The sequence below is a fragment of the Burkholderia sp. Cy-637 genome (assembly GCF_011753175.1).
In the GTDB taxonomy this organism is placed as follows: domain Bacteria; phylum Pseudomonadota; class Gammaproteobacteria; order Burkholderiales; family Burkholderiaceae; genus Burkholderia; species Burkholderia gladioli.
Genome location: NZ_VWWC01000020.1, coordinates 1 through 56,013, shown reverse-complemented (window position 1 = coordinate 56,013; position 56,013 = coordinate 1). Strand labels below are relative to the sequence as shown.

At 67.0% G+C, this 56,013-nt stretch carries 52 protein-coding genes, 1 tRNA gene and 5 pseudogenes; 41 read left to right on the top strand and 17 right to left on the bottom strand.

Going from position 1 to position 56,013, the window contains the following annotated elements; translation table 11 throughout:
* Nucleotides 1-544 precede the first annotated feature (544 nt).
* From F3J10_RS08720 to F3J10_RS08710, 3 genes and pseudogenes are all read left to right on the top strand, one after another.
* Nucleotides 545-1,021: an Hsp20/alpha crystallin family protein gene (locus F3J10_RS08720; protein ID WP_025098599.1), complete on the top strand. Its 477-nt coding sequence runs from the start codon at nt 545-547 to the stop codon at nt 1,019-1,021.
* A gap of 21 nt (nt 1,022-1,042) precedes the next feature.
* A complete protein-coding gene (locus F3J10_RS08715) occupies nt 1,043-1,471 on the top strand; it encodes an Hsp20/alpha crystallin family protein (protein ID WP_025098600.1) in 429 nt (142 codons plus the stop codon).
* A gap of 256 nt (nt 1,472-1,727) precedes the next feature.
* Nucleotides 1,728-2,429, top strand: a pseudogene (locus F3J10_RS08710) (DUF2242 domain-containing protein); the annotation flags it as partial.
* On the opposite strand, the pseudogene F3J10_RS36620 reads toward F3J10_RS08710, so the two are convergent.
* A pseudogene (locus F3J10_RS36620) lies at nt 2,404-2,737 on the bottom strand (DnaA N-terminal domain-containing protein); the annotation flags it as partial. The pseudogenes F3J10_RS08710 and F3J10_RS36620 sit on opposite strands and share 26 nt — an antisense overlap.
* A 430-nt stretch (nt 2,738-3,167) precedes the next feature.
* On the opposite strand from F3J10_RS36620, the gene rpmH reads away from it, so the two are divergent.
* The 4 genes from rpmH to yidC all read left to right on the top strand — a co-directional run bounded on the left by rpmH (nt 3,168) and on the right by yidC (nt 5,801).
* Nucleotides 3,168-3,302, top strand: a complete 135-nt coding sequence (gene rpmH / locus F3J10_RS08700; RefSeq protein ID WP_004198824.1) for a 50S ribosomal protein L34 — start codon at nt 3,168-3,170, stop codon at nt 3,300-3,302.
* A gap of 73 nt (nt 3,303-3,375) precedes the next feature.
* Nucleotides 3,376-3,786: a ribonuclease P protein component gene (rnpA, locus tag F3J10_RS08695; protein WP_152554301.1), complete on the top strand. Its 411-nt coding sequence runs from the start codon at nt 3,376-3,378 to the stop codon at nt 3,784-3,786.
* A gap of 78 nt (nt 3,787-3,864) precedes the next feature.
* A complete protein-coding gene (yidD, locus tag F3J10_RS08690; RefSeq protein WP_081060853.1) occupies nt 3,865-4,131 on the top strand; it encodes a membrane protein insertion efficiency factor YidD in 267 nt (88 codons plus the stop codon).
* Nucleotides 4,132-4,139: 8 nt separating this feature from the next.
* Nucleotides 4,140-5,801: a membrane protein insertase YidC gene (gene yidC, locus F3J10_RS08685; RefSeq protein WP_167241891.1), complete on the top strand. Its 1,662-nt coding sequence runs from the start codon at nt 4,140-4,142 to the stop codon at nt 5,799-5,801.
* Between the two features lie 99 nt (nt 5,802-5,900).
* Here yidC and F3J10_RS08680 read toward each other — a convergent pair whose 3' ends face one another.
* Both F3J10_RS08680 and F3J10_RS08675 read right to left on the bottom strand, forming a co-directional pair.
* On the bottom strand, nt 5,901-6,323 hold the full coding sequence (locus tag F3J10_RS08680) for a transcriptional regulator (protein WP_013699792.1): 423 nt from the start codon (nt 6,321-6,323) through the stop codon (nt 5,901-5,903).
* A gap of 332 nt (nt 6,324-6,655) precedes the next feature.
* A complete protein-coding gene (locus F3J10_RS08675; protein WP_036039204.1) occupies nt 6,656-7,075 on the bottom strand; it encodes a transcriptional regulator in 420 nt (139 codons plus the stop codon).
* Between the two features lie 339 nt (nt 7,076-7,414).
* Here F3J10_RS08675 and mnmE point away from each other — a divergent pair, with 339 nt between their 5' ends.
* From mnmE to F3J10_RS08615, 12 genes are all read left to right on the top strand, one after another.
* Nucleotides 7,415-8,821 carry a tRNA uridine-5-carboxymethylaminomethyl(34) synthesis GTPase MnmE gene (gene mnmE / locus F3J10_RS08670; RefSeq protein ID WP_167241890.1) on the top strand — a complete coding sequence of 469 codons (1,407 nt, stop codon included), beginning with the start codon at nt 7,415-7,417 and terminating at the stop codon, nt 8,819-8,821.
* A 217-nt stretch (nt 8,822-9,038) separates the two neighbouring features.
* Nucleotides 9,039-10,715 (top strand): RNA-binding domain-containing protein, encoded by a 1,677-nt coding sequence (locus F3J10_RS08665; protein WP_167241889.1) that lies wholly within the window; start codon nt 9,039-9,041, stop codon nt 10,713-10,715.
* 164 nt (nt 10,716-10,879) lie between these two features.
* Nucleotides 10,880-11,149, top strand: a complete 270-nt coding sequence (locus F3J10_RS08660) for a DUF3761 domain-containing protein (protein ID WP_166912289.1) — start codon at nt 10,880-10,882, stop codon at nt 11,147-11,149.
* 216 nt (nt 11,150-11,365) lie between these two features.
* Nucleotides 11,366-11,980 carry a sigma-70 family RNA polymerase sigma factor gene (locus F3J10_RS08655; protein WP_167230520.1) on the top strand — a complete coding sequence of 205 codons (615 nt, stop codon included), beginning with the start codon at nt 11,366-11,368 and terminating at the stop codon, nt 11,978-11,980.
* Nucleotides 11,977-12,711, top strand: a complete 735-nt coding sequence (locus F3J10_RS08650; protein WP_166912285.1) for an anti-sigma factor — start codon at nt 11,977-11,979, stop codon at nt 12,709-12,711. Before F3J10_RS08655 ends, F3J10_RS08650 begins: the two co-directional genes overlap by 4 nt.
* Nucleotides 12,712-12,894: 183 nt before the next feature.
* On the top strand, nt 12,895-13,713 hold the full coding sequence (locus tag F3J10_RS08645) for a DUF1295 domain-containing protein (RefSeq protein WP_167241888.1): 819 nt from the start codon (nt 12,895-12,897) through the stop codon (nt 13,711-13,713).
* The gene (locus F3J10_RS08640) at nt 13,710-14,810 is read left to right on the top strand and encodes a class I SAM-dependent methyltransferase (RefSeq protein ID WP_167241887.1); all 1,101 of its coding nucleotides are present in this window, start codon (nt 13,710-13,712) and stop codon (nt 14,808-14,810) included. The genes F3J10_RS08645 and F3J10_RS08640 overlap by 4 nt, the downstream gene beginning before the upstream one ends.
* Entirely contained in the window at nt 14,807-15,421 is a 615-nt protein-coding gene (locus F3J10_RS08635; protein WP_167241886.1) for a lipocalin family protein, read from the top strand. The genes F3J10_RS08640 and F3J10_RS08635 overlap by 4 nt, the downstream gene beginning before the upstream one ends.
* A 97-nt stretch (nt 15,422-15,518) precedes the next feature.
* Nucleotides 15,519-16,817, top strand: a complete 1,299-nt coding sequence (locus tag F3J10_RS08630; protein WP_167241885.1) for an FAD-dependent oxidoreductase — start codon at nt 15,519-15,521, stop codon at nt 16,815-16,817.
* Nucleotides 16,814-17,662: a DUF1365 domain-containing protein gene (locus F3J10_RS08625; protein WP_240155493.1), complete on the top strand. Its 849-nt coding sequence runs from the start codon at nt 16,814-16,816 to the stop codon at nt 17,660-17,662. Before F3J10_RS08630 ends, F3J10_RS08625 begins: the two co-directional genes overlap by 4 nt.
* Nucleotides 17,659-18,873, top strand: a complete 1,215-nt coding sequence (locus F3J10_RS08620; protein ID WP_167241884.1) for a cyclopropane-fatty-acyl-phospholipid synthase family protein — start codon at nt 17,659-17,661, stop codon at nt 18,871-18,873. Before F3J10_RS08625 ends, F3J10_RS08620 begins: the two co-directional genes overlap by 4 nt.
* Nucleotides 18,866-19,405 carry a chalcone isomerase family protein gene (locus tag F3J10_RS08615; protein ID WP_205195346.1) on the top strand — a complete coding sequence of 180 codons (540 nt, stop codon included), beginning with the start codon at nt 18,866-18,868 and terminating at the stop codon, nt 19,403-19,405. Before F3J10_RS08620 ends, F3J10_RS08615 begins: the two co-directional genes overlap by 8 nt.
* Nucleotides 19,406-19,457: 52 nt before the next feature.
* Here the strand turns inward: F3J10_RS08615 and F3J10_RS08610 are convergent, their stop codons facing one another.
* The 3 genes from F3J10_RS08610 to F3J10_RS08600 all read right to left on the bottom strand — a co-directional run bounded on the left by F3J10_RS08610 (nt 19,458) and on the right by F3J10_RS08600 (nt 22,419).
* Entirely contained in the window at nt 19,458-20,276 is an 819-nt protein-coding gene (locus F3J10_RS08610; protein WP_084152403.1) for an FkbM family methyltransferase, read from the bottom strand.
* Between the two features lie 112 nt (nt 20,277-20,388).
* Nucleotides 20,389-21,696, bottom strand: a complete 1,308-nt coding sequence (locus F3J10_RS08605) for an ATP-binding protein (protein WP_167241883.1) — start codon at nt 21,694-21,696, stop codon at nt 20,389-20,391.
* A complete protein-coding gene (locus F3J10_RS08600) occupies nt 21,697-22,419 on the bottom strand; it encodes a response regulator (RefSeq protein WP_105853038.1) in 723 nt (240 codons plus the stop codon).
* 293 nt (nt 22,420-22,712) lie between these two features.
* On the opposite strand from F3J10_RS08600, the gene F3J10_RS08595 reads away from it, so the two are divergent.
* The 4 genes from F3J10_RS08595 (at nt 22,713) to F3J10_RS08580 (ending at nt 25,103) form a co-directional block, all read left to right on the top strand.
* A complete protein-coding gene (locus F3J10_RS08595) occupies nt 22,713-23,459 on the top strand; it encodes a MipA/OmpV family protein (protein ID WP_167241900.1) in 747 nt (248 codons plus the stop codon).
* A gap of 160 nt (nt 23,460-23,619) precedes the next feature.
* A complete protein-coding gene (locus F3J10_RS08590; protein WP_166912273.1) occupies nt 23,620-24,306 on the top strand; it encodes a DUF433 domain-containing protein in 687 nt (228 codons plus the stop codon).
* The gene (locus tag F3J10_RS08585) at nt 24,303-24,707 is read left to right on the top strand and encodes a DUF5615 family PIN-like protein (protein ID WP_025097248.1); all 405 of its coding nucleotides are present in this window, start codon (nt 24,303-24,305) and stop codon (nt 24,705-24,707) included. The genes F3J10_RS08590 and F3J10_RS08585 overlap by 4 nt, the downstream gene beginning before the upstream one ends.
* Before the next feature lie 108 nt (nt 24,708-24,815).
* Complete coding sequence (locus tag F3J10_RS08580) at nt 24,816-25,103, top strand: hypothetical protein (RefSeq protein WP_240155491.1); 288 nt, start codon at nt 24,816-24,818, stop codon at nt 25,101-25,103.
* Between the two features lie 13 nt (nt 25,104-25,116).
* Here the strand turns inward: F3J10_RS08580 and F3J10_RS08575 are convergent, their stop codons facing one another.
* Nucleotides 25,117-26,052, bottom strand: coding sequence for a LysR family transcriptional regulator (locus F3J10_RS08575; RefSeq protein WP_166912269.1), 936 nt, complete (start codon nt 26,050-26,052; stop codon nt 25,117-25,119).
* Nucleotides 26,053-26,263: 211 nt separating this feature from the next.
* Between F3J10_RS08575 and F3J10_RS08570 the strand changes: the two genes are divergently transcribed.
* Nucleotides 26,264-27,211, top strand: coding sequence for a cupin (locus tag F3J10_RS08570; protein ID WP_123036161.1), 948 nt, complete (start codon nt 26,264-26,266; stop codon nt 27,209-27,211).
* A gap of 111 nt (nt 27,212-27,322) precedes the next feature.
* Here F3J10_RS08570 and F3J10_RS08565 read toward each other — a convergent pair whose 3' ends face one another.
* On the bottom strand, nt 27,323-27,502 hold the full coding sequence (locus F3J10_RS08565) for a hypothetical protein (RefSeq protein WP_013699774.1): 180 nt from the start codon (nt 27,500-27,502) through the stop codon (nt 27,323-27,325).
* Between the two features lie 225 nt (nt 27,503-27,727).
* Here F3J10_RS08565 and F3J10_RS08560 point away from each other — a divergent pair, with 225 nt between their 5' ends.
* Nucleotides 27,728-28,282 (top strand): YaeQ family protein, encoded by a 555-nt coding sequence (locus F3J10_RS08560; RefSeq protein WP_025097245.1) that lies wholly within the window; start codon nt 27,728-27,730, stop codon nt 28,280-28,282.
* Between the two features lie 72 nt (nt 28,283-28,354).
* Here the strand turns inward: F3J10_RS08560 and F3J10_RS08555 are convergent, their stop codons facing one another.
* A complete protein-coding gene (locus tag F3J10_RS08555; protein ID WP_013699772.1) occupies nt 28,355-28,771 on the bottom strand; it encodes a VOC family protein in 417 nt (138 codons plus the stop codon).
* Between the two features lie 495 nt (nt 28,772-29,266).
* Between F3J10_RS08555 and ada the strand changes: the two genes are divergently transcribed.
* The 3 genes from ada to gshA all read left to right on the top strand — a co-directional run bounded on the left by ada (nt 29,267) and on the right by gshA (nt 33,115).
* Complete coding sequence (gene ada, locus F3J10_RS08550) at nt 29,267-30,355, top strand: bifunctional DNA-binding transcriptional regulator/O6-methylguanine-DNA methyltransferase Ada (RefSeq protein ID WP_167241899.1); 1,089 nt, start codon at nt 29,267-29,269, stop codon at nt 30,353-30,355.
* Nucleotides 30,352-31,317 (top strand): AlkA N-terminal domain-containing protein, encoded by a 966-nt coding sequence (locus tag F3J10_RS08545; protein ID WP_167241882.1) that lies wholly within the window; start codon nt 30,352-30,354, stop codon nt 31,315-31,317. The genes ada and F3J10_RS08545 overlap by 4 nt, the downstream gene beginning before the upstream one ends.
* 184 nt (nt 31,318-31,501) lie before the next feature.
* Entirely contained in the window at nt 31,502-33,115 is a 1,614-nt protein-coding gene (gene gshA, locus F3J10_RS08540) for a glutamate--cysteine ligase (RefSeq protein WP_167241881.1), read from the top strand.
* 51 nt (nt 33,116-33,166) lie between these two features.
* Here gshA and F3J10_RS08535 read toward each other — a convergent pair whose 3' ends face one another.
* Nucleotides 33,167-33,748: a PIN domain-containing protein gene (locus F3J10_RS08535; RefSeq protein WP_167241880.1), complete on the bottom strand. Its 582-nt coding sequence runs from the start codon at nt 33,746-33,748 to the stop codon at nt 33,167-33,169.
* 1 nt (nt 33,749) lies between these two features.
* On the bottom strand, nt 33,750-34,220 hold the full coding sequence (locus F3J10_RS08530) for an excisionase family DNA-binding protein (RefSeq protein WP_167241879.1): 471 nt from the start codon (nt 34,218-34,220) through the stop codon (nt 33,750-33,752).
* Nucleotides 34,221-35,164: 944 nt separating this feature from the next.
* Between F3J10_RS08530 and F3J10_RS08525 the strand changes: the two genes are divergently transcribed.
* On the top strand, nt 35,165-36,064 hold the full coding sequence (locus F3J10_RS08525) for a hypothetical protein (RefSeq protein ID WP_167241878.1): 900 nt from the start codon (nt 35,165-35,167) through the stop codon (nt 36,062-36,064).
* Between the two features lie 92 nt (nt 36,065-36,156).
* On the opposite strand, the pseudogene F3J10_RS08520 reads toward F3J10_RS08525, so the two are convergent.
* Nucleotides 36,157-37,379 (bottom strand): annotated as a pseudogene (locus tag F3J10_RS08520) (IS3 family transposase).
* A gap of 105 nt (nt 37,380-37,484) precedes the next feature.
* Nucleotides 37,485-37,560, bottom strand: a tRNA-Lys gene (locus F3J10_RS08515).
* Between the two features lie 190 nt (nt 37,561-37,750).
* Here F3J10_RS08515 and F3J10_RS08510 point away from each other — a divergent pair.
* Nucleotides 37,751-38,155, top strand: coding sequence for a PaaI family thioesterase (locus tag F3J10_RS08510; protein ID WP_013699758.1), 405 nt, complete (start codon nt 37,751-37,753; stop codon nt 38,153-38,155).
* A gap of 53 nt (nt 38,156-38,208) precedes the next feature.
* Nucleotides 38,209-39,087 carry a patatin-like phospholipase family protein gene (locus F3J10_RS08505; RefSeq protein ID WP_167233298.1) on the top strand — a complete coding sequence of 293 codons (879 nt, stop codon included), beginning with the start codon at nt 38,209-38,211 and terminating at the stop codon, nt 39,085-39,087.
* Between the two features lie 72 nt (nt 39,088-39,159).
* Here F3J10_RS08505 and F3J10_RS08500 read toward each other — a convergent pair whose 3' ends face one another.
* Nucleotides 39,160-40,179, bottom strand: coding sequence for a D-2-hydroxyacid dehydrogenase family protein (locus F3J10_RS08500; protein WP_025097239.1), 1,020 nt, complete (start codon nt 40,177-40,179; stop codon nt 39,160-39,162).
* A 398-nt stretch (nt 40,180-40,577) separates the two neighbouring features.
* On the opposite strand from F3J10_RS08500, the pseudogene F3J10_RS08495 reads away from it, so the two are divergent.
* A pseudogene (locus tag F3J10_RS08495) lies at nt 40,578-41,495 on the top strand (LysR family transcriptional regulator); the annotation flags it as partial.
* A gap of 259 nt (nt 41,496-41,754) precedes the next feature.
* Here the strand turns inward: F3J10_RS08495 and F3J10_RS08490 are convergent.
* The 3 genes from F3J10_RS08490 to dprA form a co-directional block, all read right to left on the bottom strand.
* Nucleotides 41,755-44,403, bottom strand: coding sequence for a DNA topoisomerase III (locus F3J10_RS08490; protein WP_025097237.1), 2,649 nt, complete (start codon nt 44,401-44,403; stop codon nt 41,755-41,757).
* Between the two features lie 210 nt (nt 44,404-44,613).
* Entirely contained in the window at nt 44,614-44,994 is a 381-nt protein-coding gene (locus F3J10_RS08485) for a thioredoxin family protein (RefSeq protein WP_025097236.1), read from the bottom strand.
* Nucleotides 44,994-46,388 carry a DNA-processing protein DprA gene (dprA, locus tag F3J10_RS08480; RefSeq protein ID WP_167241898.1) on the bottom strand — a complete coding sequence of 465 codons (1,395 nt, stop codon included), beginning with the start codon at nt 46,386-46,388 and terminating at the stop codon, nt 44,994-44,996. Before dprA ends, F3J10_RS08485 begins: the two co-directional genes overlap by 1 nt.
* Before the next feature lie 218 nt (nt 46,389-46,606).
* Here dprA and def point away from each other — a divergent pair, with 218 nt between their 5' ends.
* The 9 genes and pseudogenes from def to esaR all read left to right on the top strand — a co-directional run.
* A complete protein-coding gene (gene def / locus F3J10_RS08475; protein ID WP_167241877.1) occupies nt 46,607-47,110 on the top strand; it encodes a peptide deformylase in 504 nt (167 codons plus the stop codon).
* A 23-nt stretch (nt 47,111-47,133) separates the two neighbouring features.
* The gene (gene fmt / locus F3J10_RS08470) at nt 47,134-48,117 is read left to right on the top strand and encodes a methionyl-tRNA formyltransferase (RefSeq protein WP_025097234.1); all 984 of its coding nucleotides are present in this window, start codon (nt 47,134-47,136) and stop codon (nt 48,115-48,117) included.
* A gap of 195 nt (nt 48,118-48,312) precedes the next feature.
* Nucleotides 48,313-48,960: a LysE family translocator gene (locus F3J10_RS08465; RefSeq protein ID WP_025097233.1), complete on the top strand. Its 648-nt coding sequence runs from the start codon at nt 48,313-48,315 to the stop codon at nt 48,958-48,960.
* A gap of 153 nt (nt 48,961-49,113) precedes the next feature.
* Nucleotides 49,114-49,971 carry a zinc metalloprotease HtpX gene (gene htpX / locus F3J10_RS08460; protein ID WP_013699748.1) on the top strand — a complete coding sequence of 286 codons (858 nt, stop codon included), beginning with the start codon at nt 49,114-49,116 and terminating at the stop codon, nt 49,969-49,971.
* A gap of 333 nt (nt 49,972-50,304) precedes the next feature.
* Nucleotides 50,305-51,048, top strand: coding sequence for a MipA/OmpV family protein (locus F3J10_RS08455; protein ID WP_167241897.1), 744 nt, complete (start codon nt 50,305-50,307; stop codon nt 51,046-51,048).
* Between the two features lie 166 nt (nt 51,049-51,214).
* Complete coding sequence (gene rsmB, locus F3J10_RS08450) at nt 51,215-52,645, top strand: 16S rRNA (cytosine(967)-C(5))-methyltransferase RsmB (RefSeq protein WP_167241876.1); 1,431 nt, start codon at nt 51,215-51,217, stop codon at nt 52,643-52,645.
* Complete coding sequence (locus F3J10_RS08445; RefSeq protein ID WP_013699743.1) at nt 52,642-53,232, top strand: DUF4390 domain-containing protein; 591 nt, start codon at nt 52,642-52,644, stop codon at nt 53,230-53,232. The genes rsmB and F3J10_RS08445 overlap by 4 nt, the downstream gene beginning before the upstream one ends.
* A complete protein-coding gene (esaS, locus tag F3J10_RS08440) occupies nt 53,222-55,630 on the top strand; it encodes a sensor histidine kinase EsaS (protein ID WP_166915948.1) in 2,409 nt (802 codons plus the stop codon). The genes F3J10_RS08445 and esaS overlap by 11 nt, the downstream gene beginning before the upstream one ends.
* Nucleotides 55,631-56,013: pseudogene (esaR, locus tag F3J10_RS08435) on the top strand (response regulator transcription factor EsaR); the annotation flags it as partial.

Here is a 56,013-nt window from a genome sequence, read left to right as displayed (position 1 = left end):
ACGAACCGCAGCCGTTGCGCGAGCGCGCGGCACGGGCGTTGCGGGCGGGTTCCGGCGCAATGCGGCGGCGCGGCGGCGGAGATGGCCGCGGCCGGCACCAGAACCTTCTGGCGTATCGAGAGGCGAATCGATCTTGGTCATCGGCATCGCTGGCTTGCCGATGCCGACCTCGTTATAAGAAAGAAGGCCAGCATACCATCGCGCTCCCGCAGTTTGGGACGGCTGGAGGTCGCGATTCGGGATGATCCCGATAGGGATCGCCCTGAAGCGGGGCGCGACCCCGGCGGTTCTCTCGGCGCCGCCCTCCACCCGGGACCTTTTCCTCTCGGACACGACGGCGCGCGCGAAACGAGGCGAGGGGCTCGCGCCCCGGCCATCGATGCGCGTGCAGGCTCGATTGACGATGGCCTCTTGAATTCGCGCGCGGCGTTCCTACCTGTGGAGCCATGAGGCGAGCGCGACCCGCGCCGCCGGTTGACAACGCATCGCACGCCGCGTGTTTCAAACAGGGCCGCGCGTGCCGATCCTCGAGAGGACTCGAACCATGACCACTTATCGTTTCGGTGCCGGCCTGTTCGGCGAATTCGACCGGCTGCAGCGGCAGATGTCGGGCCTGCTGGCCGCGCCCTCGTTCGCGGCGGCCGCGCGCAGCGGGCGCTTCGACAGCTTCCCGCCGATCAACATCGGCGCCTCCGACGAGGCGATCGAGATCGTGGTGGCGGCACCGGGCATGCAGGCCGGCGACTTCGACCTCAGCATCGACAAAGGACTCCTGACGATCACGGGCGAGCGCCGCGAGGCGCAGGCCGGCCCCGCTGCACCGCAGGCCGAAGGCGAGGCGCCGCGTGCGGCCGCTCGCGTGCTGGCCCGCGAGCGCTTCGGCGGACGCTTCCGTCGCGCCGTCGAACTGCCCTCGAATGCCGATGCCAACGACATCCAGGCGCGCTACGAGGATGGTTGCCTGCGCATCCGTATCGCGAAGCGCGCGGCATCGCAGCCGCGTTCGATCCAAGTCCAGTAAACAGCCTCGAGGAATATCGCCATGAACACCACGTCCGAACTGATCGATCGCCCCGCCGTCGCCGACACTGCCGCGCCGGAAACCACGCAAGCCAGCGAGGCACCGCGCCGCGGCCCGGCCGTCACGCCGGCCGTCGACATCGTCGAGGACAGCGAGGGCATCACGCTGTGGGCCGACCTGCCCGGCGTCTCGAAGGCCGGGCTCGACCTGCGCGTGCACGACAACCGCCTGACCATCGACGCCCAGGTGTCGCTGCCGCAGACCGAAGGCCTGCGCGTGCAGCACGCCGAATGGCGCGCGCCGCGCTATCTGCGCAGCTTCGTGGTCAGCCCGCACTTCGATACCGCTCGCATCGAGGCGAACCTGCGCGACGGCCTGCTGACGCTGCGGATCCCGCGCCGCGCCGAAGCGCTGCCGCGCAAGATCGAGGTGGCCACGGGCACGGCCTGAGCCTGGTCCGCCATCGCCGCGCCGTCGCCATCAAGGCGCGGCGCCCGATGCCGGGGCCGCGCCCGCGCCGGGCCGGCCGCTCTCGATCCGCCTCCCGCCTCCCGCCGCCACCGGCGGGATTTTTTTTCATGGCGCCCGGCGGCCCCAACTGCAGGCCGACATCAGGGGAAACTATAATAGCGGCCGGTCACGCAACCGGCAGGGGCCTCGCAGCGCGACGGCCGCGCGGCGGCGGGCCCGCCCCTTACTCGACGCCATGCACAATCGACCCAGCCTGATTTCCCTGACTTGCGCGCTTGCCGCCGGCACCCTGCTGGCGGCTTGCTCGTCCGCGCCCAAGCCGCTGTACACGCAGGAGCAGTTCGACGCATCGAGCAGCCCGTACACGCATACCTTCCACGAGAGTTCGACGGCCACCTGCGAGGCGGCGCGCCGCGCGCTGCTGAGCCAGGGCTACATCACCAACCTGGCGCGGCCCGATACGGTGGACGGCAGCAAGAACTTCCAGCCGAACAACGATACCCACGTGGTGATCGAGTTCCACGTGGTCTGCGTCGACGCCGATGCGGACTCGAGCTCGAGCATCGCCTACGTGAACGCGGTGCAGGACCGCTACACGCTGAAGAAGACCAATACCTCGGCCAGCGTCGGTCTTTCGGTGCTGGGCTCGGTGTCGCTGCCGATCGGCTCGAGCGACGATTCGATGGTGAAGATCGCCAGCGAGACGATTCCCGCCGGCGTGTTCTACGACCGCTTCTTCAAGCTGGTCGATCACTTCCTGAAGGTCGACCCGGCGCGGCACGGCAAGGCCGCCGCCAAGGCCGCCGAGAAGGAGCCGGTGGCGCCGCTGCCGGAGCCGGCCCCGAGCACCGGCACGCCCGGCGACGACGGCTCGGTGAAGCTGAAGACGCCGGCCGTGCCGACCCCGCCCTCGGCACCGATCTCGGGCCTCGCGCCGGTGCCGGTGGCGGCCACCGACGGACGCGGCGCGACCGCGGGCGCGGCGCTGCGCGCGCCGGCCTTCGGGTCGAGCACGAACTGCACGTCGATCGGCGCGTTCCAGAAATCTCGGGCCAGATCGGAGATCCGGCCCGAGAACTGGCTCTTCACCCAGTCGAGCTTGAAGCGGTTGGGGGCGGCAATGGACAAGGTGTGCGCGGCGGCGTCGAAGGCCACCGGCGCCAGCGGTTTTATCCACGTCACGTACTGCTGGGGCGTCAATTCACGCTCCAGCAGGGCGGAACAGTGTTGCCAGAATTCGTTCATTGAGTTGCTGTCGTTCTTGGGTTGCACAGCGGCACGAGGCCGCCCTTGTCGCGGATTGGCAACAAGGCCCGGTGCGGCCGAGCGAGCATGCTCCGGAGGCTGGTGCCACAAGGGTTTGGGGCACAGGACGGGCCGGAGCGGCGTGCGGGATTCCTGGAGATAAGGCGAGATTCTACCGCCAAAAACGCGCGTCGCGGGAGTTATCCACAGGGGTGGGGCGATCGGGCGGGTGGGCACAGGATCGCGGGGGCGGAGGCGGAAATGGGGCCGAGGCAGGGCCTAAAGTATTGACCGTCCACAGAAAAACGGTTTAAATAGCGGGTTCCGCGAAAACCAATCCTAGATTTTCGGCGATTGCGTTCGCCCGGTGGCCTGAAGGATCGGGCACGCGGTCCCTGATTACCGATATTCTCGTCAAAGTGAGAGCAACATGAAACGTACCTACCAACCTTCCGTCACGCGTCGCAAGCGTACCCATGGTTTCCGCGTCCGCATGAAGACGGCGGGTGGCCGCAAGGTCATCAACGCACGTCGTGCGAAGGGTCGCAAGCGCCTGGCCATCTAAGGGCGGGCGATACGCCGTGTGTGCCGTGCGCGGCGATGCGGGCAACGCAGTCGCAGGCCCCGGCATCGATCCGTTGCTGGTGGGCGCGACCTTCCCGAAAGCCGCGCGGCTTCTGAAAACGGATGAGTTCTCATCCGTTTTTCGTTTGCGGCCCTGGCGGCGCAGCGCGCACTTCGTGATCTACGGCAAGCCGACGGGCGGCGACGCGCGTCTGGGCCTGGTGATCGGCAAGAAGTTCGCGCCGCGCGCGGTCACGCGCAACCTGGTGAAGCGCCTCGCCCGCGACGCGTTTCGCCGGCGGCGCGCCGAGTTCGCCGGCTGGGACCTGCTGCTGCGGCTGCATACGCGCTTCGACGCGAAGGCGATGCCGAGCGCGGCTTCCGCGCCGCTCGCCGCGTTGTGCGAGGGCGAGATCCGCGAGCTGCTGGACAAGGCGGCGCGCGAGGTCGTGCGGCGCGGGCCCGCGAAGCCCGCGGCGGACTGAGCTTTCCCCACGAGGTACGGGCCGGATGCATCCCGAGGATATGTCCGGCCACATGGCGGCGCGCAGGCGCCGACTGCTATGCAAACGGTTTTGATCGCGTTGCTGCGTTTCTACAAGGCTGCCGTGAGTCCTTTCCTCGGCAGCCGTTGCCGTTTTTACCCTTCCTGTTCGGATTACGCGCGCGAGGCAATCCAGTATCATGGCGCCGCGCGCGGCACCTACCTGGCCGCCAGGCGCCTGTGCCGCTGCCATCCTTTTTCCGCCGGCGGCATCGATCTGGTACCACCGGCCCGTTCCGGTCCTTGCGCCAGCCACGACGCTGAAGCGCCGTCCCATCGACTCTGAGACAACGCATGGATATCAAACGCACCGTCCTATGGGTGATCTTCTTCATGTCAGCGGTCATGCTGTACGACAACTGGCAGCGTGCCCATGGACGCCAGTCGATGTTCTTCCCGAACGTCACGCAGACCACCGGCGCCTCCTCGACCGATGCGAGCAGCGGCGCCTCGGCGGCCGGCGGCGCGCCGGCGGCCCTGCCGGCCGCCTCGAACACGGCACCCGATTCCACCGCGCCGATCGCCCAGGCGCAGCTGGTGAAGTTCTCGACCGACGTCTATGACGGCGAGATCGACACGCGCGGCGGCACGCTGGCGAAGCTGACGCTGAAGAAGGAAGGCGACGGCAAGCAGCCCGACCTGTTCGTCACGCTGTTCGACCACACCAAGGATCACACCTACCTGGCGCGCACCGGCGTGACGGGCGGCAACTTCCCGAACCACAACGACCTGTACACGCCGGCGGCGGGCAACCCCAGCGCGCTGGCGGCCGGCCAGGACAGCATGAAGCTGTCCTTCGAGTCGCAGGAGAAGGGCGGCGTGAAGGTGGTGAAGACCTATACCTTCACGCGCGGCAGCTACGTGATCGGCGTCGACACCAAGATCGACAACGTCGGCACGGCCCCGGTCACGCCGACCGTCTACATGGAAATCGTGCGCGACAGCACGCCGGTGGAAACGCCGCTGTTCTCGCACACCTTCCTCGGGCCGGCCGTCTACACCGACCAGAAGCACTTCCAGAAGATCACCTTCAGCGACATCGACAAGAACAAGGCGGAATACATCAACTCGGCCGACAACGGCTGGGTGGCGATGGTCCAGCATTACTTCGCGTCGGCCTGGATTCCGCAGCAGGGCGTCAAGCGCGACATCTATGTCGAGAAGATCGACCCGTCGCTGTATCGCGTGGGCGTGAAGGAGCCGGTCAAGACCATCGAGCCGGGCCAGTCGGCCGACGTGTCGGCGCGCCTGTTCGCCGGCCCGGAAGAGGAGCGCGTGCTGGAAGGCATCGCCCCGGGCCTCGACCTGGTGAAGGATTACGGCTGGGTGACGATCATCGCCAAGCCGCTGTTCTGGCTGCTGCAGAAGATCCACGGCTACGTGGGCAACTGGGGCTGGTCGATCGTGCTGCTCACGCTGCTGATCAAGGCCGTGTTCTTCCCGCTGTCGGCGGCGAGCTACAAGTCGATGGCGCGCATGAAGGAAATCACGCCGCGCATGCAGGCGCTGCGCGAACGCTTCAAGAGCGATCCGCAGAAGATGAACGCGGCGCTGATGGAGCTCTACAAGACGGAGAAGGTCAACCCGTTCGGCGGCTGCCTGCCGGTGGTGATCCAGATCCCGGTGTTCATCTCGCTGTACTGGGTGCTGCTGGCCTCGGTGGAAATGCGCGGCGCGCCCTGGATTCTCTGGATCCACGATCTGTCGCAGCGCGATCCGTTCTTCATCCTGCCGGTGCTGATGGCCGGTTCGATGTTCCTGCAGACGCGCCTGAACCCGACGCCGCCGGACCCGGTCCAGGCCAAGATGATGATGTTCATGCCGATCGCGTTCTCGGTGATGTTCTTCTTCTTCCCGGCCGGCCTGGTGTTGTACTACGTGGTCAACAACGTGCTGTCGATCGCGCAGCAGTACTACATCACGCGCACCATCGGCAAGAAGAAGGCGGCCAGCTGATCGAGCTGGAAACGGCCTGAGCTGGATGCATGAAGAAAAACCGCCCGGTCTAGCCGGGCGGTTTTTTTATGCGTGGCGGAAAACGGAAAGTTGCGCGGATCAGTGCTCGGAGGCGTCGCCGTAGAACTGTTCGATCAGCTCCTGCACCAGGTAGCGGTGGTGCGGCGAAAGCGCCTCGATCTTGGTGGCCAGCTCGATCGTCTCCGGCGTGGGCGGGTATGTCTCGTCGCGCGGCAGCGGCTTCGGCGTGTTGCGCGCGGCCACCGAGGGCGGCGGCCCGTAATGCAGCCAGTGCGCGTCGACGCGCAGCCAGCCGGCCAGCGTCTCGAGCTTGTCGGTGGTCGGGATGGTGCGGCCGGTCAGCCATTTGTGCGCCGTCTGCGGCGAGACCGGGTGCTCGCCGTGGTGCCGCAGGTTGAAGTGCAGGGCGAGTTCGGTCGCGCCCGAGACTTTTTCCGGGCTGCGCATCAAGGCGAATTTCAGGCGTTCCGAAAACGCCGTTTTCTCATCTCGGGTCGGCATGCGCCAGATTGTGCAAGCGAGCCTTGGCTATAGCGACAACCGGTCGCGCCATATTTATCTCAAATGAGTGGCGATTTAGCTGATTTCGGATGGGTAATGCGCGCGGCGTTATCTCTAAAATGCCTTGCTGGTTGGGGATGATCGGCATGTGAAGTGCTGCGGCGCTATGAGGTTGGCCCGCGACGATTTAGCGTGTTTAGGAGAATGTGCCGGATCGTGGATAGCCGTCTGAGGGGTTTTGTCTCAAATGCAACTAACGGCCAAGTCCGCGCCGCCCGGGCGAAGTGGGTGAATCCTGTTGATCGCGACATTGCGCCGCGTCGATGCGAAGCTCAGCGCCCCGTCGCGCCGCCGTAGAACTGCTCGATCAGTTCCTGTACCAGGTAACGGTGATGGGATGAGAGCGCTTCGATCTTGCTGGCCAGTTCGATCGTCTCGGCGGTGGGCGGGTAACGTTCGTCGCGCGGCAGGGGATTGGGCGTGCCCGCCGAGTTGCTCGGCGGCGGGCCGTAGTGGAGCCAGTGCAGGTCGACCCGCAGCCATTCGGTGAGCGTGACGAGTTTGTCGACGGTGGGAATGGTGCGGCCCGTCAGCCATTTGTGGGTGGTTTGTGCCGATACCGGCTGCGCGCCGCGATAGCGCAGATTGAAATGCAGCGCCAGTTCCGTGGCTCCCGAGGGCTTCTCCGGACTGCGCTGTAGCGCGAATTTGAGGCGTTCCGAAAACGCCAGTTTTTCGTCGAGGCTGGGCATGCGCCGATTGTGCAATCGGGGTTCGCGTCCGATAACAACCGGCTACGAAAGATTTATCTCATTGAGCGCTGAGAGGTACTGGCCGAAAGGCCAGTCGATGCCCGGTATTATCTCGTAAATAGGCGGTAAGAGCGGATTTCGTGGCTTCGATGCGTGAGACGGCGAATCTCGGTATTAGCGCAATCGAGCTAAAAGAGGATGCCTGCCTGCCACTCACATCCAACGGCTTCATGTCCCGGCCGCGAGCCCGTGGCGCCTGGGCGGCCACGCTACAATGCGGCGTTCCGGCGGCGACCTCATGACGCTGGTCCGAACCTCCTTTCCTGATCCCATATCCCGATGCCAGCTACCGATTCCGATCCGATCGTCGCCATTGCCACTGCTTCCGGCCGCGGCGGGATCGGCGTGGTGCGCGTGTCGTTCGGTCGCGCCGGCGCCGCGGCGGCCGAAGCGCTGATGCGTGCCGTGTGCGGCCAGGTGCTGGCGCCGCGCCACGCGAGCTACGTGCCCTTTCTCGACGCAGCCGGCGCGGCGCTCGATCGCGGCATCGCGCTGTACTTCACCGCGCCGAATTCCTACACGGGCGAGCACGTGGTCGAACTGCAGGGCCACGGCGGCCCGATCGTGCTGCAGCTGGTGCTGCAACGCTGCCTCGACGCCGGGCGCGAGCACGCCTTGCGGCTTGCCGAGCCCGGCGAGTTCACGCGCCGCGCCTTCCTCAACGACAAGCTCGACCTGGCGCAGGCCGAGGCCGTGGCCGACCTGATCGAGGCCAGCACAGAGGCGGCGGTGCGTTCGGCCGGTCGCTCGCTCGACGGGGTGTTCTCGCGCGATATCCACGCGCTGGTCGAGGACGTGATCGGCCTGCGGATGCTGGTGGAGGCGACGCTCGACTTTCCCGAGGAGGAGATCGACTTCCTGGAGGCGGCCGACGCGCGCGGCAAGCTCGCGCGGATCCGCGAGCGGCTCGCGCAGGTGCTCGGCGACGCGCGGCAGGGCGCCTTGCTGCGCGAGGGCATGTCGGTGGTGCTGGCCGGGCAGCCGAACGTTGGCAAGTCCTCGCTGCTCAATGCGCTGGCCGGCGCCGAGCTGGCGATCGTCACGCCGATCGCCGGCACCACGCGCGACAAGGTCGCGCAGACCATCCAGGTCGAGGGCATTCCGCTGCACATCATCGATACCGCCGGCCTGCGCGAGACCGAGGACGAGGTCGAGAAGATCGGCATCGCGCGTACCTGGGGCGAGATCGAGCGCGCCGACGTGGTGCTGCACCTGCTCGACGCGCAGACGGGCCTCGGCGCCGAGGATCGCGCGATCGCCGAGCGTTTCCCGGTCGGTGTGCCAGTGGTGCGTGTGTTCAACAAGACGGACCTGAGCGGCGAGGCGGCCTCGGTGGCGCACCCGGGCAGCGGCGCGGCGGGCGAGGTCGATCTCACCGAGCTGCGCCTGTCGGCCAAGCAGGGCGACGGGATCGACCTGCTGCGCGCCGAGCTGCTGCGCATCGCCGGCTGGCAGGCGGGCGCCGAAAGCGTGTATCTCGCTCGCGAGCGCCACCTGGTGGCGCTGCGCGCGGCGCGGGAGCATCTGGCACAGGCGGCGGATCATGCGGATCAGAATGCGCAGGCGCTCGATCTGTTTGCCGAGGAATTGAGGTTGGCGCAGGAGCAGTTGAATTCGATCACAGGGGAATTCACTTCGGATGATCTGCTGGGGGTGATTTTTAGTCGGTTCTGCATCGGGAAGTAAGCCGGCGCGGTGGGCCGGCCAGAGTTGCGTGGATGCTCGCGAGCTGTTCAGGTGCGCTTTCAGGACGCCTGTCCACCACGACTGATAAATTGACCGCCTGAATTCGAATGAGTAGGTTCACAAAAGAGTAAGGACACAGCAATTGAACCGGTGCTGAAGCAAGGGGAGTCACGGTCGAAGGCTTGATCGAAGTGATGGAGGCAGCAGAGGAGAGAGGATGACGCAACCAGACTTGAGCCAGCGGCTGAGCAGCCTGATCGCCACTTGGGAGAACGAAGTGGCTGAATTCAAGCAGGCTGACAACAACTACAGTACTGACGAGATAGGCAAGTACTTCTCTGCCCTGGCAAACGAAGCCAACCTTCGCCACACCGATGGCGGCTGGCTGGTGTTCGGTGTGAGCAACAAGACTCGCCGCGTGGTGGGCACGGACTATCGCCCTCAATCCGAGCGTCTGCAATCGCTGAAGATGCAGATTGCCGAAAATGCGGAACCTCGCATTACCTTCCGCGAAATCCATGAATTGGCGCACGCCGATGGCCGTGTGCTGATGTTGGAGATCCCTGCAGCACCGCAGGGCATTCCGATTGCCTGGAAAGGCCACTACTACGCTCGTGCCGGCGAAAGCCTGACTTCGCTGGGGCTGGACAAGCTGGATGACATCCGCCGCCAAACCCAAGGGCAAGACTGGACGGCACAGGTAGTGGCTGGCGCTACGCTGGATGATCTGGATGAGACGGCTGTACACAAAGCGCGTGAGTCTTTCGCGCAGAAGTATGCCAACCGTTTCCAATCTGGTGAGGTCGAAGGCTGGTCGGTGCCAACCTTTCTTGATCGCGCTCGCGTCACGCGAAACGGCCAAATCACCCGTACCGCGCTGCTATTGCTCGGCAAGATTGAATCGACCTTCCGCCTCTCTCCCTATCCAGCGCAACTGACCTGGAAGCTGGAAGGCCAGGAGCGGGCCTATGAGCACTTCGGACCACCATTCCTGCTAAGCACGACACGACTCTATCAGCGTATTCGCAACATTCAGCTTCGGTTGCTGCCGCAAGACGAGTTGTTGCCGATTGAAGTCTCCAAGTACGATCAGAAGATCGTGTTGGAAGCCCTACACAATTGCCTTGCCCACCAGGATTACACCCGCAATGGGCGAGTGGTGGTGACGGAATTGCCTGACAGATTGGTGTTCGAGAATGAAGGCAGTTTCTTCGAGGGACAGCCAGACGAGTACATCCAGGGCGACAAGACACCACGCCGGTACCGTAACCCGGCTTTGGCCCAGGCAATGGTCGAATTGAACATGATCGACACCATGGGTTATGGCATCCACTCTATCTATGCGGGGCAGGCGCGGCGCTACTTCCCGTTACCGGACTATGATCTGAGTGACATCGGCGCAGTCAAACTGACGATTTACGGTGGCGTTACCGACCCAGCCTACAGTCGTTTGCTGATCCAGAATACTGATCTACCGCTGGCGGATATCCTTGCGCTGGATCGCGTTCAGAAAAAGTTGCCCATCCCGGACGAAGCCGCTGCTCGTTTGCGACGTAGCAAACTGATTGAAGGGCGTAAGCCCAACTTTCACGTCTCGGCAGCCGTGGCGGAGGCAACAGCAAACAAAGCCGACTACATCCGCACCCGTGCGCAGGACGACGCTTTCTACGCCAAGTTACTGACCGACTACCTAGAGAAGTTTGGCCAGGCCAACCGTGCTGAAATCAACAAACTACTGATGGACAAACTGAGCGATGCCCTGGATGACAAGCAAAAATACAACAAGGTCAGTGGCCTGTTGACCCGGTTGCGCCGCCATGGAGTGATCACCAACACTGGCTCAGACACGGCGCCTTGTTGGCGGCTGACAGAGAGAATTGCAAAGAAAAATTAGAGAGTTGCAGAGAGAAGTTCATTTGAATCATATATAAATCAACGGGTTATCTCTGTTCTCGGATCCGCGGGTTGAGGTTTTTGCAGAGAGAAATGAGAGGTGTGCCGCGGCCCACCCGACCCAGCACCAACCACCACCGGCCAAAGCCGCCGCGGGGGACCCCAATGAAACGATTCCTGCTTGCCGCGCTGCTGGGCGTACTTGTCGCGCCCGCCTTCGCCTACCAGCCCCAGCTAACCCCTGACGAATCCCAGCTTCAGGAGCACGGCCACTACACGAACCGCGACGGCGAGCAGGTTCATTCCCCTGCGCACTCACGCAACGGCGAAGTCCCGGCCGGCGCCACCGCGCGTTGTCGCGACGGCAGCTACAGCTTCAGCCGGCATCGTTCCGGCACCTGCTCGCGCCATGGCGGCGTGGCGCAATGGCAGTAACTGTCGCGCCAGCAGCATCATCCGCCCGGCCCGATTTCCAATCGCCTGCATCCACCGCGGCGCCTGATCCGTATCGAGGAAGACCCAGGACAACGCCCGCCCCCGACGATGGAACCCTCGCATCACCTGACGCTGAGCCAATCGCTGACATGGCGATTCGCGATGGTATATTGCGACAGACCATCCCGCCGGGGTGGCGCTCGCCCTTCTTCGCGAATGAACGAACCGTCCGGTGATGCAGCGCGCCCCGATCCGGTCGACCGCGCCCAAGCGGCGACCGGGCGTACCTCGTCCTCTCCCGAACTCGACAGCCTGCTCGAACAGGTCGCGCAAGGCGACCAGGCCGCCTTCTCCGCGCTGTACCGCGCGGCGGCGCCGCGCGTGTTCGGCGTGATTCTCCGCATGGTCCGCGACAAGGGCGAGGCCGAGGACATCCTCCAGGATGCGTTCATGACCGCCTGGCGACGGGCCGACAGCTTCGACGCCACGCGCGGCGGCGCGCTGACCTGGCTCGTGACGCTCGCCCGCAACCGCGCCATCGACCGGATCCGGCAACATCGCGAGGTGCCGCTCGGCGACGACGAATCCTGGGCCGAACTGGCCGACGAGGCGCCCACGCCGGCCGCCGATGCCGAGGCGAGCCAGGAGCGCCTGCGCCTGGAACGTTGCCTGCAACAGCTCGAAGCCATGCAGCGTGGCGTGGTGCGCGAGGCCTTCTACACCGGCGCGTCCTACAACGAGCTGGCCGAGCGGCGGCAGGTGCCGCTCGGAACCATGAAAAGCTGGATCCGGCGCAGCCTGATCCAGCTCAAGAGCTGCCTCGAGCGATGACCACGCCTCCCGAACTCGACCCCGACCTGCGCTGCGCGGAATACGTGCTCGGCGTGCTCGACGCCGACGAGCGCCGGGCGCTGGAAGCCAGCGTCGAGCGCGATCCGCGCCTGCGCGACACGCTGCTGCGCTGGGAGCGGCGGCTCGCGCCACTGGCCGAGGCGGTGCCGGCCGTGGCACCGCCCGCGCGCGTCTGGCAGCGCATCCAGCGCGACCTCGGCTGGCTGGATGCGCCGTCGGCGCCGCGTGCCGCGCCCGCTCGCGTGGGCTGGTGGAACAACCTGGTGCTGTGGCGCTGGGTCGGGATCGGCGCCAGCGTTGCCGTGGTCGCGCTGCTCGCGGTGGACCTGGGCACGCTGGAAAAGCCGGCCACGCCGGTCGCCTCGGCGCCGTCCTACCTGGTCGCGACCATCGCCCGCGAGGACGGCACGGCGCATTGGACCGCCACCGTCGACCTGCAGCGCGCGCAGATGATCGTCACGCCGGCGGTCAAGCCGAGCATCGCCGCCGATCGCTCGACCGAGCTCTGGTTGATCGCCCCGGGCGCGAAGCCGGTCGCGCTCGGTGTGTTCCCGTCCGATGCGCCGGCCACCATGTCGCTGCCGCCCCAGATCGTGGCGCAGCTCAAGACCCAGGCGGTGCTCGCCGTCTCGGTGGAGCCGACGGGCGGCTCGCCCACCGGCCAGCCGACCGGCCCGGTGATCGCCACCGGCCAGGTTCACACCGCCTGACGCCGCGCGGGGCGGCGCCGGCAGCCCGAGCCGCCGGCCCGCCTTGCTCCTTCCAGCGTTCCCGCCCTCCGCCGCATCACGGCCTGACGCGGCTATCCGCCGATTCGTCGCATTCCCTGCATCCGTTGCGCCCGCTGCTCCGTATCCGCTTCAAGCCGCCATGAAGCCTGCCCCGGAGCCTGCATGTCGTTTATCGCCGCTTTCGTCCTTGTCCTGCTTGCCCTGATCGCCGTCTTCACGGCGGCCTGGGCGGTCCAGCTGCGCACCCGCAATGCGGGGATGATCGACCCGGTCTGGGCGCTGTCGCTGGGCGGCGTCGCCGTGCTCGTCGCCGTCGTGGCGCCGGGCGATGCGTTCAACCGCCTGTTCGTCGCCGTTTGCGGCGGCGCGTGGGGTTGGCGGCTCGGCTGGCATCTCTGGCGCCGCAACCACGGCCAGCCCGAGGACTACCGCTATCGCGCGCTGCGCGAGCGCTGGGGCGCATCGGCGGCATGGCGGATGCTGGCCTTCTTCCTGCTCCAGGCGGTGGTGTCGATCCTGCTGGCGATCGCCTTCTTCGTGCCGGCTTATCAAGCCGATCCGCCTTCGCGGTTCGCGATGGCGCTCGCGCTGGCGATCTGGATCGCCTCGGTGGCAGGCGAAGCCGCCGCCGACCGCCAGCTGCGACGCTTCGTGGCCCGGCCCGATCGACGCGGCCAGGTCTGCGACGTGGGCTGGTGGCGCTACTCGCGCCATCCCAACTATTTCTTCGAATGCCTGCACTGGTGCGCCTATGCCGCCTGGGCGCTGGGACGGCCCTGGGGCTGGGCCACGCTGGCGCCGCCGCTGCTGATGGCCTGGCTGCTGCTCAAGGTATCCGGCATCCCGCTGCTGGAGGAGCACTTGGTGCACAGCCGCGCCGGTTATCGCGAATACCGGCGCCGCACCAGCGCGCTGATCCCCTGGCCGCCGCGCCGGCCATCCACCGCATCTTCCACCGATCCAGGAGAGCCTCGACCATGAGCGCCGTCACCACCGATTCGTCCGCCGTTCCGCGCGCCGAAGCGCCGGACGGTTTCGCCCTGCGCTGCGCCGAGCGCGGCTGGCTGCCCGACGCGGCGATCCGGCTCGGCATGCGCGCGCTGCTGCGCCAGCGCCTGCGCGACGAGCACGCCGGCGACAGCGCCCGCCAGGCGGAAGCCTTCGAGGCCCTGCTGGCCGAGCTGCGCGCCAGCCCGATCGCGATCGAGACGCAGGCGGCAAACGCGCAGCACTACGAGCTGCCGGGCGCCTTCTTCGCGGCGCATCTGGGGCCGTGTCTGAAGTATTCGTGCTGCCATTACCCGACGGGCAGCGAGACGCTCGCCGAAGCCGAGCAGGCGATGCTCGGGCTCTATGCCGAGCGCGCCGGCCTGGCCGACGGCCAGCGCATCCTCGATCTCGGCTGCGGCTGGGGTTCGCTCTCGCTGTGGCTGGCCCGCCGCTATCCGCGCGCCGAGATCGTCGGCCTGTCCAATTCGCATGGGCAGCGCGCCTTCATCGAGCAGCGCGCGGCCGAGTCGGGACTGACGAATCTGCGGATCGTGACCGGCAACGTGGTCGACCACGAATTCGACGCCGGCACCGAGCGCTTCGACCGCGTGCTGTCGATCGAGATGTTCGAGCACATGAAGCACTACGGCCTGCTGCTGGCGAAGATCGCCGGCTGGCTGCACGACGACGGCCGGCTGTTCGTGCATCTGTTCGCGCATCGCTCGCTCGCCTATCACTTCACCGTTCGCGACGGCAGCGACTGGATGTCCCGTTATTTCTTCACGGGCGGCACCATGCCTTCGGCCAACCTGCTGCTGCGTTTCCAGGACGATCTGCGCGTGACGCGCCAATGGTGGCTGGACGGCACGCATTACGCGCGCACCGCCGAGCATTGGCTGGGCTCGCTCGATGCCGCGCACGAGCGCGTCATGCCGGTGCTGGTGGAGGCTTACGGCGCGCAGGCGCCCGTCTGGTTCCAGCGCTGGCGGATGTTCTACATGGCGGTGGCGGAGTTGTTCGGCTATCGCGCCGGGCAGGAATGGGGCGTCGCGCATTACCTGTTCGACAAGCGGGCGGCGCGCCGATGAAGCCGGCCCGCTCGATGTATCGCGCCATTCTGCGTTGCCTTGCGCTGGCGGCGGCGCTCGGCCTGGGCGGATGCTCGGGTGGCCCGCCGAACCCGAACCCGCGCGCGGCGCTGCCGCTGGTCACGGTGCCGGTCGACCTGCCGCGCTACATGGGACGCTGGTACGTGATCGCCAACATTCCCTACTTCGCCGAGCGCGATGTCGTCGCCAGCCGCGCCGAGTGGACGCTGCGTCAGGACGGCCGGATCGACGACGCCTTCGTCGGCCGACGCGGCGGTTTCGACCAGCCGGAAAGCCGCTACCAGTTCCTCGACACGGTGGTGCCCGGCAGCGGCGGCGGTGCGTGGCGCGTGCGGCTGTTCTGGCCGATCCACGTCTCCCAGCTGACGCTCTACGTCGACCCCGACTACCGCTACACGCTGATCGGCTATCCCGGCAAGTCGCTCGGTTGGATCTTCTCGCGCGAGCCGGAGATGGACGAGGCCACCTACCGCTCGCTGCTCGCGCGCTTCGACGCGATGGGCTACGACACCAGCCGCTTCCGCCGCGTGCCGCAACTGCCCGCCCAGCTCGGCCGGCCCGGCTTCGCCTCGCCGCCGGCAAACGAATAGGACGCGAGATGGCGCCGATCTGCATCCGCCGCGGCGCCTGATCCGTATCAACAGGAAATCGCCGAACGCAGCTCATCCCAAACGGAGCCCGACGTCCATGTCCCATCCCGTTCCCGCCATGCCGCCAGGCCGCCGTATCGCCGTGATCGGCGCCGGGATCGCCGGCCTGGCCAGTGCCTACCTGCTGGCGCGCCAGCATCGGGTGACGCTGTTCGAGGCCGCCGACTACCTGGGCGGCCATGCTCATACCGTGGATGTCGAACTCGACGGCGAGCGTCATCCCGTCGACACCGGCTTCCTGGTGTTCAACGATCGCACCTATCCGAATCTCGTCGCCCTGTTCGACGAGCTCGGCGTGCGCACCCACGGCAGCGACATGTCCTTTTCGGTGTCGGTGGACGAAGGCCGGCTCGAATGGGCAGGCACCAACCTCAACACCGTGTTCGCGCAGCGGCGCAACCTGTTCTCGCCGAGCTTCCTCGGCATGCTGCGCGACATCCTGCGCTTCAACGCATCGGCCGAGCGTCATCTCGAGTCCGCCCAGCGGCAGCGCTTCTCGGTCGGGGAATTACTGGCCGACGGCGGCTACGGCGCGCCGTTCCGGCAGCACTACCTGCTGCCCATGGCGGCCGCGATCTGGTCGAGCGCGGCCAGCGACGTCCTGCGTTTTCCCGCGGCCACCTTCCTGCGCTTCTGCCTGAACCACGCCCTGCTCCAGGTCAACCACCGGCCGCCGTGGAAAACCGTGTCGGGCGGCTCCCGCCAGTACGTCGAGCGCATTGCGGCGACGCTGCCCGACGTGCGCCTGAACGCGCGCGTGCGCGTGGTGCGGCGTCATCGCGGCGGCGCCATCGTCTGGACCGACGAGGCGGGCGCCGAGCATTTCGACGCCATCGTGCTGGCCTGCCACGCGCCGACCAGCCTGCGCCTGCTGGCCGACGCCAGCGACGAGGAGCGTGCGGTGCTGGGCGCGATCCGCTACCAGCGCAACCTCGCGCTGCTGCATACCGATCCCGCGCTGCTGCCGCGCCGGCGCCGCGTCTGGTCGGCCTGGAACTACCTGAGCCGCCGCCAGGGCGAGGACGCGCAGCCGGTCTGCGTCAGCTACCTGCTCAACCAGTTGCAGCCGCTGCCGTTCCACACGCCGGTGGTGGTGACGCTCAATCCGCTGGCGGAGCCGGCGCCGCATACGCTGCTCGGCCGCTATCACTACGAACATCCGCTGCTCGACCTGGCCGCCGTCGATGCCCAGCAGCGCCTGCCCGAGCTGCAGGGGCAGCGCGGCACCTGGTTCGCGGGCGCCTGGACCGGCTACGGCTTCCACGAGGACGGGCTCAGGTCGGCGCTGCGCGTGGCGCGCGATTTCGGCGTCGCGCCGAGCTGGGCGCGGCCATGAAGCCGGCCGACGACAGCCTGCGGCTGCTGGTCGGGCAGGTGATGCACGAGCGCCTGCGGCCCGCGCATCACGCGTTTCGCTATCGCTTGCTGCAGGTGGCCTGCCGACTCGACCGTTTCGCGCGCCCTTCGTCGTTCTGGTTCGGCATCGATCGCTGGCGCCCGCTCGGCCTCGCCACGCGCGACTACGGCCCCTGCGACGGCAGCCCGCTCGAACCGTGGATGCGCGCGCGCCTGGCCGAAGCCGGCATCCCGGCCGATGGGGAGATCTGGCTCCAGACGATGCCGCGCCTGTTCGGTCATGCCTTCAACCCGGTGAGCTTCTGGTACTGCCACGATCGAGAGGGACGCCTGCGCGCGCTGTACGCGGACGTGCGCAACACCTTCGGCGCGCGGCACGGCTACCTGCTCAGCGCGCCGGCACACGCGCCGATCGACGGCGAGACGGTGCTCGACTGCCGCAAGACTTTCCATGTCTCGCCGTTCTGCACGGTGAGCGGCGGTTATCGCTTTCGCGTGCTGCGCGACCGGGACCGCTGGAACGTCGCGATCGATCATCACGACGAGGCGGGTTTGCTGCTGCGCACCGCGATCGCGATGCGCGAACGGCGCGAGCCGGGCGCGTGGTGGCGCTTCGCGCGCCGGCCATTCGACGTGATCGGCACGCTCTGGCGCATCCATTGGCAGGCGCTGCAACTGGCGCGCAAGCGCGTGCCCTTCCACGGCAGCCGGCCGCCGCAGCCGCCCGAGCCGGCCACATCCGATCCTGCCGTATTCGATTCTTCCGTTTCCGGCTGCCGCCGCCGCGCGGCGCCGGCGAATTCCCGTCACGAGGCTCGTCCATGAACCTGCTGCATGTCCGTTCCCATTCCGAAACCGCGCAACCGCTCAGCGCGAAATGGTTCCTCGCGCTGCTGCGCCGGATGCGGCATGGCCATCTCACCCTGGTCACGCCGGAAGGCGCGCAACTGGTGTTCGGCGATCCGCATCAGGCGCCCGCCACAACCCTGCAGATCCACGACTGGCGCGCCTGCCGCCGGATCCTGCGCAGCGGCGACATCGGCCTGGCCGACGCCTATCGCGCGGGATGGGTCGAGGTGCCCGACCTGGTGGCCCTGGTCAGGCTCGCGCTGCGCAACCAGGATGCCGTCGCGCCGACCATCGACGGCGGGCGGCTCGCGCGCCTCTGGTACGCGCTGCGTCATCGGCTGCGCGCGAACTCGCGCGCCGGCAGCCGCCGCAATATCCACGCGCACTACGACATCGGCAATGCCTTCTATGCGCAGTGGCTCGATCCGAGCTGGACCTATTCCAGCGCCTGCTTCGACGGCGATCCGGCCCGCTCGCTGGAGGCGGCCCAGGCCGCCAAGTACCAGCGCATCGTCGATACGCTCGGCCTGCGCGCCGGGATGCGCGTGCTGGAGATCGGCTGCGGCTGGGGCGGTTTCGCGGAACATGCGGCGCGGCTCGGCATCCGCGTCGACGCGCTGACGATCTCGCAGGAGCAGTACACGTTCGCGGTGCAGCGGATGGCCCGCAAGGGGCTCGCCGATCATGCGCACGTGCATTTGTGCGACTACCGCGACGCGGCCGGCCAGTACGATGCGATCGTCTCGATCGAGATGTTCGAGGCGGTCGGGCAGGCCTTCTGGCCCGGCTATTTCGCCACGCTGCAGCGCTGCCTGAAGCCCGGCGCGCGTGCGCTGGTGCAGTCGATCACGATCGACGACGCGCGTTTCGAGGCCTATCGCGCCTCCAGCGACTTCATCCGCGAGACGATCTTTCCGGGCGGCATGCTGCCCAGCCCCGGGCGTTTCGTGGCGGCCGCCCGCGATGCCGCGCTGGTCGCGACGCCGGTGTTCGCCTTCGGCCAGGATTACGCGCGCACGCTGCGGGCCTGGCGGGATGCCTTCGAGGCGCGTCTGGACGCCATACGCGAGCAGGGTTTCGACGAGCTGTTCATCCGCACTTGGCGCCTCTACCTGGGCTATTGCGAAGCCGCCTTCCTCGAAGGGCGCACGGACGTGGTCCACTTCCTGGTTGCACGCGATGCCTAGCGTCGCGTGGGCATCGCGCGGCTGGTGCCTCGCCTCGCTCGTGCTGTTGCTGGCGCGAGGCGCGCAGGCCGGCTGCGTCGATGAACTGGCGCAGGCGCGGCTGGTCGGTGCGGGGGATTTCTGCGTGCTCGGCATCTGCCTCTATGACGCGCGCCTGTATGCGAATCGGGCGCCGGTCGATTTCGATGCGCCGTTCGCGCTGGAGCTGAGCTACCGCCGCCATTTCTCGCGCAAGCAGTTGGTCGGCGCCGGCATGCACGAGATCGACCGGCTGGCCGGCGGCGCGCTGACGGACGAAGTCCGCGCGGCTTGGCAGGCGGACATGGTGCGTGCATTCGATGATGTCGTGCCCGGCGATAGTCTCTGTGGTGTCTATCTGCCCGGCCAGGGCGCGCGTTTCTATCGCAACGGCCAGCCTGGTGTGGCGGTGGACGACCCGGTGTTCGCGAAAGCCTTCTTCTCGATCTGGCTGGACCCGCGAACCCGAGCACCGGCGTTGCGCCGGAAGCTGCTCGGTGACGTCGCCCCGTGATTTCGCGCGCCGACTCCGCGCGCGTCCTGAGCCTGCTCCTTCCAGCGCCGGCTCAAACAACCGGCTTCTGCGAGAACACGAACATCGGGCTCGTGTGGTGGTGCAGCTCGCCGGGTTCGGCATCGACATCGGCGAAGTCGAGCTGGTAGTCGGTCTTGCGCAGGAACACGCGATGGCCGTGAGGATGCGTCTGTTGCAGGTGCTCGCGGAAGCCATGGCGCAGATCGCCATACAGCTCGGCGATGATGGTATGAGGCGGGCGATGGGCCAGCGTTTCCCGGGCGCCGATCAGCGCATCCACTTCCGCGCCCTCGATGTCGAGCTTCCAGACATCGAAGCTGCCGTGCTCGGCACGCAGCGCGTCGATCGTGGTGGTCGCCACGGAAAGCGTCTGGTGCGTGTCGCCGAAGATCGAGGGGAACAGGGCAAGCACCTCGTCCTTCAGGCTCGAGCCCTGGTTATGGGTCAACGACATGGTGATCGTCGCCTGGCCGGGCGCGGCCGAGATCGCCTGCTGGATCGGCACCACGCGATCCGTCGCCAGGCTCGCGAGCCGCGCATACAGTTCCGGGATCGGCTCGGCCGCGATCACGCGGCGCGCGCCCGCCTCGAGCATCTCGAGTGCCGTGACGCCGATGTTCGCGCCGGCATCGAGCACCTGGTCGCCTGCCCGGACGAAGCGGCGGAACAGGGCCCGGTCGACGTCGCCTTGCGGATAGCGGATATCCAGCAGCAGCGATGCGGCGTAGTAGCGTTCGTGCCGATGGGAGAGGTCGAGCGTGATCGGAATCGATCCGATTTCGAAGCTCGCCTTGCCGTGCTCGCGGATATGAGATTCGATTTCCGTGTACAGCAGCTCTCGCGTCGGCATGGCGCTTTTCCGGGCATGTTGGAGGAAGAGCGAATTATGCCCGACGGCAATTGCGGGTCGAGTGGGAGATGGCGGCATCCGGCAGCGTGCCGGCGAAGCTCGACGGCACGCCTTATCGCCCTCCCGACGGGAGTTGCCCCGGCAGCGTGATCACGAAGCGCGCCCCGCCCAGCGGCGAATCCTCGAGCCGCACCTCCCCGCCATGCGCCAGCGCGATGCGCTGCACGATCGCCAGCCCCAGCCCGAAGCCGCCGGTGCGCCGGTCGCGGCTCGCGTCGAGGCGCTGGAACGGCTCGAACACGCGTGCACGGTCGACCACCGGAATGCCGGGCCCGTCGTCGTCGACGCTCAGCACCAGCGCGCCGGCGGCGTCGCCGGTCGCCGCCAGCAGGACCATCCTGTCGGCATAGCGCGCGCCGTTGCGGATCAGGTTCAGCAGCGCCCGCGCGATCAACTTCGGATCGCAGATGTGGCTGGCCGGCGCGCCGCGCGTCGACACGTCGAGTTCGATCCCGCGATCGGCCACGTCGAAGGCCACGCTGCCGGCGACGCTGCCGATCAGCGCGTCGACCGCCACCTCCATCGCGGCGAGCTGGCTCGCGCCCTGCTCGAGCCGGCCGATCGTCAGCAGCTCGGTGACGAGCTCGTCGAGCTCGCGCACGTCGTGCCGCAGCGCCTCGCGGCGCTCGCGCATGCGCTGCGTCTCATCCGGCGCGGCCAGCAGTTCGAGCCCGAATTCGAGCCGCGCCAGCGGCGTCTTCAGCTCGTGCGAGATGGCCTGCATCATCTCGCGCTGCTGCTTGATCGAGGCCTCGATGCGCTCGGCCATGTCGTTGAACTGCCGCGACAGCTCGTAGATGTTCGACTTGCGCGGCAGCAGCACGCGCGTGGACAGCCGCCCCGCGCCGAACGCGCGCGCGGCGGCCTGCAGCCGGCGCAGGTCGCGCCAGTGGAAGTGGATCCAGGACATCACCGCCAGCAGCGTGGCGAAGGCGAGCAGCAGGTAGGCGTAGATGCGGATGTCGAGATCGAAGGTTTCGGCGGGATGCGAATGGAGCACGCTGCCGTCGGCCAGCGGCATGTAGTAATCCTTGCTGTCGTAGCCGATCGCGATCCGGCCGGCCTCGAGATCGCGCAGCGGCGTGCCGCGCAGCCGCGAGCGCGCCTCCTGCATCGTCAGGAAGGCGAAGCCTTCCTTGCCGTGCTGCGCCAGCTCGCGCAGCGCGAGCTGGCGCTGGGCGCCGGGGTGGCGTTCCAGGTAGTCGTTGAGCACGAAGGCGTAGGTGCTCAGCGATTCGCGCTCGGCATCGGCGACGCGCTGGTAGAAGAAGATGCGGTCGAACGAGAGCTGGATGAACATGATCGACAGCGCGACGCAGACGATCACGATGAGGTAGAGCTTGATCAGCGGGCGCAGCATTCACTCGTCCCAGGCGGAAGGGCTGAACAGGTAACCGCGGCCCCAGATCGTCTTGATCCGGTGCGGCTCGGCGGAAGCGGCATCCTCGAAGCGGCGGCGCAGCTTCGAGATGCCGGAATCGACCGAGCGGTCGAGGCCGTCGAACTCGATGCCGCGCAACTGCCTGAGGATGTCGTCGCGACTCAGCACGGTGCCGGCCGCGCGGGCCAGCACCAGCAGCAGGTTGAACTCGGCGGTCTTCAGCTCGACCGGCTCGCCGCGCCAGGTGACGCTGCGATTGGGCGGCGAGATCCTCAGTTCTCCGAACACCAGCAGCTCGGGCGCGGCCGGCGCCGCGCCGGCTGGCTGGGCCCGGCGCAGCAGCGCGCGGGCGCGCGCCACCAGCACGCGCGGCTCGATCGGCTTGGTCACGTAGTCGTCGGCGCCCATCTCCAGGCCGGCGACCTGGTCGTAGACGTCGGTGCGCGCGGTCAGGATCAGCACCGGCATGTCGGCGAAGGCGCGAATGCGACGACAGACTTCCATGCCGTCCAGGTTGGGCAGCATCAGGTCGAGTATCACCAGCGCCGGCTGGTGCTCGCGCACCGCGGCCACGGCCAGGTCGCCGCGGCGAACCACCGTCACCACGAATTCATAGCCGTCGAGATATTCGCTCACCAGCTGGGCGAGGCGGTCGTCGTCCTCGATCAGCAGCACGCGATGTTTGAGCGTTTCTTCTGTCATGGTCATCCCGGAATGCCCGCGGCCTGCCCGGCATGGCGGCGGCAAGAAGGCGGCAAGAAGGCGGCAAGAAGGCGGCAGGAGCGCGGCAGGCCGATTCTATCCGCGTCGGTCGCGGCAAAAGCCGCGAAAGCACAATCGCGGACACTTGAACACAATTGATCACAGAATCCCCGCAGATTCGGGACAGTCTCGGCGCACGGCGGCTCCTAGACTGCGCTCTCCCTCACCTCGATCGAACCATCGTGCGCCTCCCACTTCGCCGCCTCGGCCAGCTCAGCCGCCTTCGTCGCTATGTGCCGCTCGCCGGCCTGGCCCTCGCCACCGCCGCCCATGCGGACAACGACTACACGGTCTCGCTCGGCGCCGCCGTCGCGCCGCGTTACCCGGGCAGCAAGCAGTACCGGGCCGTGCCGGCGCCGTCGTTCGCGGCGAAGTTCGGCAATGGTTTTTTCATCGACAGCAGCAATGGCGCCGGTTATCGGCTCGACCTGCCGCATGGCGTGTTCGTCTCGGCCGCCGTCAACTACGATCCGGGCCGCGACGACGAGAACCGCGTCGACCTGCCGGGCGCGGATTACCTGAAGGGAATGGGCCGGATCCCCGGCTCGGTGCTGGTGGGCGTGCGCGCGGGCGTGACGCTGTTCGGCGACGCGGAGCTGAGCGTCGCGCTCGATACGCCGGTGACGCATACCTCGCACGGCGTGTCGGGGCATCTGGACCTCGCGGTGCCGCTGCTGAAGACTGCACACCACACGATCATGGTGACCAGCAGCGTGCATGCGGGCACGGGGCGTTATGGGCAGACCTTTTATGGCGTCACCGATGCCCAGGCCGCGGCGAGCCGCTTCCAGCCTTATTCGGTCGGCGGCGGAATCGACAGCGCATCGGCGACGGTCGCCTGGAACTGGAGCGTGTCGCAGCACTGGTCGGTGCTGGCGACGGGCGGGGTGACTCGCCTGCTCGGGCGCTTCGGCGACAGCCCGATCGTGCAGGCCAGGAGCAATTATTTCGGCATGGCGGGGGTGAGTTATCGGTTTTGAGCTGGCACGGGATATCGCGTCCGCGACACGGTGGCGCTGGGCGGGTAAATGGTGGCCTTATCGAGCGGACTTGTCGAAAGTTGTCGGCGGGATTCTGTAGAATCGAGTGGTTTTCGAGTACGCGAAGTGTTCGACCGGTCAACTTTCCAGGGAGGTGCGCATGAAGCTGACGGGCGTCGGTCTCTACACCTACCCTGAAGCCGCCTTGCTCACGCGAATTCCGCTCCGTGAGTTGCGCCGCTGGCTGGATGGTTATTCCTATCGCGATCCGCGCAAGGAACTGCCTGTCGAGGTTCCACCGCTGTGGGCCACGGAATTCGATCAGCAGATGGACGGGATCGGCTTTCACGACTTGCTGGAAGTTCGGTTCGTGCGGGCGTTTCGACAACACGGCGTCAGTCTGCAGACGATCCGCGTCGCCAGCCAACGTGCCCGCGAACTGTTCGCCACTGACTATCCCTTCACCTCCCGGCAGTTTCGCACCGACGGCCGCACGATATTCGCCTCGGCGATGGAGGAAACCGGCGAAACCGAGTTGCTCGACCTGGTGCGCAAGCAATACGCTTTTCGGCGAATCATCGAGCCCTCGCTGTACAGCGGCATCGAGTTCGGCGCGGACCAGGTGGCGACTCGCTGGTATCCCACGCCTCGCAGCAAGGCAGTCGTGCTTGACCCGGCGATTGCGTTCGGGAAACCCGTCGTGACCGATGGGGCCGTGAGGACATCGATCCTGCACGATGCCTTCATCGCCGAGGGCGATCGGCACATGGTGGCGAGGCTCTACGAGGTTCCGGTGGCATCGGTGGATGCCGCCATCGCGTTCGAAGAAAGCCTGATCGCCGCATGAACTTCTTTGTCGACAACAACTTGCCGCCTGCTCTGGCCAGAGCGCTGCATGCCTTGTCGGAAAACTCAGGGCATCGCGTCGTGCATTTGAAGGACCTGTTTCCGCCGAATACGCCCGATTCGGACTGGATCGCCGCGCTGGCAAGGGAAGACGGGTGGTCGGTGGTCACCCACGACAAGCTGAACAAGGGGCTGGAGCGCGAAGCCCTGCGTCGTGCCGGCTTGATCGTGTTCTTCCTCGACCGAGGATGGTCGAGCCACACATTCTGGGACAAGGCGTACTCCCTTGTGCGCTGGTGGCCGCGCATCGTCGAGCAAGCCGAAGGCATGGCCGGTGGCGCCGCTTTCAAGGTGCCCTACGCGTTCGCTGGCAAGGGGCGGTTCGGGCAGGTGATCCTCTAGCCCGTACAGTTTCTCGCTTCGCATCCCCGAAATCCGCTTCGCCATCTCCCGATATGCCCGCCGCGGGAATGCTACGGTGATCCTTCACCTTTTCACCGGGAAACGAGCATGTCGCCACGTTCACGGTTTTCGCTCGCCTGCTGCGCCTTGGCCTTCACCGGGTTGATCGCCGCCATGCCGGCCGCGGCCCAATCGCGTCTCGACGGCGCTCGCCCCGACGCGTCGAGCTACCTGCGCGTCAACGATCACGACGACTACCTGCGCGCCCAGCGCCATTACCAGGACGAGCTGCGCAACCAGCGCCTGCTCTACGAGCATCAGCGCGAACAGCGGATCCGCGACGAACGCGTGCGCCAGGAGCGCGCCTACGAGCAGCGCCAGCCAGGCGCTTATTGAATCCGTCGCGTCGTCAGCTTTCCCAATCCACCTGCCGCGCATATCGATCGGCATAAAAATCGATGAACGCGCGCACCTTCGACGACACCGTCTTCTTCGGCGGATAAACCGCCCAGATCGCCGATGCGGTTCGCGCCGTCTGCACGTCCCAATCGGCCAGCAGATGCACCAGCCGGCCGTCGCGCAAGGCATGGCCGAGCGCCCAGACCGGCAGCAGGGCGATGCCGCAGCCGGCGATCGCGAGCTGCCGCAGCGCGTCGGTATCGTCGGCGCGCAGGCGGCCGCGCAATTGCACCGGGATCGGCTCGTCGACCGGCTCCTCGTCGCGCGGCGCGCGTGCCGCGAACCACCAGCGATCGTCCGGCATCAGCGGGAAGCGCAGCACCTCGTGCCCGGCGAGCGCCGCCGGCGTGTCCGGCGCGCCGTGCCGTTCCAGGTAGCCCGGGCTCGCGCAGACGATGCGCCGATGCATGGCCAGCCGCCGCGCGATCAGCTGCGAATCGGGCAGCACGCCGATCCGGATCGCGAGGTCGATGCCGTTGTCGATCAGGTTGACGGTCTCGTCGCTGAGCACCGCGTCGATATCGATGCCGGGATAGCGCGCGGTGAATTCGGGCAGGTGCGGGATCACGTGGCGCAGGCCGAAGGCGCGCGGCATGGTCACGCGCAGCAGCCCGCGCGGCGAGGCATTCAGCGAGGACGTCGCCTCGCGCGCCTCGTCGAGCGCCGCCAGCACGGCCTGCGCATGCTCGCGAAACACGCGGCCGCCTTCGGTCAGCACCAGCCCGCGCGTCGAGCGGTTGAACAGCGCGATGCCGAGGTCGCGCTCGAGCTCGCTCACGTAGCGCGAGACGGTCGAGGTCTTCACGGCGATGCGGTCGGCGGCCTTGCTGAAGCTGCCCGATTCGGCGGCGTGCAGGAAGGCGCGGATCGCGGAGAAATAGTCCATGGCGGATGACGGGCCGCGTCGGCTGGCGCGCGCCTGGTTGGGGTCGCATGCAGTGTAGGGCAAAGCCAGGGGCCGGGTTGTCCCTTTTGCGCAAAGCTCATTTCCCGGCGGCGCGGTTCCGTCGGCGCCGGGCGCGCCTCTATAGTCGCTCCAACGTCGACGGCCGTGACCCTGCGCGCCGGACGCTTCCCCGCCATCAAGGAGCCGCATCATGCTCGACAAGACCCCCGCCCCCACGCTGCAACTCGACGACGAACGCGCGATGCGCGACGCCGAGTATTTCGAATACACCTCGTCGGCGAACCCGATCGGCGCGAAGCTGATTTCGCGCGTGCCGTACCGCAGCTTCCCCGCCTCGCTCTACGACAGCGGCCCGACGCGCATCGTGCCGCTGGACCTGTCGGCCGAACTCGGCTGCGACTACCCCGCAACGGGCCCGGACCTGATGGCGAACTTCGTGCGCATCGTCGCGGGCGAGCAGCTCAGCGTCGATCCGAACGCGACCTCGCTGGTGTTCTACGTGCTCGAGGGCGCCGGCTCGGTGGCGCAGCGCGACAGCGCGTTCCGCTTCGCGCAGGGCGATTTCTTCTCGCTGCCGGGCGGCGCGCCGGCAACGCTGAGCGCCGATTCCACCGCGCGCCTGTACTACGTGAACGACGCGCCGCTGCTCGACTATCTCGGCACGCGCGTGGCGAGCCCGCGTTTCGAGCCGACGCTGTACCCGGCCGCGCGCGCCAGGGAGGAACTGGACAAGGTGGCGTCGGCACCGGGCGCCGCGCTGCGCAACCGCGTGAGCGTGCTGCTCGGCAACCGCCACTTCCCGCAGACGCGCACGGTCACGCATTCGATGTGGGCGATGTTCGGCGTGATCGCGGCCAACAGCGTGCAGAAGCCGCATCGACACCAGTCGATCGCGCTCGACTTCATCCCCGCCTGCCGCCCGGGCGTGTACACGCTGGTGGGCACCGAGCTGGACGAGGCCGGCAACATCGTCGATCCGGTGCGCGTCGACTGGACGCCGGGCATGGCCTTCGTGACGCCGCCGGGCTACTGGCATGCGCACTTCAACGAGTCGAACGACGTGGCCTATGTGATTCCGCTGCAGGACGCGGGCTTGCAGACCTACCTGCGCGCGCTCGATATCCGCTTCGCGCGCTGAACGAAACGCGCCGGGCGCCAGGGCATCGTGCCTTGGCGCCCGGCGGCGGCAAGAGAGGAGGGGAGGAAGCGGTGCCCGTCGCGGTTCAGCGAACGGGCCGTCGGCGCGGGATCAATGCCCGCGTCGCCAATGTTTCCAGGGATGGCGCCAGTCGATATGGCTGGCATGCACGGGCCGCATCTCGCGCGGATGGCGCCGGCGATGTTCCTGCCACAGCTCGTCGGAGAACAGGGCCGCGACGATCACGAGCGGCAGCACCAGAAAAATGCCCAGGATCACTTGCTCGACCACGATGGCCTCCGTGCGGCTGGCGGGCGGGACGGCACCCTCGCTTTCATTCTAGGCATTGCGGGCGGCGGGCGTTTTGGATTTTCTTGTATGACCAGACGATCTTCATAGCGTCCCGTCGAGACTGATGCCGCACCGTTTTTGAAACGGGGCCACGGCGAGGGCCTCGCGCATTCGGTATCATCCACGCCCCGACCGAACTTTTCGCCGCACGCGGCAAGACCCCCGATGGCGCTCAAATCGACTATCTACAAGGCCGAACTGCAAATTGCCGACATGGATCGGCATTACTACGGCGATCACTCGCTGACGGTGGCCCGCCACCCGTCCGAAACGGACGAGCGGATGATGGTGCGCATCGTCGCCTTCGCGCTGTTCGCGCACGAACGGCTCGAGTTCTGCAAGGGGCTATCCGATACCGACGAGCCCGACCTCTGGCTCAAGGACCTGACCGGCGCGATCGAGGCCTGGATCGACATCGGCCAGCCCGACGAGCGCCGCATCGCCAAGGCGAGCGGCCGCTCGGGCGAGGTGGACGTGATCGCCTACGGCGGCCGCACCTCGGACATCTGGTGGCAGGGCGTGCGCGGCAAGGTCGAGCGGCTGCGCAACGTGCGCGTGCTGTCGCTGGTGGAAGGTACGGCCGAGGCGCTCGGCGCGCTGGCCGAACGCACCATGCGCCTGCAATGCACGATCCAGGACGGCACGGTGTGGATCTCGAGCGCGACGCACGATCCGATCGCGGTCGAATGGACCGTGCTCAAGCCGCGCGGCGAGGGCTGACGCACGATTCGGGGCCGGTTTCTTCGCGCCTCGTTTTGCTTCCGGCCCGCGTCGGTGCTTTAAGCGCCTCGTTCAGCCGGCCGCGGCGCGCGGCGGTCCCTTCAGCTCCACCATGTTGCCTTCCGGGTCGAACAGGTAGATCGATTGCCCGTAGCCGTCCGCGCCATAGCGCTCGGCGGGCTCGCCCGGCCGGGCGCCATGCGCCGCGAGATGCGCGCGCAGCGCCTCGGCGTCGAAGGGCTCGACGCGCAGGCACAGATGATCCATGTTGCGGCCGGCGCCGGGCACGCCGCTGTCCGCGCGGTCGATCGGCGCGTTCTCGATCAGCAGGTCGATCAGAGAATGGCCGGCGCGCAACTGCACCAGCCCGAGATCGGGCTGTTCCTTCTCGATATGGCAGCCGATCACCTCGCAGTAGAAGCGCGCCATCGCCTTCATGTCGGCGACGCGCAGCACCACGTGGTCGATGCCGAGTATCGGGGGTTTCATCGTGGGGAATCTCCTGTCGAATGACTCGTCGAGTCTAGACGATCGCCGGGAAGGGCGTGACAGGCAGGGGAAGCGGGGCGGCGGGCGTGGCCCGATGCGGGCAGAATCGTCGAAGCGATGGCTCGCCTGGATGGCGTCGCTAAGAAATTCAGGACGAAAAAAAGCCCGCTCAAGGGGAGCGGGCTTAATCCATATCAGGAGGAGACATGGAGGAGACAGTTCCAACTATACACAGCGGGATGGTGCGGCGCAATAATCCAACTGCAAAAAATCGTCAGAGAGTCGTTCTGTCGCACCCTTTTGGCCCGATCGCGCGCTGCGGCAAAGGCTGGCGGATTTGGGTGTAGTTTTCGCTTAATTGCAGATGCGGGGATGCGGCATCCCCAGGGCGATGGCGCCCCCTTTAGTTCACCCGAATATCAGAGCAAGATTCCGGCAGGCAGCGGGTGGCTCGCCGCGTAGAGTTGAACCCGTTCTCACTGTTATTGCGAGGCGATCATGCCCACCCCGTACTCGACCGACGAAGCCCGCTGGGAAGCCCTCGTCGCACGCGACGCCGATGCCGACGGCGCTTTTTTCTATGCCGTGAAGACCACCGGCGTGTTCTGCCGCCCGACCTGTGCCTCGCGCATGCCGCGCCGCGAGAACGTCAGTTTCTTCGACGATCCGGCCGCCGCGCGTGCCGCCGGCTTTCGTGCCTGCAAGCGCTGCCAGCCCGAGCGCGAGCCGCGCGAGGTGGAGATCGTGCGGCGCGCCTGCGCGGTGCTCGACGCGAGCGATCGCGCCACGCTGGCCGAGTTGAGCGCGGCCGTGCATGTCAGCCCTTTCCACCTGCAGCGTCTGTTCAAGCGCGTGGTCGGCGTGTCGCCGCGCCAGTACCAGGCCGCGCGCCGCGGTGCTGCCTTGCGCGATGCGCTGGAAGGCGGCGCGCCCGTCACGCGAGCGGCCGTCGATGCCGGTTACCAGTCCTCGTCGCGCGTCTACGAGGCCGTGCCGCGCGAGCTCGGGATGGCGCCCTCGGCGTTCCGGCGCAAGGGCGCGGGGCTGCGCATCGAGTACGCGACCGCGTCGACGCCGCTGGGCCAGGTGCTGGTCGCCGCGACCGAGCGCGGCATCTGCAAGATTGCGTTTGGCGATGCTGTAGCGTCGCTCGTCGCCGACCTGGGCGATACCTTCGCGAATGCCGAATGCGCGGCCGCGCCCGAGCGGCTCGCGCCCTTCCTCGCCGAGATCGATGCCTATCTGCGCGGTTCGAGCGAACGCATCGCCTTGCCGCTCGACATCAGCGCGACGGCGTTTCAGCAGCGTGTCTGGGAAGCCCTGCAGAAGATCCCCTACGGCGAGACGCGCAGCTACGCGCAGATCGCCGAGGCGGTCGGTTCGCCACGCGCGGTGCGTGCCGTCGCCAGCGCCTGCGCCTCGAATCCCGTGGCGCTGGCGATCCCCTGCCATCGCGTGATCCACAAGGACGGCACGGCGACGGGCTATCGCTGGGGCACGGCGCGCAAGCTCGCGCTGCTCGCGGCCGAGGCGCGGCACGCGGCGGGCGAGCCGGCCGCGCTGTCGCTCGACGACGCTGCATGAGGGGCGCGTCGGCGAGCGAGGCCGGTGCGACGGAGGGAGCGGCGCGCGTCGAGATCGACCTGCCGTTCCGCACGCCCTACGACTGGCCGCGTTTGCTGCGCTTCCTGGCCGGGCGCGCGATTCCCGGCGTCGAAACCGTCAGCGACGGCGCCTACCTGCGTGCCATCGAATATCGCGGCGCGCATGGCGTGCTGACGGTGCGGCGTCATGCGCGTCGCTGCTGCCTGGTCGCGACCGTCGAGGGCGCGGTCGCGCAACGGGCCGACGCGGCGCTGGCCGCGCGGCTCTCTACCATGTTCGACTGCGGCGCCGAGCCCTCGGCGATCGCCCGGGACCTGTCGCGCGATCCCTGGCTCGCGCCGCTGCTGGCCGCGGCGCCGGGCCTGCGCGTGCCGGGCGCCTGGTCGGCCTTCGAGCTGGCCTTGCGCGCGATCGTCGGCCAGCAAGTCAGCGTCAAGGCCGCCACCACCATCATCGGACGATTGGTCCAGCGCGCCGGCGAGCCGCTCGCGGCGCCCCCGCATCCCGCTGTCGGCTGGTGGTTTCCCGAACCGGCCGCGCTGGCGGCCTGCGACCTGACCGGGATCGGCATGCCGGGCAAGCGGATTGCCGCGCTGCAAGGTGTGACGGCGGCGGTGGCCGCGGGCGAGGTGCCGGTCGACGCGGTGGACGCGGCCGGCGTGCCGCTCGACCTGGCCGCGCTGCGGCAGGCTTGGCTGGCGCTGCCGGGGATCGGCCCGTGGACCGTCGAATACATCGCGATGCGCGCCTGGCGCGACGCCGACGCCTGGCCGGCTTCCGACCTGGTGCTGATGCAGTCGATCGCCGCGCGCGACCCCGCGCTCGAGCGTCTGTCGAGCCAGCGCGCGCGCAGCGACGCATGGCGCCCGTGGCGCGCCTATGCGGCGATGCATCTGTGGAATGAAATCGCTGACCGTGCCGGCGGCGCGCGCGGCGGCTGAGGGTTGTCGACGGGCGTGGAGCGGGGCGGTGGTGCAGCGCGCAAAGCCCCGCCCAGCCTGGCTTTGGCGCGATTCCGGGGCGGCTCAAGCGGGCCTTTCGGCGAGATGTTAAAGTGCCCGCTACCGTCAATCCCGGCGGGCGGTGTGCGTGGCAGCAAACCGCCATGCCTGCTTCCTAGCATCCATGTCGAACAAGATGATTTCCAGCCACACCGACTTGCTGCAGCAACGCCTCGACGTGCTGGCCTCCGGGCCCTCGCGCGAGCGTCTGGTTGACGGCCTGCGCGGCATCGAAAAGGAAAGCCTGCGCGTGACGCGCGACGGCATGATCGCGATGACGCCGCATCCGCGCGCGCTGGGTTCCGCGCTCACCCATCCTTCACTGACGACCGATTATTCCGAGGCGCTGATCGAGCTGATCACGCCGGCCGAGCGCGATGTCGCGCTCACGCTCGAGCGGCTCGACGCGCTGCATCGGGAGGTGTATGGCTCGCTCGGCGAGGAGATGCTCTGGAACGAGTCGATGCCCGGCAAGCTGCCGGCCGACGACCAGATCCCGATCGCCGATTACGGCAGCTCGAACATCGGCCGCCTGAAGACCATCTACCGGCGCGGCCTGGCCTATCGCTACGGCCGCACCATGCAATGCATCGCCGGGATCCACTACAACTACTCGCTGCACGAGGACATCTGGCTGCGCCTGCGCGAGCACGCGCAATCGGCGGCCAGCGAGGTCGATTACCAGTCCGAACGTTATCTCGCGCAGATCCGCAATTTCCGTCGCACCAGCTGGCTGCTGATGTATCTGTTCGGTGCTTCGCCGGCGCTCGACAAGGCCTTCCTGCGCGGGCGCGACAGCACGCTGGAGAGCTTCGACGCGACCACGCTGTATCGGCCTTACGCGACCAGCCTGCGCATGAGCGATCTCGGCTATTCGAACACCACGGCGCAGGCTGCGTTGGTGGCGGACTACAACTCGCTGGATGCCTACCTCGATGCGCTGTCGAAGGCGGTCAGCGAGCCTTATCCGGCCTACGAGGCGATCGGCACGCATCGCGACGGCGAGTGGATCCAGCTCAATACCAACGTGCTGCAGATCGAGAACGAGTTCTACTCGACGATCCGCCCGAAGCGCGTGACCTATTCCGGCGAGCGGCCGTTGCATGCGCTGGCCTCGCGCGGCGTGCAGTACATCGAGGTGCGCTGCCTCGATATCGATCCGTTCGAGCCGACGGGGATCGCGCTGGACACGGCGCGCTTCATGGATGCGTATCTGCTGGTGTGTGCGCTGGATGACAGCGCGAAGCTCGAATGCGATGCGTATCGCGAAGCCAATGCGAACTTCGGCCGCGTGACGATGGAAGGGCGCAAGCCGGGGCTGGAACTGGTGCGCGACGGCGCGGCGATCTCGATGCGCGACTGGGCCGAGGAAGTGTTCGTGAAGATCGAGGCGGCGGCGCGCGTGCTTGATGAGATTCGCGGAGATGACGTGCATACGCGCGCGGTGGCGGCGCAGCGCGTCAAGCTCGATGATCCGGAGTCGACGCCTTCGGCGCGGGTGCTGCGCGAGATGCGGGAGCGGGGGGAGTCGTTTCTGGACTTCGCGCGGCGGCAGAGCGAGGCGCATGCGGATTACTTCCGGGCGCGGCCGCTTGAGGCGGGGGCGGCGGATGAGGCGAAGCGGCTCGCGGAGAAGTCGCTGGATGAGCAGGCGCAGCTTGAAGGCAAGGATGGCGGGTCATTCGATGCGTTCGTGGCGGCGTATCGGGCTTATACGTTGAATCGGTTCAGCGTGTGAGGTTGGCAGGGCGGATCGTTGCGCGTGCAGCGGTTCGTACTTTCGGGCCGACTAGATTAATGCCGCTGCCTCGCGAATGCGTTGAGCGGTTGCCGGCAAGCCGTTTCGATCAAACACTTGAGCGAAGTCCTCGGGCGTGGCGCTTGGCTTTTTCCACCGAGCCCTCATGGCCTTGAAGGCCGACATGGCCGCGATCGGCTCCAGATCCCATTGATTGATGATGAAGTGGTCGGGGTGGATGACTTCGATGCCGTATATGCCGACAATCTCCGCTGGAAAATCCCGTAGATTGGCTGTCACGATGCAGTCGGCATGACCGGCGATAGCTGCAGCAAGGACATGTTGATCGTCAGGATCGGGCAAGCCCATGTTTCCGACGAGTGGTGCCCATGCCTGCTCATTCACCTCCCAATCGGGTATCGCCTCCCGCATCCCATCGCGTCGGACACTGAGCCTGCCTGTTAGATCCGGTCGATGTTCTTCCAGATTGGTGATCCATTCCTGCTCGATGCGTCGAGTCCACTTGGCTGCAAAAAGTCCCGCGGTCGCCAGGCTCATGAGGGAGTCGGCCAGCGCAATCGGAAAGAGGACGCACGCATCGAGCAGAGCCGTATAGCGTACGTGGCCAGCCATGTCAGTAATCCAGTCCCAGTTCCTGGGAATTGGCGGCCAATCGGTCCAGTGCTGCTGCTTGCTTCTCACGCATTTGACGCGCGTAGGCGACGAGATCCTCGAATGCGATGCGGCGATGTGTTCCGACCATGCGATGTTTGAGTCGGCCGGCTTCGATTTCCTTGATCACGAACGGACGCGATACGTTGAGGAAGTTGGCGGCTTCCACGGTTGTGAATTCGCGCTCCGCCGGCACGAGGGTAATCAGACTGCCTTCGCTCATGGCGCCGAGTAACTGGCCGATGAACTTCAGCGATGCGGGCGGAAGCGCGATGGATGGATGTTCGCCGGTATCTGTCGTCAGGGTGATGGTTGCCGCGCGCGAATGATCCAGGGCCTCCATGATGCAGTGTTGTGCAATACGGGCCATTTCAAGTTCGCGTTCCGTCATCGGCGGCGGCGCCATTTCCCGAATCCGCTCTACGGTGCGCATACGTTTCTCTCCAAGGTTCAAAAGGGTGTGAGCGCTACGCTTGCTGACGCACACGTCAGCAAGCGTAGCGCTCAAGTGAAATAAATGCAATAAATGAAATAAGTGCATGATCCTGCCTGCATATCTCGCTGCCCGTATGACCGTTGTGATCAAGCCAAGCTCGCCTCGCTGATCAACGGAGGATTCTGCCTTCGTGCATCTGCTGGCTGGATCAGTTTCATCTCATCTCGAATGCATCAGTCGCTTGTCTGATTCATGAGTAAATCGGTAACTGCAGTCGAGGTTTTCAAACGCGACGTCAGAATTGGCGTCAAGGCAAGATTGATGCAAGGACGCAGCACAAGGCTGTCATTCGCTCGGCGATTATCGTTCGAAATTATTGAATTTGAGATAAAGCGATGATGAGTGAACCCATCGAAACATTTCGAGATGTCGTGATGCGATATGTTTGAGTCGATGATTTTCTTCGTCACGTCTCTTGTCGTCGCTACAATTTGACACTCTTTAACTCGCATGGAGATCATCGAAGATGTCTTCTGCAAGAAAATGTGGCTGCGTGGCAATCTAGCTGCCACCTGAATACAGGCGGGGATCACGGGAAGTGTCCCTTGTCCCTTGTCCCTTGTCCCTTGTCCCTTGTCCCTTGTCCCTTGTCCCGTGGGACGGGGAAGTCGACATGCCGAGCAGTCCTTATCGTGGCGATCCATCCATGGGGATTTCAAAAGTCTCGAACATTGAGAGATTAGTGCCCTCGATGATAAATGCCGCTTGTCGAAGATGACTTATTCCCTGCGTGAGCGGGTGTTTCGCTTTAATTTAGGGATGGCTGGCGATATGGCTGTTCGTCATGTTGTCTTGCAGGGCCTGCATCGGGAGACTTGGTCCAAGTCGAACGAATCGGGGTGCTTGATTTGTTTGGTATGTTTAATAATCGAGGGATAAAAATGAAGAAGAAACTGGTGCTGGCTGGTCTGATGGGCTCGATACTGTCGTTGTCGGCATGTGGCGGCGGCGATGACCAGGCAATCGATGTGAATGGGAGTGCATCGAATAGCCATGAAGCGGGAACGTCGACCGACACGTCGCCGGAATCGACGCCGCCGACTTCGCCCACGCAGCAGCCATCCGCTCAGGCGGCATGCCGGCCCAACGGTAAGTACAGTTACGAGGGCTCTGCATCCCAGGTCGCCGCGACCAACGGGAAATTGGCGGTGCTCGTCGTGCCGAGCTTGCCGAGTGAGGTTTCGAAGAACCGGAACATGACGGCGCCGAATGCGCCTGCTTCGAGCCAAGTTCAGCAGGCGAGCGGTGCATTTACGACGTTGGCGTCATCGTCCGCGGAAACCGCCTGCCTTGGGATGGACCATGGCGCTGTGACCGAGATCCAGGGCGTCGGTACCGACGTGGCGATCGGGCGATGGAATCAGGCCATGGATACGGATGGCAACACCTATACCAGCTCGCAAGGCGTTCACTATGCGGTCGGCACGCCTCTGGCTCTGTCTGCGACGAGCGGTACGTTGACGTGCAGCCAGTTGATCGCAGATTCGGTCGCGCTAAATAATGGCGGGGTCGTCGGGACGCTCGGGGCAAGTTCGGCCACGCTCGATCTGGGGACTCGCACGCTCGACAATCTGAGCTTGTCGATCAACCTCGCGAACCACCAATACACCCTGACGAACGCACAGGCGCCGTTGAATGGTACTTCGGCTCCTGGGGCATTGTTGGTGCAGTCGATCGTCGTGGGGCGCGATGCAGCGCAGCCCTTGATCGCGATCGGTTACTCGGCGACCTTGCCGGACAAGCAGGAAATCGGTGGCGTCGCGGTACTGTCTTGCCGTTGATTTATCGCGCACGGTGACGTGGTCAATGCGGGAAGCCAAGACCTGCATCGATCCCGTGTCAAGTCCTGAAATAGGTTGACAGTAATTAGACGCTAGAACGCCCGATGCACCGCATCGGGCGTTTTGTATTTGAGGGCGCTATGTGGCCGCTCATGGTTGTAGATATGCACCGACTGTTCGACCATCTTCTTGGCTTGATCCAAGTCGGCGGGGCGATGCAATAAGAACTCACCTTTCAAGATGCCATTGACCCGCTCGGCCAGCGCGTTCTGATAGCAGTCGTAGCCATCCGTCATCGAGCAGCGCAGGCCGTGACGCCGGTGAATCTCCTGGTAATAGGTTGAGCAATATTGAATGCCGCGATCGGAATGGTGGATAAGCGAGGCGCGACTGCGACGCATGCGCAGGGCCATCTGGAGCGCCTGGCCGACCTGTTCGGCCTGCAAGCTGTCATGGACGTGATAGCCGACGATTTTGCGTGAGAACGCATCCGTGACCACGCTCAGATACACGAAGGGTCCAGCCGTGGGCAGATAGGTGATATCAGCGACCCAAACCTGCTCGGGCGCTTGAGGCACGACTTGCTCTGGCCCGGCTTTCAGCAAATTCGGGTGACGCCGAAAGCGGTGATGGCTGTGGGTGGTCTTGTGATAAGCCCGAGGCGGCACGACCAGCAGCCGCGCAGCGCGCAGGACATCGAACAGCCGGTCTCGGCCCAGCTTAATGCCACACTCGCCCAGAACAGGCGCGAGTAGATGATGAAGTTTGCGGGTGCCTAGCCGAGGCTGGCGCAACCGGACGTCTCGGACCAATGTGGTTACGACCTCGGCTTGCGCGCCGCGACGCACTTCGGCTTGGCAGCGCTTGTAATACGCTTGCCGGCTGATGCCCATGTAACGGCAGGCTCGCTCGACGCTCAGCTTTTCGATTCGCTTTTGCGCGAGGACCTGCCCGAAGGCTTTTTTACGGCGATCCCGTAATCCTTGTGCAACACATCGATGACCGCTTCGAACAGCGCAGCTTTCTCCTGCGCCTCTCGGAGTTGGGTCTCCAGTTGCTTGATGCGCTGCTCCGGTGTGAGCGGTTTGGCGTCTTGTTTCGGCATGGTGGAACCTGAGCGCGCACGGCCGGATGGATTGGCCCAGTCCTGTAAGCCGTGCTTGCGTAACCATACCAGCACGGTCGAGCGCCCCTGGATTCCGTAGCGCAGTTGGGCGGCTTTGTAGGTCAGCTCGCCTTTTTCCACCTGTTCCACGACCGACAATTTAAAAGCCAGGCTGTAGTCGCGCTGCGTCCGCTTGATCCCTTGCCCCACTTGCCACCTCTTCGATTCGTCGAAAAAGTGTCAACCTATTTCAGGACGGGTCACCGCAAAGCAAAAAGCCCAACCGTGAAGGCTGGGCTTTTTGTCGAGAATTCCTGGTGGGGCGTGAGTGACTCGAACACTCGACCTACGGATTAAGAGTCCGCTGCTCTACCAACTGAGCTAACGCCCCCAACAGAAAAAAGATTATGCACGAGCTTCTGCCCCGTGTCTAGCCCTTTCTCGCTTTTTTCTTCAAAAAGTTCTCCACCCCATCCCGAGGCCTTCCTCGGCGCACGAAACGTCGAGCCCTCGACGCTCCCGGTATGATGACGCCCACATCCGCCGTGCGGCATTCGCGCGGCCCTGCCGAGGATTCCACGATGGACGAGAACGCGGTTCGCGAACTGCTCGATCGGCTGCTTGCGCCTTGGGTGCGCTCGCTCGGGCTGGTGCCGGTGGCCGTATCGGACGAGGCGGTGACGCTGCGCCTGCCGTTCTCGGGCGAGTTGCGGCATTCGGGCGGTGTGATCTGCGGCCAGGTGTTCATGGCCGCGGCCGACACGGCGATGCTCGCCGCGATCTCGGTGAAGCTCGGCGAATTCCGGCCGATGACCACCGTCGCGCTGAACACCAGCTTCATGCGCGCGGTCCGCTGCGGCGACCTGCTGGTCACGGCGCGCGTGCTGCGCATGGGCCGCAACCTCGTGTTCGGCGAGATCGAGGTGCTCGACGACGAAGGGCGGATGGCGGTGCATGCCACTTCCACCTACGCGCTCGTCAACTGAGCCGCGGCACGGCAATCCAGCCACACAAACGAAGAGAGAAAGAGAGTCAGTCCATGTTCGACCAGGTCGTATTCGCCGGCGGCGGCAACCGCTGCTGGTGGCAGGCGGGTTTCTGGGACGTCGCGCAACCGGCGCTGGGCATCCGTCCGCGCGTGATCACCGGCATCTCGGCCGGCGCGGCCACGGCCTGCATGCTCTATACGAGCGACTCGCAATGGGTGATGCGCTATTACCTGGACGCCCTGCGCGGCAACACCAGGAACGCCTACTGGGGCAACCTGCTGCGCGGCAAGCCGGTGTTCCCGCATTACCGGATCTATCGGCAGGCGCTGGTCGATATCTACGGCGAGCGCTTCACCCAGCTGGCCGACGCGCCGGAAATCCGCATCGGCGTATCGCACGTGCCGCGCTGGCTCGGCGCGCGCAGCGCGGTGGCGGCGGGCCTGATCGCCTACAACATCGAGAAATACATCCGCAAGACGCTGCATCCCACGCTCGGCCAGTCGCTCGGCTTTCGCCCGGAGTTCGTGCGCGCCCAGGATTGCGCCCATGTCGACGAGCTGGCCGACCTGATCCTGCAGTCCTCGTGCACGCCGCCGTTCACGCCGGTGCTGCGTCGCGCGGGGCGGCCGGTGCTGGATGGCGGGATGGTCGACAACGTGCCGGTCGGCGCGCTCGATCCCACGCCGGGCAGGGTGCTGGTGATGGTGACGCGGCGCTATCCGCGTCCGCAGCGCTTCACGGTCGCGCACGGCGAGCAGACGCGCCTCTACGTGCAGCCTTCGGCCAAGGTGCCGATCTCGAGCTGGGACTACACGAGCCCCGGCCAGATGCAGCACGCCTACGATCTCGGCCGCCGCGACGGCGAGGAATTCGTCGCCGCGATGGGAACGGAAGCTGCGCAGGCGCGGCGCGAAAGCGTCGCGTCCTGAGGCTTCGGTCGGCGGAAAGATAGAGACGGGCGGCGGCGCGCAAGGCGCCGCCATGCCTTTGCCCGGCGGCGCTCAGGCGCGCCGGCTGCGCCCGCCGACCAGCGCGTCGGGGTTCGCCACGCTCGACATGTCGCCCGAATCGAAGGCGAGGATATTGCGGAACGCGGCGCCGAAATACAGCTCGTAGCTCTCGCGCTCGACATAGCCGATATGCGGCGTGCAGATCACGTTTTCCATGCGCAGCAGGCTGTAGCCCTGCAGGATCGGCTCGCTCTCGAACACGTCGATGGCGACCATGCCCGGCCGGTTGTAGGCAAGCGCATTGACCAGCGCGCTGTCCTCGAGCAGCTCGGCGCGGCTGGTGTTCACCAGCAGCGAGGTCGGCTTCATGCGCATCAGGTCGTCCTGCTTGACGATGCCGCGCGTCTCGTCGTTCAGGCGCAGATGCAGGGTGAGGATATCGGCTTCCTCGAAGAAGGCCTCGCGGCTGGCCGCCGTGTCGTGGCCGTCGGCGCGCGCGCGCTCGATCGAATGCTCACGCCCCCAGACCAGCACCTTCATGCCGAAGGCCTTGCCGTAGCCGGCCACCATCTGGCCGATCTTGCCGTAGCCCCAGATGCCGAGCGTCTGGCCGCGCAGCACCTGGCCGAGGCCGAAGTTGGGCGGCATCGCCGAGGTCTTCAGGCCCGATTGTTGCCAGGCACCCTGCTTGAGGTTGGCGACATACTGCGGGATGCGGCGCTGGGCGGCCATGATCAGCGCCCAGGTCAGCTCGGCCGGCGCCACCGGCGAGCCGGTGCCCTCCAGCACGGCGATGCCGCGCTCGGTGCAGGCGGCCATGTCGATATGGCTGGAAGCCTTGCCGGTCTGGCTGATCATGCGAAGATGCGGCAGCTTTGCCAGCAGTTGCGAGGTGATATGCGTACGTTCGCGAATCAGGACCAGGGCCTCGATTTCGGCGAGGCGGCTCGCGAGCTGGCCGAGCCCGCGCACGCTATTGTTGAAGACCTTAACCTCGTGGTCGGCGAGCAACTCGAAACAGTTGAGTTTGCGGACGGCGTCCTGATAGTCGTCGAGGATGGCTATTTTCATGAAGGGTTCGGAAGCGGCACGAAAGACGGAAAGCACCGGGCGACAAGGCGCGCCGGCGGCCCGCACGGCGGGGCCGCCATGATCTTATGACGGCGGCGGCGCAGGTGTATCGCTTTTTAACAGCTTGTTACGGGGCACCCGGCGCCATCGCGTCGATCGCTGATCGGACGCAATGCCGGCCACCGTTGAGCTGGCGTAGAGAATGGGCGTATTTGGAGCCTATTGTTTCTATGATCAGAATAATTAGATGAATCCTGGCGTAAGCCCAGGTTGGGGCGAACATTTTTTGTGGATTTCCCACACTCTGACGGCAACTCTGCACCAAATCCGCTGTCGTAGGAGAATTACGCATTTGCTACACAATTTTGAAGCTGTAATGCACAGCGGCGGGAGTGGTTATGGATCATTTGCAGTCGATGCGAGTGTTCGTCAAGGTGGCGGATCTGGGCAGCTTCGCGCGAGCGGCCAGTGCGATGGATATCTCGAACGCCGTGGCCACGCGCCATGTCGCGGACCTCGAAGGTCGGCTCGGCACGCGCCTGCTGAACCGGACCACGCGCAGCCTTTCCCTGACCGAATCCGGTCAGGTCTATCTGGAACGTGCCCGCCAGATCCTCGACGAGCTCGAGGACGTCGAGCAGATGGTGGTGGCGCGCAATCATGAGCCGGTCGGCACGCTGCGCATCGTCGCGCCGGTCGTGTTCGGCCTGCACAACCTCGCGCCGGTGCTGCAGACCTACACCCAGCGCTATCCCAAGGTGATTCCCGACCTGACCCTCGTTGACCGCCAGGTCGACCTGGTCGAGGAAGGCTTCGACGTCGGCGTGGTGATCGCGCGGCAGATGCGCAGCGCCAGCATCGTCACGCGGCGCCTGACCACCGGCTGCATGACGGTCTGCGCGACGCCCGCCTACCTGGAGCAGCATGGCGTGCCGACCCATCCCGAGCACCTGATGGAGCACCCCTCGCTGAGCCTGCCCTCCGAATACTGGGGCGACGAGCGTGTGTTCACGGGGCCGGACGGCGAAGTGCGGGTGCGGCCGACCAATGTGATCGTCGCCAACAATACCGAGATGCTGCGCCAGTTCGCGCTGCTCGGCATGGGCATCGCGATGCTGCCGAGCTACCTGATCGGCGGCGACACGGCACGCGGCAAGCTGGTGCGCCTGCTGCCCGACTATCGCCTGCCCCAGGTCGAGATCAACGTTGCGTACCCGAGCCGTCGCCACCTGCCGGCCAAGGTCCGCACCTTCATCGATCACCTGGTCGAACACTTCAGCCATTCGCCGGAAACGGCGCTCGGCGAGCAGTGGGCCGGCAGCGGCCTGCAGCCGCCGTCGCAGTCTGACCTGGCTGCAGCGCCGCAAGGCAGCTCGCGCCCGGCCGGCCCGTCGATGCCGGCGCCGCTGCCGAAGAATCGCCAGCGCGTGACCGCGCCGACGCCGCTCTAAGCCGTAGGCGCCGAACACAAAAAAGCGCGCTGTCCGTGAGGACAGCGCGCTTTTTGCGTCTTGCGGATCGCTTCGCCCGAGACGGCGCGGCGCAGCCCACGAAGGGCCGCCCCGCGCTACCTCGTCACGAACCGGTCTTGCGAGCCGGCGCCTTCTTGGCCGCAGCCGTTTTCTTGGCGGCCGGCGCCTTCTTCGCGGCGGCGGTCTTCTTGGCCGGCACGGCGGCTTCGGCCGCATCCGAACCGGCGCCGTCCTCGTTGGCGGCCGCGGCGGTCTTCTTCGCCGCGGTCTTCTTGGCGGCGGCGCCCGGCTTCGGCTCCTTCTTCTCGAACTCGAAGCCGATCTTGCCGTCGGGCTGCTTGACCAGGAAGGCCTTGAAGTTGCGGCCGGTGCGCGAGGACTTGAAGTTCGGCAGCAGGTCGGTGCGGCCGTCCGACAGCAGCTTGGCCATCTGCTCGCGGGCGATCTCCTGCTGCAGGATCACCTTGCCGGAGCGGAAGTCGCAGGTCTTCGGGTTGGCCACCGAGTTCTCGCAGACATAGCTCATGCCGTGCTCGAACACGCGCCCACCGCACTTCGGGCAGGCGCCCACCGGCTCCTGCGCCGAGAAGTCGGGCGCCTCGCCATCCTCGCCGCCCTGGTCCTGGCCGAAATCGAACTCGAGCTTGTAGTTCTTGGTCTCGTCGTCGAAGGACAGCTTGAGGATCGCCGAGAACGGCCGGCCCATCTTGCTGCGGAAGCCCGACAGCGGGCCGATTTCCTTCTTCTGCAGCAGCTCCTCGACCTCGGGGATCTCGAACTGGCGGCTGCCCGGGATCTTGGAGATCGAGAACTCGCACTTGGTGCAGGCGAAGCGCCGGTAGTTCTCCTTCACCTGGCCGCCGCAATTCGGGCACGGCGTCTGGAGCGTCGCGTAGTCGCCCGGGATCGTGTCCGAATCGTATTCCTTGGCGCGCTTGACGATGGTCTGCGTCATCCGCGCGATTTCCTGCATGAAGGTATCGCGAGGCAGGTTGCCGCGTTCCATCTGCGAGAGCTTGTATTCCCATTCGCCGGTCAGCTCGGGCGCGGTCAATTCCTTCACGCCGAGGCCGCGCAGCAGGGTGGTGAGCTGGAACGCCTTGGCGGTCGGGATCAGCTCGCGGCCTTCGCGGATCAGGTATTTCTCGCCGAGCAGGCCTTCGATGATGGCCGCGCGCGTGGCCGGCGTGCCGAGCCCCTTGGCGGCCATCGCCTCGCGCAGCTCGTCGTCCTCGACCAGCTTGCCGGCGCCTTCCATCGCCGACAGCAGGGTGGCTTCCGAGTAGCGCGCGGGCGGCTTGGTCACCAACTGGTGGGCGGCGACCTTGTCGGTCTTGACCTTCTCGTCCTTCTGCACCGGCACCAGGTTGGCGTCGGCGCCTTCGGCGTCGCGGCCATAGACCTGCAGCCAGCCCGGCTCGACCAGCACCTTGCCCTCGGTCTTGAAGTGATGGCCGGCCACCTCGGTGATGCGGGTGGTGACCTTGTACTCGGCCGCCGGGAAGAACACCGCCAGGAAGCGCTTGACCACCAGGTCGTAGAGCTTCTGCTCCGGCTCGGACAGGGCCTTGGGCGCCTGCAGGGTCGGGATGATGGCGAAGTGGTCGCTGATCTTGGCGTTGTCGAAGATCCGCTTGTTCGGCTTGACCCAGCCCTTGTCGAGCACCTGCTTGGCGTGCGGCAGGTAGTTGTTGCTCTCCTTGAGCATCTCCATGGTCTGCATGACGGTGCCGAGGTAGTCCTCGGGCAGCGCGCGCGCGTCGGTACGCGGGTAGGTCAGCACCTTGTGCTTTTCATACAGCGCCTGGGCCAGGCCCAGCGTGTTCTTGGCGGAGAAGCCGAAACGGCTGTTCGCCTCGCGCTGCAGGCTGGTCAGGTCGTAGAGCAGCGGCGAGAGCTGGGTCGAGGGCTTGGATTCCTCGCTGACCACGCCGATCTGGCCGCGGCAGGCCGCCACGATGGTTTCGGCCGCCGGCAGCGCCCACAGGCGCGAATCGCGCTTCTCGGGATCGTGCTCGTCGCGCTTGAATTTCGGGTCGTACCAGCGGCCTTCGTAGAAGCCGCCGGCGCAGACGAATTCGGCGCGCACTTCCCAGTAGTCGCGCGGCACGAAGCGCCGGATCTTCTCCTCGCGCTCCACCACGATCGACAGCGTCGGCGTTTGCACGCGCCCGACGGTGGTCAGGAAGAAGCCGCCGCCCTTGCTGTTGAAGGCGGTCATCGCGCGCGTGCCGTTGATGCCGACCAGCCAGTCGGCTTCCGAGCGGCAGCGGGCGGCGTCGGCCAGCGGCTGCATGTCGGCGTCGCTGCGCAGCTTGGCGAAACCGTCGCGGATCGCGGCCGGCGTCATCGACTGGAGCCAGAGGCGCTGGACCGGCTGCTTGGCCTTCGCATGCTGCGCGATCAGGCGGAAGATCAGCTCGCCCTCGCGCCCCGCGTCACATGCGTTGATGAGGCGGTCGATGTCCTTGCGCTTGATCAGCTTGGTCAGCACCTTGAGCCGCGATTCGCTTTTTGCGATCGGGTTGAGGTCGAAATGCGGGGGGATGACGGGCAGATGCGCGAAACTCCATTTGCCGCGCTTGACCTCGTATTCCTCGGGCGCGGCGATTTCGAGCAGGTGGCCGACCGCGGACGACAGGACGAAGTCGTCGCTTTCGAAGTATTCGTCATGCTTGGTAAAGCCGCCCAGGGCGCGCGCGATATCGTTCGCGACAGAGGGCTTTTCCGCAATGATCAGTGCTTTGGACATGACTCGAGTGGGTTGGATAGACCGGATGGCCGTCTGACGGCCCTTTTACGTCGGCTTTATAGCACACGGCGCCGGGTCGTCACCCGGCTCGTGTAAAAAGCGGCCCATCATAAGTGGGGGCCGAAGCGCCGGCAAGCCTGCCGAAGCGCCGTGTGGCGCGGGCCTCGGCGGTATGAGCGATCGCGGCAGGCCGGCATGTCGACTTCGGGGTCAGACGGCGACGTCAAGCAGGTTGCGCAGTTTCGGCGCGTGGGTCACGCCGGGAATCGCGCTCAGATCGCTCAGCATCCGCTCGACGATGCCCGCGTGCGGCAGCACCGTGCCGAAGAAGCGCACCGCGTGGGCGTCCTCGATCAGGATGGTCGGGAAGTTCTCGACGTCGAAATCGTCGAGGCGGTCGGCATGGGTCTCGATGTCGATCCACACGAAGCAGGCCTCGGGATGGGCGGCGGCGAGCCGCTCGAAGGTGTCGTCGTAGTCGCGGCAGGTGCCGCACCATTCGGCGCACAGGCAGGCGACGAGCAGCGCGTCGGGATCACGGAGGCGCTCGGCGATCCGATCGGCGTCGGTATCGAGATTCAGCGCGGGCATCACGGTTCCTTGCTGGATGGCGGTGGCGCGGGTTGCCCCGCATCGCCGGAATGTAGCACGGCATGCGCCGGGGGCGTGGCGGGTGCGGCGGCGGGCGTGTCGAGCCGCTGGTAGCGGTCGCCGGGCAGGCTCGCCACGCGGCCGGCCAGTTCCAGCCGCAGCAGCAGGTGCGGCAGGGCGTCGGCGGCGATGCCGGCGCGCACGGCCAGCAGGTCGACCGGCACGGGGCCGTGGCCGAGCGCGTCGAGCAGCGCCAGCGCCTCGGGCGGTAAGGGGGCGCCTTGCCGGGCGGCACCGCCGGCCGGCGTGAGGTGATCGGCGCCGCCGTCGAGGTGGCGGGGCGATGCGTCTTCGTCGGTGCATTCCAGATCCGGGCGGTCTCGCGAATGGGCTGGATCGCGGGTGGCGCAATCGTGAGCTTCGGCATGGCGGCTGCGCTTCGCGGCGGAGCGAGTGCCTGCCGCTTCGGCTTCACGGGCCATCGTATCGACGTCGACCGCCGCGATGCCGAGCTCCACCAGCACGTCGGCCGGCGTCTCGACCAGCGTCGCGCCGTCGCGGATCAGGGCATGGCAGCCGCGCGAGAGCGGGGCATGGATCGAGCCGGGGATCGCGAACACGTCGCGGCCCAGCTCGTTGGCCAGGCGCGCGGTGATCAGCGAGCCCGAGCGCGGCGCCGCCTCGACCACCAGCACGCCCTCGCAGAGCGCCGCGATCAGGCGATTGCGCTGCGGGAAGTTGGCGGCGCGCGCCGGCGTGCCGAGCGGCCATTCGGACAGCAGCGCGCCGTGCTCGGCGATCTGCCGGGCGAGTTGCCGATGCGCGGCAGGGTAGACGCGATCGAGCCCCGTGCCGACCACCGCGACGGTGCCGGCCGCGCCCTCCAGCGCGCCGCGATGCGCGGCAGCGTCGATGCCGCGCGCGAGCCCCGACACCACCGCCAGCCCGGCGTCGGCGAAGCGGCGCGCGAAATAGGCGGCATCGGCCCGGCCCTGCGGCGTGGCGAGCCGGCTGCCGACCATCGCCACCGCGCGCGCTTGCAGCCAGGCGGGGTCGCCTCTTACATATAGCAGCGGCGGCGGATCGTAGAGCATCGCGATGCGCGGCGGGTAGGCGGGATCGTGGCGTGTGAGCAGGCGGGCGAGCGGCGTGGCGAGCCAGTCGAGCACGGCATCGGCGGCCGCCTCGCAGCCCGCGCCGCGCGGCCCCAGCACGATACGCGCGGCGGCCGGCCCAACCAGCGCCGCGAGCCGCGCATGATCGGCGCCGAACAGCGCCTCGATCGAATCGAAGGCGCGCAGCAGCGCCTCGCAGGCCGCGGCGGGCAGGCCCGGCACCGATGCCAGATGCAACCAGGCAAGCAGCGTCGCGCGCGCGGGCACGGCCGCGCTCATCGGCCCCGCCCGGCCCACGGCCTGCGACGCGCAAGCCGCCATGCTAGAATTTTCGCCATTCGAAATAAAACGAACGATCGCGCGCACCGGCCCGCCGCGTTGGGCTGCGCGCTGGATATCGCGCGATTGCAGCCTCATCTTCCGGCTATCGCGACGGCGCGGCCAGTCGGCCGAATGGCCGGTCCGCCCGCCCCAACCGCTTTCCGAATCGAAACATCATGGCGCTTCTGAACATCCTGCATTACCCCGACAAACGGCTGCACAAGGTGGCCAAGCCCGTCGACGTGGTCGACAATCGCATCCGCAAGCTGGTCGACGACATGGCCGAGACCATGTACGCCGCGCCCGGCATCGGCCTGGCCGCCACCCAGGTGGACGTGCACGAGCGCGTGATCGTGATCGACACCTCCGAGGACAAGAACGCGCTGCAGGTCTTCATCAATCCCGAGATCGTCTGGTCCAGCGACGGCAAGCAGGTCTACGAGGAAGGCTGCCTGTCGGTGCCGGGCGTCTACGACGAGGTCGAGCGGCCCGACCAGGTGCGCGTGCGCGCGCTGGGCCGCGACGGCCAGCCCTTCGAGCTCGAGTGCGAGGGGCTGCTGGCGGTCTGCATCCAGCACGAGATGGATCACCTGATGGGCCGCGTGTTCGTCCAGTACCTCTCGCCGCTCAAGCAGAACCGCATCAAGAGCAAGATGAAGAAACTCGAACGCGCGATGTGACGCGCGTGACGGACCGATCCTCCATGAGCCATTCGTTGCGCGTCATCTTCGCCGGCACGCCGGAATTCGCCGCGGCCGCGCTGGCCGCGATCCATCAAGCCGGCTTCCCGGTGCCGCTGGTGCTGACCCAGCCCGACCGACCCGCCGGGCGCGGCATGAAGCTGCAGGCCAGCGCGGTCAAGCAGTACGCGCTCGAACACGGCCTGCCGGTCGCGCAGCCGCCCTCGCTGCGCCGCAACGGCAAGTTCCCGGCCGAGGCGGGCGCCGCGCTCGACACGCTGAACGCCACGCCGCACGACGTGATGGTGGTGGCCGCCTACGGGCTGCTGCTGCCGCAGGAAGTGCTCGACATCCCGCGCCACGGCTGCATCAACATCCATGCCTCGCTGCTGCCGCGCTGGCGCGGCGCCGCGCCGATCCACCGCTCGATCGAGGCCGGCGACGCCGAGACCGGCGTCACGCTGATGCAGATGGATGCGGGGCTCGATACCGGCGCGATGATCTCGGAGGCGCGCGTGGCGATCGCCGGGGATGACACCACCGCGTCGCTGCACGACAAGCTCGCGACGCTCGGCGCGCAGTTGATCGTCGAGGCGCTGGTGAAGCTCGAGCGCGAGGGCAAGCTCGCCGCCACGCCGCAGCCGGCCGAGGGCATCACCTATGCCGAGAAGATCGGCAAGCACGAGGCCGCGCTCGACTGGCGCGAGCCGGCCGAGGTGCTGGCGCGGCGCATCCGCGCCTTCGATCCGTTCCCGGGCGGCGCGGGCACGCTCGACGGCAGCGTGCTGAAGCTGTGGGCCGCCGAGGCGGTGGCCGCGCGCGGCGCGGCCGAGCCCGGCACCATCGTCGAAGCTGGCGCCGAAGGCGTGCTGATCGCCTGCGGCAGCGGTACGCTGCGCGTCACGCAGTTGCAGAAACCGGGCGGCAAGCGGCTGCCCGCGCGTGAGTTCCTGGCCGGCGCGCCGCTCGCCGCCGGCCAGCGTTTCGCCTTGCCCGAGCCGGCCTGAGCGGCGGGCGGGGCTGAAGCCGGCGGCGATTGCGCGGCGCTTCGGGCGGCGTGCGATCCGCTCCGGTGCCGCCTCGCCGCGCGGCGTCGCGATCGCCGCGAATGCCGCCGCCGAGGTTCCGCCCCAAGCGCTGCCGCCCGCGCGACGAGACGCGTAGAATGCCTGCTGTCCCCGCCGCGGTTTCGAAGGTCCCCCATGCTTGGCATCACCCATTTCGGTTTCTTCGTGCTGGCCGTGTTCCTGCTGAACGTCACGCCCGGCCCCGACACCGCCTATATCGTCGGCCGCAGCGTCGCGCAGGGTCGCAGCGCCGGCATCGTCTCGGCGTTCGGGATCGCGGCCGGCTGTGGCGTCCACACGCTGGCCTGCGCGTTCGGCCTGACCGCGCTGATCGCCGCTTCGCCGCTGGCCTTCACGGCCGTCAAGTACGCGGGCGCCGCCTACCTGATCTATCTCGGCGTGAAGCTGGTGCTGTCGCGGCCCGCCGCGACGCCGGCGTCTTCCGAAGCACCGGCTGCCGCCGGTCCGGCGCGCCCCCTGCGCCAACTGTTCGTGCAGGGCGTCACCACCAACGTGCTGAACCCGAAGGTGGTGCTGTTCTTCATCTCGTTCTTCCCGCAATTCGTGGCGGCCGACAGCGCGCACAAGACCCTCGCGTTCCTCGCGCTGGGCGGCGTGTTCGTGTTGCAGGGCCTGATCTGGAGCCTGGTGGTGGCCTGGGTGGCCGGCACCGTCACGCGGCGCTTCGCCGGCAACGGCGCGCTGAAGACCTGGCTCGACCGCCTGGTCGGCAGCGCCTTCGTGGGCCTCGGCCTGCGGCTGGCTGCGGCGACCCAGCGCTGAGGCGGTGTCGATACGCGTTCTGTCACTCACGCGTTTCGTCATTTCGAGATATTGAATTTTTCCGACACGCCCTTATCTAACGATTCGCTTACAATCGCTTGGCGGCACGACTGGGATGCCGCCGAGTGTGGTTACGGTCTCAAGGAGTGGACTATGTTCAATTGGGTCAAGACGGCGATGCTGATGGCCGCGATCACGGCCCTGTTCATCGTGATCGGCGGGATGATCGGCGGCTCGCGCGGCATGATGATCGCGCTGCTGTTCGCGCTCGCCATGAATTTCTTCTCGTACTGGTACTCGGACAAGATGGTGCTGCGCATGTACAACGCGCAGGAAGTCGACGAGAGCACCGCGCCGCAGTTCTATCGCATGGTGCGCGAGCTGGCCACGCGCGCGAATCTGCCGATGCCGCGCGTCTACCTGATCGACGAGGCCGCGCCGAACGCGTTCGCCACCGGGCGCGACCCCGAGCATGCGGCGGTGGCCGCGACCACCGGCATCCTGCGCGTGCTGTCCGAACGCGAGATGCGCGGGGTGATGGCGCACGAGCTGGCCCACGTCAAGCATCGCGACATCCTGATCTCGACCATCTCGGCCACCATGGCCGGCGCGATCTCGGCGCTCGCGAACTTCGCGATGTTCTTCGGCGGGCGCGACGAGAACGGCCGCCCGAGCAACCCGATCGCCGGCATCGCGGTGGCGCTGCTCGCGCCGATCGCCGGCGCGCTGATCCAGATGGCGATCTCGCGCGCCCGCGAATTCGAGGCCGACCGCGGCGGCGCGCAGATCTCGGGCGATCCGCAGGCGCTCGCCACCGCGCTCGACAAGATCCATCGCTATGCCGCCGGCATCCCCTTCGCGACGGCCGAGGCGCACCCGGCCACCGCGCAGATGATGATCATGAATCCGCTGGCGGGTGGCGGACTGCAGAACCTGTTCAGCACTCACCCGGCCACCGAGGAGCGCATCGCGCGCCTGATGGAGATGGCGCGAACGGGGCGCTTCGAGTAAGTCATCCTGATGTGCCGTCGCGTTTGCCGCCATGCAGCTTGCCTGCGTGGCGGCGTTTCATTGGCATGACGGCTGCCGCTTCCGCCGTCATCGCATCGGCTCCGCTTCCCTTGTTCACCAGATTCTCAAGCCACGGCCAGGCGTGACGCCCAGCGTTGCGCCGCCCGAGCCTTCCCTGTCACCCCCACGCGACACACCCCGACACTTCCCCACAGTCCCACACAAATCCGCATTAATTCGAGACAGACGCGAATCACCGCGCTCCCTAGACTGCGGCGGCCTCTTCACCAACCGGGGGATCCCGCCGTGCGCCTACGTCTGCTCCATCGATGCCTGCCCTTGCTGGGCCTCGCCTGCTTCTCCGCCGCCCACGCGGAAAACGTCTACCTGTTCTCGCTGGGCGGCGGCGTGAGCTCGCGCTACCTCGGCAGCCGCGACTACCGGCCCATCCTGGCGCCGATGATTTCGGCCCGCTTCGACAACGGCTTCTTCCTCGGCATGGACGGCGCCGGCTACCGCCGCGATTTCTCGAACGGCCTGTTCGTCTCCGCGGCGCTCTCCTACGACGACGGCCGCGCCGACGAGAACCGCTTCGACCGCAACGGCTCCGACTACCTGAAGGGCATGGGCAACATCCCCGGCTCGTTGCTGCTGTCGCTGAAGGCCGGCGCGCGCGTGTTCGGCGTGTCGACCGTGAGCGTGACGCTCGACCAGCCGCTCAACCACACCTCGCGCGGCGTGAGCGGCCATCTCGACCTCGAGGTGCCGGTGTTCCAGAGCGCGGCCGACAGCGTCAGCGTGACCAGCAGCCTGCACGCCGGCAGCGGCCGCTACAACCAGACCTTCTTCGGCGTCAGCGCCGCGCAGGCGGCGAGCAGCCGGTTCGCGGCCTACTCGACCAAGGGCGGTTTCGATCGCGCGACCGTGTCGGCGGCCTGGACTCATTCGCTCTCGCAGCGCTGGTCGATCACCACCACCGGCGGCCTCACGCGCCTGTTCGGCTCCTCGAGCAACAGCCCGATCGTGCAGAGCAAGAACAGTTGGTTCGGCATGAGCGTGGTGACCTACCGCTACTGATCGCCCCCGGGAGCCGGCCGCGCGCCGGCTGGCCGACGTGCGGCGGGTGGCAGGTGACGCATCCCCTGGCGGGAGCGCGCGGGCGGCGCGCTACAATGCGTCGTTTGATGCCGTGCTCGTCCGGAGCGCGGCCCGCGCCAAGCCGGCCCGCCAGCTCCCGTACCCGATGACCCAGCCCCGTTCCGCCCGTCCTTCCCGTTCGTCACGCCCCAGCCCGTCCAGCCAGCGGCCTTCCGCGCCGCGCCTGTCGGCGCTGCACCTGCCGCCCGACTCGCTCGGCTACGCGCTGGACGGCGCCGCACGCGCGATCACGGCGGTCTCGCAAGGCTCGGCGCTGCCCGCCGCGCTGGCGGCGGTGCAGGCCGCCCAGCCGGCCGCCGCGCAGCCGCTCTCGCGCGGCGCGATCCAGGACATCGCCTATCGCGCCATGCGCCGGCTCGGCACCGCCGAATGGCTGGTCGGCACGCTGGTCAGCAAGGCCCCGCCCGAGCACGTGCGCGCGCTGCTGGCCTGCGCGCTGGCGCTGCTGCTCGACGACGAAGCCGAGGCGGCCTATACGCCGTTCACGGTGGTCGACCAGGCGGTCACGGCGGTCGGCGCGCGGCGCGAGTTCGCCTTCGCGAAGGGGCTCGTCAACGCGGTGCTGCGCCGTTTCCTGCGCGAGCGCGAGACGTTCGCCGCGCAATGGCAGGCCGATCGCGGCGCGCGCTGGAACTATCGCGGCTGGTGGATCGACGCGGTCGAGCGCGCCTGGCCGGAACACTGGCAATCGATCCTCGCGGCCGCCGAGCGGCCCGGCCCGCTGACGCTGCGCGTGAACGCGCGGCATGCCGATGTCGACGCCTATCTGGCCACGCTGCGCGAACACGGCATCGAGGCCGACGCGGTCGGCCGCCACGCGGTGCGGCTGGCTTCGCCGCTGCCGGTGGACCGGATTCCCGGCTTCGCCGACGGCGTGGTCTCGGTGCAGGACGCGGGCGCGCAACTGGCCGCCGAGTGGCTGGGCGCGCGCGACGGAATGCGCGTGCTCGACGCCTGCGCGGCGCCGGGCGGCAAGACCGGCCATCTGCTCGAACTGGCCGATGTCGAGGTGGTGGCACTGGAGAGCGACGCGACGCGCGCCGAGCGCATCGGCGAGAACCTGGCGCGCCTGAAGCTGGCCGCCGAGGTGCGCGTGGGCGATGCCGGCGCACCCGAAGCCTGGCACGACGGCCGCGCTTTCGACCGGATCCTGGCCGACGTGCCCTGCTCGGCCTCGGGCATCGTGCGGCGCCATCCCGACATCCGCTGGCTGCGCCGCGAGGCCGACATCGCGGCGCTGGTAGCCGAGCAGCGCCGCATCCTGCTGGCGTTGTGGCCGCTGCTGAAGCCGGGCGGCGAATTGCTCTACGTGACCTGCTCGATCTTCCCCGAGGAAGGCGAGCAACAGGCGCGCTGGTTTGAAGACGCGGTTCAAGATGCGGTACGATTGGACGCGCCCGGGCAACTGCTGCCGCGGGTCGCCGCGAGCCGGCTGCCTGGCGATGCCGGTCACGACGAGGCCGCGCGGCAGGCCGACCACGACGGATTCTTCTACGCGCGCTTTCAGAAACGGTGACGATCTCACGCCTCCTTCCACTTCGGTTCGCGGCCGCGCTGCTGGTCGCGATCACGCTGTGCCTCGCCGTCGTCGCGCCGGCCCATGCCGATCCGATCAACGTGCAGCGCGCCTCGCTGCAATCGGACGGTAGCGGCTGGGCGCTCGACGCGCGCTTCGAGTTCGAGCTGAATGCCAACCTCGAGGACGCCGTCAACAAGGGCATCCCGCTCTACTTCACCACCGACTTCGAGCTGAGCCGCGCGCGCTGGTACTGGTTCGACGAGCAGCCGGTGTCGGTCTCGCAGACCATCCGCCTGTCGTTCCAGCCGCTCACGCGCGAATATCGCGTCTCGACGGGCGGCTTGCAGCTCGGCTTCCCGACCCTCAAGGACGCGCTCGCGGTGGTCCAGCACGTGACCTCCTGGCATGTGATCGACCGCGCCCAGGTGATTCCCGGCGAGACCTACACGGCCTCGGTGCGCATGCAGCTCGACACCGCGCTGATGCCCAAGCCGTTCCAGGTCGACGCGGTCAACAACCGCGACTGGACCCTGGTCTCGGAGTGGAAGCGCTTCACCTTCACGGTGGCCGATCGTGCGAAATAGCCTGCGCCGCTTCTTCGGCAAGAGCCTGCTGGTGCGCGTGATCGTCTCGACGGTCGCGGTCACCGCCTTGCTGCTGCTGGTGCTGCTCGCGGCGGCCAGCGCCAACACCGAATTCTTCGACCGCTACTATTCCTGGCTCTACACCGCGAACATCCTGGTCGCGCTGGTGTTCCTGCTGGTGGTGATGGGCCTGGTCGGCATGATCGTGGTGCGGCTGCGCAAGGGCAAGTTCGGCACGCGCCTGCTGGCCAAGCTGGCGGTGTTCTTCGCCCTGGTCGGGGTGGTGCCGGGCGGCATCATCTATATCGTGTCCTACCAGTTCGTGTCGCGCAGCATCGAGTCCTGGTTCGACGTCAACGTCGAGACCGCGCTGACGGCCGGCCTCAACCTCGGCCGCGACACGCTCGACGCCTCGCTGTCGGACCTGCGCAGCAAGGCGCGGCTGATGTCGGAGCAGCTCGCCAGCGCCGATACCAACACCAACGGCACCACCCTCACCCTGCTGCGCCTGCGCGACCAGTTCGGCGTGCAGGACGCCACCATCGTCGAGCCGGGCCACGGCAGTGCGGGCGCGGCGCCCGACCTGCATATCGTGGCGCAGGCCTCGGGCAACTTCGCGGCGCTGATTCCCGACGACATGCCGACCCCGCTGATGCTGGGCCAGGCGCGCGAGCACGGCGGCTACGCGGCGATCGAGGGCGAGGTGGACGGCGATCCGCGCGCGCGCGGATCGAAGGGCGCGCTGCGCTTGCGCGTGGTGCAGCGCATCCCCGATTCGTCCACGGCCCTGCTGCAGCCGGCCGAGCGCTACCTGCAGCTGACCCAGCCGGTGTCGCCCACCCTGGCGCGCAATGCCGATGCGGTGCAGCGCGCCTATCGCGAGTACCAGGAGAAGTCGCTGGGCCGCAGCGGGTTGCGCAAGATGTACATCGGCACGCTCACGCTCGCGCTGTTCCTGGCCACCTTCATCGCGATGATGATCGCGCTGGCGCTCGGCAACCAGCTGGCGCGGCCGCTGTTCCTGCTGGCGCAGGGCACCAAGGAAGTGGCCGAGGGCGACTACACGCCCAAGCGCGAGCTGAAGACGCGCGACGAGCTCGGCTTCCTGACCCAGTCCTTCAACGCCATGACGCGCCAGCTTTCCGAGGCGCGCCTGGCGGTGGAGCGCAACCGCGTCGCGCTCGAATATTCGAAGGCCTATCTCGAAAGCATCCTCGCCAACCTGACCGCCGGCGTGTTCGTGCTCGACCGGCAGTTCCGCCTGAGCATCGCCAACCGCGGCGCCGAGCGCATCTTCCGCCAGCCGTTCCAGTCGCAGACCGGCACCGTGCTCGACCAGATCGCGGCGGTGGCCGAATTCGGCGCGATGGTGCGCAAGGCCTTCGCCGATCGCGAGGCGGCCGGCCAGGGCGGCGCCGAGGATCGCGGCCACTGGCAGCAGCAGTTCGCGGTGGTGGTGCCCGGCGAAACCGATCCGCTCACGCTGCTGGTACGCGGCACGCGTCTTGCGTCCGCGCTGGCCAGCGAGGCCGCCGATCCGCAGACTTCCGGCTACGTGGTGGTGTTCGACGACATCTCCGACGTGATCTCCGCGCAGCGCTCGGTGGCCTGGGGCGAGGTGGCGCGGCGCCTTGCGCACGAGATCAAGAATCCGCTCACGCCGATCCAGCTCTCGGCCGAGCGCCTGCAGATGAAGCTGGCCGACAAGCTCGCGCCGAACGACGCCGAGGTGCTCAAGCGCGGCGCGACCACCATCGTCAACCAGGTCGCGGCGATGAAGCGCATGGTCGACGATTTCCGCGACTACGCGCGTACGCCACCGGCCGTGCTCGGCAACCTGCAGCTGAACGAACTCGTCAGCGAGGTGCTGACGCTGTACGGTGTGGGCGAAGGCAAGAACATGATCGTGGTCGAGCAGGGCCCGCTGCCGGTGATTCGCGGCGACGCCACGCAATTGCGCCAGGTGATCCACAACCTGCTGCAGAACGCGCAGGATTCGGTGGGCGAAGTCGCGCAACCACGTGTGTGGCTCGAAACTAGGGCAGTAGAATATGGCGACCCCGATGCGGACGGGACCAAGCGCATCGCGGTGCGCTTGACCGTTTCCGACAACGGTCCCGGTTTCCCGGCGCGCATCCTCACGCGCGCCTTCGAGCCTTACGTCACGACGAAGGCCAAGGGCACCGGGCTGGGGCTCGCGACGGTGAAGAAGATCGTCGACGAACACGGTGCGCGGATCGATCTGCGCAACCGCATGCAGGGTGAAGTCGTCGAGGGTGCGCAGGTCTCCATCCTCTTCCTGCAACTCGCCGACGACACGACGGGCTCCGAGGGCGGAGCGAACAGCGGAACGGCACCCGCCAAGACAAAAGCAACAGTGCAGACAAGGGCAGCGTAAATGGCAACCATCCTGGTGGTAGATGATGAAATGGGCATCCGGGAATTGCTCTCGGAAATCCTCGCCGACGAAGGACATGTCGTCGAAGTGGCGGAAAACGCGCAGGCCGCGCGCGAGTATCGCCAGCGTCAGGCGCCCGATCTCGTGCTGCTCGACATCTGGATGCCCGATACCGACGGCGTCACGTTGTTGAAGGAGTGGGCGAGCCACGGGCAACTCACCATGCCGGTGATCATGATGTCCGGGCACGCGACGATCGACACCGCCGTCGAGGCGACCAAGATCGGCGCGCTCGACTTCCTCGAGAAGCCGATCGCGCTGCAGAAGCTGCTCAAGTCGGTCGAGCACGGCCTCGCGCGCGGCGCCGCGCCGGATGCTGCGGA

Bases quoted from the DNA above. Each gene is read 5' to 3' on its own strand.
- F3J10_RS08535 (WP_167241880.1), bottom strand. From the start codon at position 33,748: ATGGCTGGCCACGTACGCTATACGGCTCTGCTCGATGCGTGCGTCCTC.
- F3J10_RS08635 (WP_167241886.1), top strand. From the start codon at position 14,807: ATGAAGCCGGCCCGCTCGATGTATCGCGCCATTCTGCGTTGCCTTGCG.
- F3J10_RS08615 (WP_205195346.1), top strand. From the start codon at position 18,866: ATGCCTAGCGTCGCGTGGGCATCGCGCGGCTGGTGCCTCGCCTCGCTC.
- mnmE (WP_167241890.1), top strand. From the start codon at position 7,415: ATGCCAGCTACCGATTCCGATCCGATCGTCGCCATTGCCACTGCTTCC.
- F3J10_RS08625 (WP_240155493.1), top strand. From the start codon at position 16,814: ATGAAGCCGGCCGACGACAGCCTGCGGCTGCTGGTCGGGCAGGTGATG.
- F3J10_RS08650 (WP_166912285.1), top strand. From the start codon at position 11,977: ATGACCACGCCTCCCGAACTCGACCCCGACCTGCGCTGCGCGGAATAC.
- F3J10_RS08585 (WP_025097248.1), top strand. From the start codon at position 24,303: ATGAACTTCTTTGTCGACAACAACTTGCCGCCTGCTCTGGCCAGAGCG.
- def (WP_167241877.1), top strand. From the start codon at position 46,607: ATGGCGCTTCTGAACATCCTGCATTACCCCGACAAACGGCTGCACAAG.
- F3J10_RS08555 (WP_013699772.1), bottom strand. From the start codon at position 28,771: ATGAAACCCCCGATACTCGGCATCGACCACGTGGTGCTGCGCGTCGCC.
- F3J10_RS08580 (WP_240155491.1), top strand. From the start codon at position 24,816: ATGTCGCCACGTTCACGGTTTTCGCTCGCCTGCTGCGCCTTGGCCTTC.
- F3J10_RS08530 (WP_167241879.1), bottom strand. From the start codon at position 34,220: ATGCGCACCGTAGAGCGGATTCGGGAAATGGCGCCGCCGCCGATGACG.
- F3J10_RS08570 (WP_123036161.1), top strand. From the start codon at position 26,264: ATGCTCGACAAGACCCCCGCCCCCACGCTGCAACTCGACGACGAACGC.
- dprA (WP_167241898.1), bottom strand. From the start codon at position 46,388: ATGAGCGCGGCCGTGCCCGCGCGCGCGACGCTGCTTGCCTGGTTGCAT.
- F3J10_RS08610 (WP_084152403.1), bottom strand. From the start codon at position 20,276: ATGCCGACGCGAGAGCTGCTGTACACGGAAATCGAATCTCATATCCGC.
- F3J10_RS08465 (WP_025097233.1), top strand. From the start codon at position 48,313: ATGCTTGGCATCACCCATTTCGGTTTCTTCGTGCTGGCCGTGTTCCTG.
- F3J10_RS08665 (WP_167241889.1), top strand. From the start codon at position 9,039: ATGACGCAACCAGACTTGAGCCAGCGGCTGAGCAGCCTGATCGCCACT.
- F3J10_RS08640 (WP_167241887.1), top strand. From the start codon at position 13,710: ATGAGCGCCGTCACCACCGATTCGTCCGCCGTTCCGCGCGCCGAAGCG.
- F3J10_RS08485 (WP_025097236.1), bottom strand. From the start codon at position 44,994: ATGCCCGCGCTGAATCTCGATACCGACGCCGATCGGATCGCCGAGCGC.
- gshA (WP_167241881.1), top strand. From the start codon at position 31,502: ATGTCGAACAAGATGATTTCCAGCCACACCGACTTGCTGCAGCAACGC.
- F3J10_RS08505 (WP_167233298.1), top strand. From the start codon at position 38,209: ATGTTCGACCAGGTCGTATTCGCCGGCGGCGGCAACCGCTGCTGGTGG.
- F3J10_RS08590 (WP_166912273.1), top strand. From the start codon at position 23,620: ATGAAGCTGACGGGCGTCGGTCTCTACACCTACCCTGAAGCCGCCTTG.
- F3J10_RS08500 (WP_025097239.1), bottom strand. From the start codon at position 40,179: ATGAAAATAGCCATCCTCGACGACTATCAGGACGCCGTCCGCAAACTC.
- F3J10_RS08715 (WP_025098600.1), top strand. From the start codon at position 1,043: ATGAACACCACGTCCGAACTGATCGATCGCCCCGCCGTCGCCGACACT.
- F3J10_RS08560 (WP_025097245.1), top strand. From the start codon at position 27,728: ATGGCGCTCAAATCGACTATCTACAAGGCCGAACTGCAAATTGCCGAC.
- F3J10_RS08605 (WP_167241883.1), bottom strand. From the start codon at position 21,696: ATGCTGCGCCCGCTGATCAAGCTCTACCTCATCGTGATCGTCTGCGTC.
- F3J10_RS08720 (WP_025098599.1), top strand. From the start codon at position 545: ATGACCACTTATCGTTTCGGTGCCGGCCTGTTCGGCGAATTCGACCGG.
- F3J10_RS08525 (WP_167241878.1), top strand. From the start codon at position 35,165: ATGAAGAAGAAACTGGTGCTGGCTGGTCTGATGGGCTCGATACTGTCG.
- F3J10_RS08675 (WP_036039204.1), bottom strand. From the start codon at position 7,075: ATGCCCAGCCTCGACGAAAAACTGGCGTTTTCGGAACGCCTCAAATTC.
- rsmB (WP_167241876.1), top strand. From the start codon at position 51,215: ATGACCCAGCCCCGTTCCGCCCGTCCTTCCCGTTCGTCACGCCCCAGC.
- F3J10_RS08645 (WP_167241888.1), top strand. From the start codon at position 12,895: ATGTCGTTTATCGCCGCTTTCGTCCTTGTCCTGCTTGCCCTGATCGCC.
- F3J10_RS08575 (WP_166912269.1), bottom strand. From the start codon at position 26,052: ATGGACTATTTCTCCGCGATCCGCGCCTTCCTGCACGCCGCCGAATCG.
- F3J10_RS08600 (WP_105853038.1), bottom strand. From the start codon at position 22,419: ATGACAGAAGAAACGCTCAAACATCGCGTGCTGCTGATCGAGGACGAC.
- F3J10_RS08510 (WP_013699758.1), top strand. From the start codon at position 37,751: ATGGACGAGAACGCGGTTCGCGAACTGCTCGATCGGCTGCTTGCGCCT.
- fmt (WP_025097234.1), top strand. From the start codon at position 47,134: ATGAGCCATTCGTTGCGCGTCATCTTCGCCGGCACGCCGGAATTCGCC.
- F3J10_RS08660 (WP_166912289.1), top strand. From the start codon at position 10,880: ATGAAACGATTCCTGCTTGCCGCGCTGCTGGGCGTACTTGTCGCGCCC.
- yidC (WP_167241891.1), top strand. From the start codon at position 4,140: ATGGATATCAAACGCACCGTCCTATGGGTGATCTTCTTCATGTCAGCG.
- F3J10_RS08630 (WP_167241885.1), top strand. From the start codon at position 15,519: ATGTCCCATCCCGTTCCCGCCATGCCGCCAGGCCGCCGTATCGCCGTG.
- F3J10_RS08545 (WP_167241882.1), top strand. From the start codon at position 30,352: ATGAGGGGCGCGTCGGCGAGCGAGGCCGGTGCGACGGAGGGAGCGGCG.
- yidD (WP_081060853.1), top strand. From the start codon at position 3,865: ATGCAAACGGTTTTGATCGCGTTGCTGCGTTTCTACAAGGCTGCCGTG.
- htpX (WP_013699748.1), top strand. From the start codon at position 49,114: ATGTTCAATTGGGTCAAGACGGCGATGCTGATGGCCGCGATCACGGCC.
- F3J10_RS08620 (WP_167241884.1), top strand. From the start codon at position 17,659: ATGAACCTGCTGCATGTCCGTTCCCATTCCGAAACCGCGCAACCGCTC.
- F3J10_RS08490 (WP_025097237.1), bottom strand. From the start codon at position 44,403: ATGTCCAAAGCACTGATCATTGCGGAAAAGCCCTCTGTCGCGAACGAT.
- rpmH (WP_004198824.1), top strand. From the start codon at position 3,168: ATGAAACGTACCTACCAACCTTCCGTCACGCGTCGCAAGCGTACCCAT.
- F3J10_RS08680 (WP_013699792.1), bottom strand. From the start codon at position 6,323: ATGCCGACCCGAGATGAGAAAACGGCGTTTTCGGAACGCCTGAAATTC.
- F3J10_RS08655 (WP_167230520.1), top strand. From the start codon at position 11,366: ATGAACGAACCGTCCGGTGATGCAGCGCGCCCCGATCCGGTCGACCGC.